This is a genomic window from Lyngbya confervoides BDU141951 (assembly GCF_000817775.3).
Lineage (GTDB): Bacteria > Cyanobacteriota > Cyanobacteriia > Thermosynechococcales > Thermosynechococcaceae > Lyngbya > Lyngbya confervoides.
Genome location: NZ_JTHE03000048.1, coordinates 1 through 47,136, shown reverse-complemented (window position 1 = coordinate 47,136; position 47,136 = coordinate 1). Strand labels below are relative to the sequence as shown.

The window sequence follows — 47,136 nt, the reverse complement described above, 5'->3', positions numbered from 1 at the left end:
TCGATCACGCTTTTCTTCGAGACGTTATGGGTTCGAGCCGTGGCATTAAGGCTCATTCCTTCACTCCTGGCCTTAAGGACTGTGATGATTCGGCTCAGCGGGGTTTTCAGTCCCGTGATTGGGGTTGCAAAGGTCTCGCTAAAGTAAATGTCACATCTGCGACAATGGAGAATGCGTCGTAAACCATACGATTGCGTCGGATAAAGCGTGTGAATGTGAACATCTTCGCTGGCACAGCATGGACAGGGATGAGCAAATAGATCCATCAGGTGTCGGGTTAATAGGAAACTACATTATCGCTCAAATTCAGATATTGAAAGGATTAACACTGACCCAGGCAACGGAACCAGTGCCAGGTTTTTCAATCGGCCAAAAATACTTCCCCAGGGGCATAGACCGATAGAACGTAGAGACCTGTGCCGAAGCGCGACCTTGATCATCATTGGCAAAGGCAGGCCGGGGTTCTTTGGGGATCAGGAGCTTCACCCCATACTGCCGCACAATCGCTGCGGCAGAAATTTCCAAAGCACTAGCGATCGCAGGAGTCGATCCCCGATTTTGAATTAAAAACGTCAATTCCTGATCGGCTCCAACCCCTTGCTCGGCATGATTGATCAGCTTGGTTTCAATTTCTTCAATAATCGCCAAATGATCATTGGCCTCTAGAAGTGGAGCCCAGACCTCCACGGTTAGCTGTTCGTATCGCTCCCGGATTGCCCCCGCCATCAGCTCCGCCAGCCACAGCGTATCCATGCGGCGATATTGCCAGGGAACGGTGTCCGGTTGCTGCGTTCCCCAGAGAATCACCTGCTGAAGATCTCTCGCCGCCTCCTTGGCAATAATTTCCGCATCCAGTAACAACACCACCGGACTAAAATCATTCTCAATTTGGCAATGGAGATACAGCCGCTCTCCTAAATCTCGCACCGACCATTGGGCTGCCGCCTCATGAGATTTTCGCTCAATGCCCAGCTCCTGGTAAAGTTCATCCACATGGGAGGGCACCCCCCGCGCTGCATCGGCCCCCAGCGATCGGACAATGCCATCGGGCGATCGCCACCCCACCTGGCGAGTGCCTACGGTAATGATTAACGAACTTATCATTACCATTCTCCTTTCAAAGGCCAGATTTTCAGGCACTCCTCAGGGGCAGTATCCTTTCTAAGTCGTTTAATATAGTCCTTTCGAGGTGAAGTGTGGGCTTCAAAAACAGTAACCACCTGAAAATCTTCGGAGGGCGCGGCAATCCAAACAGGCGAGGGCAAAACAGGATTTGTATGAGTCGTTCCACACAACTGAGGATGATATTTTTGACTCTGGCCATTACTGCCAGCAAAATCTTGATGCAAAATGCCTAACGCATAAGGTTTATTTTGAATCTCTGATCCGCTACAAACAATCACTCTACTATTTGAGTTGATCACCTGATGCCAGAGGTTACTTTCCTTGCTTGGAGGCTGTGGCCGAAGTTTCATGTTAGCTAGCTTTCCAAGGCCCACATAGAATAGTTGAATTTTTTGCTGAAATAACTTCTGAAATTCAGAGATGTTAGAGTATTTTTTCCAATCAGCCGGTGGATTTATTGCCTTTAGAGTCGAACCTCGCCAAGGTGGATTAGGATTAGGACTATTACGCCGTGAATAGCAAGGTCGTCTTGCTCCTTGTCCCACCCCTCCAAGATGAAACATTATCCAGGTTAGAGATTTCATGACTTGAGTAAGGTAAGTTGCTTGTTCATCACTAATCCCTTTGTCAGAAAAACTTAAGGCAAGTACACCTTCTTGCCTGCCAGGTTTGGTTGGGCTATTAGACGGCACACTGATCGTATTGAGTACTTCAAAGCGAATCAATCCTGTTTTATGATCTAGGTTTTCCTTTACAGCTTGGTCAATTGTTCCAAATAGCTGCGCCTCAAAATCTCGTACAGTTTGAGAAGGAAAGAATCCTAGAGCAAAAGCCCTAAACCAATAGCGTAAAACCGACTTGAACGCAGTGGAACGGACTTCATCCTCAGGTTTTATATTAGGCACCAGTTTACCGTTATTGCGTTTGTAATTACCTTGCCTGTCCTTTTTAAATAATTGATTCAAACTGCTAAATGGTTGTGTTCCATGTATCAGTTGTCCAGTAAGCAGAAAATTAATCTCAAAAAAGAACTTATTCTGCAGAGGATTGTCAACCAAGTGTAATCTTCCATATCCAGCGTTGATCTGACTGCCTACTCCTGACGCCAAACCTTGGATTAGCCAATCTCTAATTTGCTTGAATTCATTGGGAGGTAGGCTTTGCCTCGTAGGTCGGATGCCTATGACAAAGACTGAATTCTTCAGGGAAAGAAAAGAATTGGGATTGGACTCTAACGTTAGAAATTTTTGACTATTGTCCCACGCCCAAATATTGTTAACCATATCCATTGCTAATCCACCTGCTTTTCCAGCTTCCTTTGGCAAAGGATAGGCATCTAAAAAAATCACCTTTCCAGCGCGATCGCCCTTCTCGGCCTCTAGAGAGCCAAAATAGGGCGCAATTTTCTGCTCAGCCTCCTTCCACTTGAGATTTTCTGTTTTCATGAAATGGCGAATACCCTGGGTGCGGGCCACGCCGCGCAAGGTACTGGAGGGAATATAGGGCATTCCCAGCGCATCAAAGGCTGGGAGTAAAATACTTTCTGGGCCACGATGCCCGCCCACGCGAATCCGCCAGGGACATTGGACCTCAAACCAGTTATTGTCCCCGGCGATTAGCTTGGTGCGCTCGGTGAGCGTTTGAAGGCGATCGCGGTAATCTCCCCGCTCCGTTGCCATCTGCAACATTTGCACCTTAGTGGGGTCTTTGTAGGCATGGTCCGCGGCCCGCATCCAGCGCAGATATTCCACAAAGCTAGCGCCTGGATCAGGCTTGGGGGGATCCACTAACCAGGGCGACGGAGGTTCGGGGTTCCCGCCGCCGCCATTGCCAGAATTCGCGTTGCGATTTCCTCCGCCTCCGCTTTGCCGTTGCGGCGTTGACGGCCCCCCTCTGGCGGTGGCAGCAGGATGGGTAGAGCGCTGGGGCGAGGCGGGAGGATTGGGGCGATTAGCAGGATTGGGACGATTGGGGCGATCAAAAACCATCTTGTTATTCTCCTTTGACGTCGGCATAGACCGCAGTGGCCCAAAAGCTAAACTCCAGGGCGATCGCCAGTCCCAACCCAGTCAGGCCCAGATAATCATCCACCGGCAAATTCTTCAGGGTCTTTAAGCCTCCCTCCCCTGATAATCCCTGAACATCAGCCAGCGTTTCTAAACATTGGAAGTATTGCTTTACCACTTGTTTCTTTCCTTCTTGTTTCTTTCCTTCTTGATTCAATGCCATCTCTTCTGCCTTCAGCCGCAGTAAGCCCCAAGTCGAAAGATAGGTGTAGAGTTCTACGGCCTGTTTTCTTTGTTGCTGAAGTGTGTCGTTGCTGTTTGTTTGCGATCGCAGCTGACTCAGCCTTTCATACACTGGCGTCGCAATCGTGCGGGGGTCAAATAGATCCATCTTCTTTCCTTTGTTCTTGAATGACTAAGCCAACCAATGCTGCACAAATCCGCGCCCCAGACTTTCCTGCCCCCCAATTTGAAGCAGACTCGCTTGATTTAATAGCGTTCTGAAACTCTCCTGGGATGAATCGGCGGAACCCTTTGCCTTTGAGGTCACTCCCCAGGGAAAATACATTAATGTATCCGGTGGAATGGCCTCCTCGTATCTAAACCCACCGTCCACCGTCTTGGTCTCATCGAGCTTAATTTTGACCTGTCGCCAGAGGCTCATTTGAATCAACGTCGCACAATGCCGATCCGGCAGCACCACCCCCCGATCAATCTCGACCTCTTGGCCAGCGGAGGGTAGAAATGGCGTAAAGTCTTGCCCCATCGTGAGATGCGAGTCCTTTAAGATGGCATCTTTGAGGTAAATCGATTGGCCACCGGTGATACTGGTGCTGTACTCTGCCGGAATTGTGTCACTGCCCCCCGATAGACGCTGCCAACGCCGGAGCAGCATCGGGCAGGTCACCCAAACCACGCCATGGCTCAGGGAAGGCACCGGAATCCACAAAATCGAACCGTCGCCAATCCAAATGTCCCCTTGCTCTAACTCTCCATCCTTGAGATCCGTCCCAAACAGGAGGGGGCGAATTGTTTCCTCCGCCGTTGCACGCAGCCGACCCCGAATCGTACTGGAGGGAATGTAGGGCAATTCCGTGTGGGATTCGCGGGCAATGCCCAATAAATTTCCTTCCTGGGTCGAGCCTCCGGTGTGCAAAGGCGCAATTAAATACAAATAGACAAGATTCATGCTTATTTACTCCACTGAAATCCATAACATTTCCGAATACCCTAACCGGCGATAGCGGTGGGCCTTCACCCCTGGATTGTCCTGAAACAACGCTTCCGGGTGATCCAGGTAATACACACTGCCCGGCGGGGCCGCAAATACCTGCGGTGCCGGCCGACTTCGGCCAGTTTTGCTCTCCACAAATCGGCTACTGATGGGAACTGCCTCCGCCGTAGCCACACTGACCAAGGGGCCAGGGGTTTGATTGGGATTAGACCGGTGGGTCAGTTTCCATTCCCACGGCCAGGACCGACATTTAGCCACCCCATTCAGGGTTCGCTCAAAGACTCCCGGTGTGGCCAAATAGGCTAGGGCCTTCCCAGTTTGCCGGAAGTTGCGCTGGGATAGCTGGTCGATTTCAGCCCATTGAGTTGCAAAGGCATCGCAGGGTTCTACTAAGGCCCGATGCCCTTCCCCCCCTAACCGCAGGACCGTGCCTGCCGGCAAGGAGGATTCCAGGGCGATCGCTAACCCCCATCCAGGTTTCAGCCGAATCGCCTTTTCCACAAAATAGCCATCTGCCTCTTTTACGGTTCTGGTGCCCGGTTCTAAGGAATTATGGGGACGATTTTCCACCAGCCAGGGCTGCCCCTCCGTTCCTGGCACCCCATGCATCTCCTCCGGGGCGATCGCCTCCTGTTTGAGAAACTTCAGCAAGGTTGAACTCTCCAGATACGCACCAGCCTGCTGTTTTTGAGGGGCGATCGTCTCCGGCTCGACCTGAGGAATCACCAGCGGAGCTGGATCCTGACCATTCCACATCATCTGTCGAGAGGGATCGTCCGCTGGCAACCAAGGCGCTGGCATCAGCAGGTTTGTGCCCACGTAACTTAAGGGCTTGGGAAAACACAGCCGGTCTTGATAGCAGAGAAACGGCCCCAGGAGTTTAAGGTCGGAGTGATGGTTACATAGGGGGCGCACTGCCCCGGCAATGGTATGGCCCGAGGGTGGAAAAAGACTGCTGGCCCAGGCCCGTTCCGTTGGACTAAAGGGTTTTGCATCTCGAAACATCCACACGTCCAAGGGCGTGATCCGATACCAATATAAGGTCATCCTAATGTCCTTTCAGCTTAATATCACGTTTTCGGAGAATAAACGCCGTCAGCTTCAGCCATGCCTGGACAGCCGTCTGACGGTCTTGGGGATCTGTCTGTCGCCACAGTTCCTCCAGCCACCCTTGGCAGAGATTCAGCATCGCAGTCCTGGCAGACTCCTGATTTTTGAATAAATCACGACGATTGATAAAGGCCTTGAGCCAGCAGGCGATCGCCGATTGGGTGGGAACCGGATGTGCCCCCCAAAGTTCTGCCATTTGCTCAAAGCAGGCCGCAAAGTCTCCCGCTTGTAGATTGGGAATCCATTCGCCCAGAGAAGCCGGAGCGCCCAGGAGCCCCCGCCATTGATCAAACACCGAGAATTTACAGGTGGCCTTTAGGCAGTTTCCATTTCCGAACAATACCCGCACCTGTACCGCATCCTTGGCCGTTTTGGGGTCTTGGGCTTCTCCGCGATGGGCTTTGGCTTCCGCCTCTGCCTCCCAGAGATTTTCCAGGGCGATCGCCAGGGGCACTGCTTGGTTCACAATCACTAAACCAAAGGAAATGGTCGCGGCACTGCCCATGGTAAATAGCGGCCGCTGGGCAATGCCTGAGGGCTGCCGGTTTGGAACCTGCCACCGCCAGTAGTCCCCCTGATGATCAAATTCCCCCAGCGGATCCGGCTGCCCTTTAAAACATTGGCGCAAATCCCACAGCCAGCTATCCCATTCCCAAAGGTTGGAGTAGGCCAACACATCATCTCCCCCGCCGTAAATCAGTCGTCCTGCATAACGCTGTTCCGTCAGATAGGGCACCAACTGGTTAGAAAAATCCAGCAAGGCTCGGCTCAGGGCGTTGTGAGTTGCAGGCCCCATGCGCTTGGGTTGGGTTATGAATTTTTCAAAAGACTCCTTTAACTTGCCCTCTACGTTCAGGGAACTGGCAAGGTAATTTTGGTAAGGCTTGAGTTTTTCCCCTTTCAACCATTCACTCATGCCGTCACCGTCCCCAGCCGCCAACACATACCAGTCCGCCGGGTTGTTGTCACCATAGCGCCTGTCCAGAATTTCCTGGATCCGCTGCCGATAGTCTCGTCTGCGCTGACGAATATCCGCCTGAAGCAGGTCTATTAAGTCTGCATCGCGGGTTTGGGCAAGTTGATCTTCCAGCGCCTTTAAAGCATCCAATTCCAGATCCTCAAGCAGCCATCCGGCATTAAGATATCGACTGGTATTATTTCTCAAGGGAGAATTTACCGGCTGATCCATCCACGGAATCCCCCATTGAATTGAAGCGGGGAAGGAACTGCCACTCATCCAGGGCTGCTGTCTAATTTCCTGACAGGTGTCCACAAAGTATTGCCGATGCTCGGCGCCATGCACCTTCAGGTAACCCGCCACCCCCGCCGTTAAATCGGGGTAAGCCGTTTGAAAATCTGCTTCTCCATAGCCCGGCAACAATTGCGGCAAAATTTTGTGGAGCCCCCGCTTGACCGTCTCGGTCGCGTTGAGCAGTTCTGTGCCGTCAAATAACCCAGCCTGTCGTTGCCAACCGGCTTTCACCTCGCCTTCGGAGATCCAATCCCCCTGGGGATGCACCGCTGGCCCCAAGCCCGAGAGGCTTGACCGCACGCTGAAGGCCGTGGGAATTTCCCAATTCCGGGCATTTTTAATGGAGGTGAGCCCCAACCTCAACTGATCAAACACGTAAGGCCACCAGGATCCCACGTTAGCATTGGCTGGATTTTTTCCCTGCTGTTGTCTGCGCAATTCGCCAGCCTGCTGGAGAAACTCAGCTTCAGCTTGGTTAAAGAGAACCTGCTTAGGCTTGACTTTGAAGGTTTTATTTTGACGATCTGCCCAGGGTTTGTCGGCGGCACGGTACACCTCCGAACTGGTGAGGTCACTGTGGCGATCGCCGATGGGCAGGGCACTCCAATAGGTTTGCCACTGGGCCTGGAGCCACCCCTTCCAGGACTTATGATCCAGGGGCAGCGATGTCATCCAGTGCCGCTCTTGCAAAGATCCATGCACCAGTTCGCCCACCTTCAGCCACTCTTGCCGGAGAACCTGATCCGCCATTTGCATCGCAGCGGCGACCTTATCCTCCGGCAGCACCACCACAATCACGTTGGGAAATCCGGCCGTGAGCAACTGGGCCTCAGCGGGTTTGGGCACCCATGGCTCAAAATCTGGCCATTGTTCCCGAATCCAGGCATCAATCAAAGGCTGCTGGAATAAGCTGGGGTATAGCACCGTATCAGGGCCATATTTCATTGCGATCGCCCAGCAGACCTTGGCCGACAGGTAATGCAAGATCCAAGATCCGGACCAAAAGTCCCGCATTTTGCGACTGGCCTTAATCAAGGTCTGAATCGGGGAAAAACTAAAGACGGTCATATAGGCGCGGGAGGGCTCCTGTTTATGGGGCCACTTCTGCAGTGCCTCAGGAGACAGGTCATAGCCCGCCAAGGCCCCCGCTAGGGCCGCGGTCATACTCGTGTGACTCCAGATGGATCCATCGGGCAAGCGGGTTTCGGCGGGCATCAGCAATAAAGATGGGTCCGCACCGAACTTCTGACAGACGACCTCAGGCAGGCATCTCCAAAGCCACCAAAAAACCTTACGTTCATCCTTTAGATCAAAAATGGGTGTGCTTTGATGGGAATCGGCTGCCGAGTCCACAAGGCAGGCCTCAAATAAGCTTTTCTCCAGATCAAAGAGCGTCTGAGTAGGATTCTTGCCTTGGCTCAGCTGATGAAACTCTGGCTGCAGCCGCAACTCAAGCGCTTCCCCCGAGAGCAAATGGCGGATTTGCAGGCCTTGGTCACTGTAGTTGACGCTGCTGTTCAAACTGCCAATGGCACCGCGATCGCTGGCCGAGGCAATCATATCCGCCAGGTGAATTTGCTGAAATCCTTTTCTTTGCGTCGTTTCTGGGTTTGAATCTTCATCGACCCAGTCCCTCAGCACCCAAAAGTCTTTCCAGAAAGAATTTTGGCCACGCCCAGGGTTTGAATGTAAAGCCTTGAGCACCGGATCATGCAGCAAGCCCCAGATTTTGGCTTGCCAATAGGGTTGAACCATACTTAACCTTAGTGTTTCCAGATTACAAGCAACGGCATATCGCCAGGTAATCTCCCGTGGACCCTTGAGAGAAAATCAAGGCAAAATAATTTCTAACTAAAAATAGTTAACGAGAGAAAAAAGAAGAATATATGCATGAAGTGCCTTCTCGCGACCTATTTTAGCTAGATAATAATTAAAATTGTGGCATCTGCCCCATTTAATTTGTGAAGTTTGGTGAAGGCTACAGGGCATCTAGATGGTTAAGGTCATGGCAAGCCTTCCCTTGCCCTTGCCCAGCAGACTTCCGGCCTGCTCCTCTGAAGGAGGCGATCGCCGCGTCAGCAAAGGCTGATTCAACAGTAGGCGTCATCCCTTGGTGATGTGGAGGATGATGATTGAATCTCAGCGACGTCAATATGAACGGGTCAGTGGGGATCCTGTAATGGAACTGCAGGACATTCGCGGTGATCCGAGGGTCTGTGTCAATGTTGATGATGACATGGCCCCAGCCTTGGATCAAGGGTCAGAAGCACCATGGAGTGAAACAGCGGTGGGCCACGGTGACCCCTGGGAACCGATCTTCCAAATCTCTCTTGCTTAAAAAGGGCTATGTAGAAGTGCTGGGGGATCCGCTGCCGCAACTGAGAACTTGGTACAGGTATGATTGGGTTTTCCGTGGGGGCATACCATAATAAAAAATTGACGAGACGCTAGAGTGGGTCAGTCTCAGGGGCAGAAATGTAAGTTGCCCTGGGGCATGTTCTGAATTTTATTATGTAGAAGGTTGATGCGGGTGAGTACCCTCCCCGAGGCCATGAAGCTGTCTTGGGGATGGGAAATCGAAAGATCATTGCGATCGCTCATCATTCAGGCGATTGCCGCTAGAATTCTAAACCTGCAAGCTGGGTAAAATCCAGCAATGCATCCCCCAAGGACTCCACCTCTGCAAACGCTAAATCCTGAACTTGAACCCTTAATCCGTCGGTGAGTTCTGCCAACGTCCGATACAATTGACGGGTAATCCGCGATCGCTCCCCTTGTGCGAACCCAACGTGTTCTGCCTTTGTGATATCCGCCCTCTAAGGGGCAGAGTCGTTGGACGGGTTGCGGGGTTTCTGATACTGCCCATGGGTCATCACAAGTATCACAGCGGGACAGATACTGGAGGAATAGATACTTGGAGGGACAGATATTAAATGCAAGCTCGCCTGGTGTCCTTGCCCCAAATTCGTGTCAGCGACCTTGCCCCAAATTCGTGTCAGCGACGCCGTGGCTATCGACCCTTTGTCTTCCACCCTCTCTGGCGCGATCGCCTCTGGGCTTGGCGGGCTTGCATCGCAGACTTGTTGATGTTGATATTGATGTTGATGTTGAGACCCACTGTGTTCTCCTCCCCCTGTCGCCGGTGGAGAACCTTCGCCCCATCTGGCATCGTCAGCCCGCTCCCTTGCCCGCTGCGTTTCATGGGCGAAGGCGGGCGGAGGACCGGGAAGGGTGCTTCAACAGTCCGAGGGGCAGTCTGGATGAATCCGTTGATGTTTCGGCATTGCTGGCGAATCGCAGTGGAGATTGAGCAATGGCCTTCCCCTTGGTGAAGACGTTAGTTTGGGTCGGACCGCTCAGTTGGCCGGTACTAGCCCTTTATGTGCTGGTCCGCAATCAGGGAATGTGGGGAGGGCTGGCTGCCCTTTATTCTGCGATCCCCATCAGCTTAGTGATTCACACAGTGGCCCCCCTTGCCCTGATCCTTCTGGGCTCTCATCGTCGCCGGCGCCGTCAGCCCCTCGGCACCATGATTGCTTGGGGACTGGTTTACTACGCCTTGGTTCCCTGGGTGCTGTTCGCGCTTTCCATTCTGCTGCAAGGTTTTTCAGGAACCTCTGCGGGGATTGAGATGATCCTTCGCGAAATTAGGTTTCAACTCAATCGATAGGGGCCTGTGGCCCACTGGACAGTCCGCTGAAGTAACGCAGAAGACCGTCCGTTGCCTCGCTACTCACCCCGTCTACCCTCAAAATATTTGGAGTGGGGGGCGATCGCGCCCATCGGCCGGTTTAGATGATCGCCAACGTCCCCTCTAGGGGGTTTTTCTATAGGTTACTCCATCTAAGGCCATTACCCATTCCGCTCCCTGTTGCTGGGGGGGCTGGGTGACCTGAAAGGATTTTTTGATGGGACCCAGGCCAATGGTGAAGGTTTCGCCCTTAAAGGTGACTGCACCTCCCTCCACACTGGAATTAGAGGCTTTAAAGTCTCCTCCTCCATCTAAATAGATATGAATATAGGTGCCATCGGGAGCTTCCCAGCGCCCTGCGTAGGGTTGTTGGGCCTCGGACAGGGGAGTTTTACTAACGCAGCCCCACAGTATTCCAGAAAGCGCTAATCCGAGGATAAGAAGACGCAACCCTTGGGCGAGTGAGTTTTTCATGGTTTTGAGCCGTGGATGCACGTTTTCCCTATAATCAAATAATATTTTGGCTGGAGATTGGATAGTTTGTTATAAATGTCCGAATACCTTTAAATTTTTTAACAACAGGATAGAATCCTGGGGCTTTTATCCCCAGTGAAGCATCATGCTAAAACCAGTGGCGTCGCCAGAAAAACGTGATCATGCCGCTGGCGATCGCCAGCATCACCAGCCACGCTAAGGGATAACCCCAATACCAGTTCAGCTCTGGCATATTCAAGGGAGAAGCCTCCGGATTGAAGTTCATCCCATAGATGCCAGCCACGAAGGTGAGGGGAATAAAAATCGTCGAAATGACCGTCAGGGTTTTCATGACCTCATTCATGCGATTGCTCACCGCAGATAGATAAATATCCATCAAGCTAGCCGTCAGCTCTCGGTAAATTTCGATGGTGTCAATGACCTGGGCAGCGTGGTCGTAGCAATCTCGCAAATACACCTGCACCTCTGACCCTAACAGGGGACTGCCATCTCGGCTCAGCAAAGCCAGCATGTCTCGTTGCGGCCAAATGGATCGCCGCAGGGTTAATAAATCTCGCCGAATTTGATGAATTTGAGCCAGCGTGGCCGGTCCCGGCCCTCGTAACACCTCTAGTTCCAGGCTCTCAATGTCTTCGCTCAGGGCCTCAAGCACCGGAAAGAACCCATCAATAATCGTGTCAATTAGACAATAAGCCAGGTAATCCGCCTGATGATCTCGAATCACACCGCGCCCCTGAATAATGCGATCGCGCACTGACTCAAAGGTGTCAAACTGCGGCTCTTCCTGCACCGTGAGTAAATAATGACGGCCGAGGATAAAGCTAACCTGCTCCATGTGCAGCCTTGAGCGTCGCCTCCTTTGGCTGCGCGTCTGTTCCGGCAGCAAGGTAATCATCTGGGCAACGATGAGTAACTGGTGCGGGGCCTCCTCAACCTTAGGCCGCTGCGGAACATTGGCAATGTCTTCTAGGGTTAAGGCATGGAGCTGAAAAATCTCCCCTAGGGCCGTTAAGGTTTGGGCATGGCCCAGTCCCTGCACATCAATCCAGGACACTGACTGGGTATCTAGATAGCCCCGGATGTCCTGGGGATCACTCAGAAATTTTTGGACGCACCGCTGGGCATTGTAGTCCATGATCTGCAAGCGGGGGGGGAGTGCCTGCTCACGGGCATGGATCATCCCCGGTGGACTTCCAGGCGGATCGTAGTAATATCGGCGCATCAGTTCAACATCGCATCAGCTCAATATCTGTTGAATCCACCCTGGCGATCGCCAGACCCCATAGGCCACTAGCCCCACTGCCCCGGTAATCACGCCTGTCATCCCGTAGGCAATACAAAGCAGCAGGCCGTCGCTTTCCAGCATCGCCACCACAAACAGCAAAATACCGACGGTGGGCACTGGATTGGTAAAGGGCACCGGACTCATGAGGAGTAGGGTCAGCCAAACCATACACAACCCGTTGATGCGGTGAATCCAGGGATGTTCGGCAATGTGTAACCAGCGGGGCTTGGTGCGCTTTTCAAGCAGGCGAGTTAAGCGGTGCAGCTTGCCCAACAGCTGCCGCACCAGCCGTTGAGGGAACTGAAACCGTGCAATCCGTCCCGGCAGTCGAGGGGGACCCTGAACAAAGGAAATTTGCAGACAGAGCAGCAAACAGCCGCTGCCCAGCACCGTGGTTACGCCCGGCGGCATGGGAAACAGAAAGGGTAAGACCAGCAAGCCGATCAGCAGCAGCACGCCATGATCGGAGGTCTCCTGCAAAATCTCGCCTAAACTCAAGGGGCGTTCTGCAAGCTGCTGCAAAAGCAGGTGGATTTCCCGAGAAAACTTACGGGGATGAGGCCCAGTGGGAGGCACGGTCGAGGAGGGGGGATGAGGCTCTAGACTCACCGAACCATCCTCCCGCGCAAAAATACCTTTTCCAACTCAATCCAGATGAACATCAGAGAGCTAACCCCCAAACAGACCCCTAGCTCCACCCATCCCAGTGGCGTGACCCCAAAGAAGGTGCGCAACGCCGGCACATAAAGCAGCAAAAGCTGCAAGGCGGTGGTCATAAAAATTGCCCCCCAGAGATAGGGATTGGTTCGCGGATCCAGCTGATAGGTGAGCTGGTGCTCAGAACGCACGGCAAGGGCATGTCCCATCTGGGCCAGGCAAAGGGTGGTGAATACCATGGTTTTCCAGGTGTCCGGGTCTCCGCCATAGCCAGGGGCATGGGTATAGCCATAGGCCCAGGACATCAGACCAATGGATAAAATGGCCAGGACCAAGCCCACGCGAACCATATACCATCCCAAGCCTCTGGCAAAGATACTTTCGCGCGGGTCACGGGGCGGCTGCCGCATCACATTGCAATCTGCGGGTTCAACCGCGAGGGCGAGGGCCGGCAGTCCATCGGTTACCAGATTCATCCAGAGAATTTGCAGGGGCGAAAGCGGTACCCCTCCTAACCCTAGCAAGGGAGCCGCTGCCACGGTAATAACCTCGCCAATATTACTGCCCAGAATATATTTGACAAAGCGACGAATATTCCCATAGATAACCCGGCCCTCCTCCGTAGCGGCAACGATGGTTGCAAAGTTGTCGTCCAGCAGCACCATGTCGCTGGCCTCTTTACTCACATCGGTGCCCGTAATCCCCATCGCAATCCCAATGTCGGCCTGCTTTAGGGCCGGGGCATCATTGACGCCATCGCCGGTCATTGCCACAAACTCGTGGCGTCGCTGCAAGGCCTGGACGATTTTTAGCTTATGCTCGGGGGCCACGCGGGCGTAGACGTTCACATGCTCAACCTCTCTTTCCAGGGCCTCTGGGGTCAGGGTCTCCAAGTCCTGGCCCCTTAAGACGCGATCGCCCGGCTGGGCAATCCCAATCTCTTGGGCGATGGCCAGGGCCGTGAGCTGGTGGTCGCCAGTAATCATGACCGGGCGAATACCTGCCTGGCGACAGCGCTCCACCGCCAGCTTTGCCTCGGGCCGGGCCGGATCTAAAATACCCACCATGCCCAGCCAGATCAAGTGGGATTCACAGTCGGCCAGCTTTTCTCCGTCTGGAACATGGGATAAAGGACGGTAGGCTACCCCCAAGACCCGCAGCCCCTGGGCAGCCAATTCTTGGTTTTGCTGCAAAAGGCGATCGCGGCATTGGGGCGTTAGCGGGATCAGGTCCCCAGGGCTGCAAATCCTGTCACTACAGGCCAGTATGGCCTCCGGTGATCCCTTTGAGAATAGGACCTGATCCATGGCGAAATCCGACCCCTGGCTGGGGTCGGTGCGGCAAACAACGCTCATTTGCTTGCGTTCTGAGGAGAAGGGAACCTCCGCAATTCGGGTATAGGTGTGGCTCAACGCTGCGGCCTCTAGCCCGGCCTTTTGTCCCAGCACCCGTAAGGCGCCCTCGGTGGGATCTCCTAAAATGGCCCAATGCCCCTGATCGCGTTGGAGGGCGGCGTCATTACAGAGCACTCCGGCAAGCAGAAGTCGACGCGCCACCGGGTCTTGCAGGGGCACTGTGGGTTCTCCGGCGTGTAAAAATTCACCCGTGGGGTCGTAGCCCACCCCCGACACTGCATAGGCTCGGTCCCAGGTGACCAGTTTCTGGGCCACCATTTTGTTTTGGGTCAAGGTTCCCGTTTTATCGGAACAGATGGTGGTGACTGACCCCAGGGTTTCCACTGCCGGTAACCGCCGGATCAGGGCCTGTCGTCGCACCATGCGCTGGGTGCCTAAGGCCAGGGTCACCGTAATCACGGCCGGTAAGCCCTCCGGCACCACCGCCACCGCCATGCTCAAGGACACTTCTAGCAGTTCATCCACCGCCGCAAAGCTACCCGTGCGCAGCACCCCTCCCAGAACGACTAGCGCCACTAGGACCAGCGATCCACTCACCAGGACATTGCCCAACTCCCCCATCCGCTGTTGGAGAGGGGTGGGTTCTGCTTCCACCCCCTGCAGCAGCGCGGCAATTTTTCCAAGTTCTGTGGCCATGCCGGTGGCCACCACCACCGCCCAGCCCCGTCCCTGCACCACCTCAGTTCCCTGATACACCGTATTGACGCGATCGCCCAGGGAAGTTTCCAGGGATAGCTCAGCCGCTGCGTTCTTCACCACCGCTTCGGACTCTCCGGTGAGCGCAGACTCGCGAATCTGTAGGTTGATGGCCTCAAGCAGGCGGGCATCGGCCGGAACGCGCACCCCCGCCTCTAGATAGAGGATGTCGCCAGGAACAAGATATTGAGCTTCCACCTCCTGTTCGCGCCCCTCGCGCAGAACGCGCACCCTAGGCGAAGACATGGACTTGAGCGCTGCCAGGGCCTTTTCTGCCCGGCTCTCCTGCACAAAACCCAGCCAGCCATTGAGGATGACAATGGACATAATTGCGATCGCGTCCTTAGGAAACTGTCGATCCTGCAGATCGAGCACCAAGGAAACCACGGCCACGGCAATCAACATCAGCAGCATGATGTTTTTGAACTGGTCCAACAGCAGTTGCCAGGTTGTGCGGCCCCTCACCTCCTGGAGCATATTCAGGCCAAACTCTGCCTGGCGCTGCTCCACCTGGGCGCTGCCCAGGCCCTGGTGGCGATCGCTGTGATACTGATCCAACACCTGCGACCCCGATAGGGTATAGCTCGGTGCTTGAACGAGAAGAGACGTTGACCCTAAAGCCATCGGTTGCACCCTTGCAATCCTTTTAAAACTAAAGAGGGAAATGTAATAATTGTAGTATTAAAATCAATCGTTCAACACCATTTTTTAGTTCCAAAAGCGCCATGTATTTACCCCCTAGCCCCGTTTCGTAAATTTGTAATGTATCAACCTTTTTTCCCCACCGCGCTAGTGGGTCATCGGGCGGAGCTGGCTGCCATGGTTCAGGCCATTGAGGCCAGACAGAGCTGCCTCGTGACGGGCGTGCCGGGAAGCGGTCGAGACACACTCATCCGCACCGCTGCAGAGAGGACGGGCGTGCGGGTGATTGAAATTGACTGTCTGCGCACCCTTGGCGTGCGCCAGTTGTTGCGTCACCTTGCCGACCGCCTGCTCGCAATGGCCAGTCGTCCCCGAGAACTGGCCTGGATTCAAAATTGGAGCTTTGGCCAACCCCTAACCCTTGAACTGGGGGGCACGGGACAGGCTCGCCTCACCTGGCACATTGCCAACGGAAAGGAATGGACCATTTTTCATCAGCTGCTGGACCTGGCGCAACAATGGGCAGAAGCCATGCAGTTTCAACTGATGATTGTGTTCAAAAATTTTCCCCATTTGCGCACCTGGGATCGCACTGGCACCTGGGAGTCCCATCTCAATCTGTATATTCAGCATGAAAGCTGGATCAATTTTGTGCTGGTTGCCTCCGTTGTCGGCACCTGGGAAGGGGACCCATCCCTGGCCACCATTGAGCTGCCGCCCGTTCCGCCAGAGATTTTGAAACCCTGGGTGATGGAGCAAATGAGTCAGGTTCATCTGCGCTTTGATGCGGAATCGAAGGCCCTGGATCTGTTTCTGGCCTACGTCCAGGGGCACCTGGGCGACACCATCGCCCTGGGGCGACGAGTCTGGACCGATTACCAGGTGTGTCGCACCCCCGAGGATTCGGGATTGCTCCAGGCGCACCATGTTCACCAAAGCATGATTGCCCTGATTCAAGATATTTCCGTAACCTTTGAGTCACTGCTGCTCCAGCTGCCGTTGATCCAGATCCGGGTGTTGGAAAGCCTGTGCCTGGACCCCACCGACAAGCCCCATGCCAAGCAATACATCCAAAAGCATGGACTTTCGCGGGGGGGAAGCCTGCAAGGTGCCCTGACCAGTCTCCAACAAAAGGGACTGATTTATGGGGTGCAGCACCACTATCGGATTGCCTTACCCCTCTTTAATTGCTGGCTGAAGCAGCGCCTGTCCTGGGAGGGCTATAGCCCACCTGAACGAACCTGGAGTTGACCTCCCGGACACCGCCAGTTACAAAAAGCGAATCCAGACGTAAAGGCTGATGGCAACGAGCTGAACGAGGGTGACAGGGATGCTGTAGCGCAGAAACGTTTTGAAGGAGATCCCTTTGCCGTGCTGCTCTGAAATCCCTGCCGCCACGATATTGGACGACGCTCCAAACAAGGTTCCATTGCCCCCCAGCGTGGCTCCGTACATCATGGCGTAAAACAGGGGAAGCACCTCATCGGGAAAACTGCCCTGATAGCTAGGATCGAGCATGGCCTCAGGGACAAAGCCCACGTTTGCAGTATATTCCTTGATCATCGGCACCATCGCCACCACCAGCGGGATATTGGGCACCAGACTGGAGATAATGCCCACCACCCAGATGAGCACCATCGCTCCCAGGGCAATATTCTGCCCCAAGAGCCTGGAAAACAGCCCGGATGCTGCCTGAATGACCCCTGTTTTTTCCAGACCGCCGATCAGGACAAAGACGCTCATGAAAAACAGCAGCGTGGTCCAGTCCACATCTCGCAGTACCTGCTGAATAGTATCAATCTTGCTGTGATGCACAATCCAGAGACATAGGGCGGCCCCCAGCAGGGCAACCGTCGCCGGAGAGAGGGGAATGGGCAGCGACTCCCCCACGCCAAAAAAGATTAACACCGTGGCCGCAACCCCGCCGCCCAGTACGAGCATCCGGGGGTGATTCACCTTGGGATGGGGCAAGTGGGACAGATCGGGAAGATCCTTCTGCCAAATCTTCTTAAACAGTATAGGAATCAGCAGAACGACCGCTAAGATGGCGACAATTCCCCCTAGACTCAGCCGTTGAAGATAGTCCACAAAGCTGATGTTGACGGCATCGCCCACGATGAAAGTGGCGGGATCTCCCACCAGGGTAATTAATCCGGCGCTGTTGGCAATAAACACCATGAGAATCAGCAAGGGCACAAAATTGACCCCTAGTTCCTCGGCCATGGGTGGAATTAACGGTGCCAGCAGCATCACGGTGGTGGCATTGGGCAAAACGGCGCAGATGGGAGCCGTTACGGCCACAATACCCATGAGCAGGCGTTTTCCCTGTCCCTTGGCCAAAATCACCATGCGTGTGGCCAGATAGTCAAAAATCTGCGTGGGCTCAAAGGCTCGGACCATAATCATCACCCCCAAAAATAGGGCCAGGGTGGCATGGCTTTGACCAATGTAGCCCACGGCTTCATCCAGGGTCAGGACGTTAAAGCAGATCAGTGCCAAGGCCCCCATTAGTGCGGCAATGGTGAACTGAACTCGCTCGGTCACAATCAGGGTCATCACTCCGGTAAAGGTGACCAGGGAAAGCATTGCATTCCAGCTCAGCATAGACATCTCCCACAAGAGAACAGGCTATTCCCCAGCGATCGCATCTTCTCCAACTCGGCGCAGCGATCAACCAGCTGTGTCTATTCTAGCACTATTTATTAGTAAAATAAGTGGCAAGCCAGCTCTAACCTGGAGAGGCCCCTTTTTCGTTGGGGGGGAGCCCTTAACGCCGTCGAAATGCCTTGCTAATCATTTTCCGGGAAAAGCGCAGATCGAGATCCTGTGCTCTGGCCCAGTCCTGCAGAAGCCGAAAAAAGAGTTGCCGATCCTGGCTGCGCAGTACGGCCACCTGGTCGGCGGTTTCAATGACGTAGGGATAGCCCCGCCCAATAATCACCTCGGATCGCACGTAGTTCAGCACGGTCTCTAACAGTCCAGCCTCAAAAATCCAGCGGGGTAGCTCCAGGCGAACGGGGCGGCCCTCATGGGTTTTCAGGTAGGTAAATGTGATGTTCTGGGCCTGTTCTTCGTACTGACTGAGAATCCCTTGGGTGCGCGCTGCCCCCTGGCGGTTGCACAGAAACAGCGGCGTGCGATCGCCCCAGGCCATGCGATTTCCGAACAGCTGAGTATCCAGCAGGGTTTGGGCCTCGGCGAGGTCTGCCAGATGGGCCACCATGGTCACCAGGTCCCGTGCATTGGAGGTGTCGATGTAACCCACTAGCGGCACCCGATAGGTTTCGCTGGCCCGCAGCAGCTTCAAGCATTGCTGGGCATAGAAGCGACGACATTCGATGTCCAAGACCTCCGCAAAGGAGGCCACCAGAGACCCATCCACAAAGGTCAAACAGTTGGACTGGTGAGCGTGGGCCTCCATAAATTCCACATGCCGATCCACCTCCATGGCAAACCGCACCATATTCACCTGGCGGTCAGCGGGACGATGGCTTGCGTTTTGCTGCAGCTCAACGGGAGAAACCACATTAACGCGCACATCCTTGCAGTAGCTGGCATCGCCCCGGTGGGGATTTTCAAACCAGCCAATTTGCACCAGGGCCACCGGCAGGGATAGATCCTTGCTGGGAAAGATTTGAGATCCGTCCACCGAAAAGGTCGTCACCCCCGTCAGCTGGTCGCGCACCCAGGCCAGGCTTTCCTCCCGACTCTCCCACTGCAGCTGAGTCGGAATAATCCAGTGGGGAGATCTCTCCTTTCTCTCCAGAGGGCGGGCTCCGGTGCAGGAGATCGGATCCAGGCGGGACTGAAGGCTTTCCATGGGCTGCCGGGACAGTTCCGCAACGGCCTGGCGATAGCGACGCAGCTCTTGGGAGGCATCTCGGTTAAAGAGGGTAAACTCGGCCTGCTTCTCCTGGAGAATTGCCAGAACATCTGAGGGTTTCAGCGGCATAGCCCCTAGCGACGACGCGACTGCAGCTTACGATAAACCTGCTTGAGATCCACCTGGTGGTGCGCCAGGGCCACCAGGGTATGGTAAAGCAGATCGGCCACCTCTGCGGCAATCTCTTCGGGCTGATCATCCTTACAGGCCATGACCACCTCCGCCGCTTCTTCACCAATTTTTTTCAAAATTTTGTTGTCTCCCCCTGCCAGCAGCTTGCAGGTGTAGGAGTCGGCATTGGGGTGAGCTTGGCGATCGCGGATAACCGCAAACACCTGGGAGAGGGTATCGGCTGGGGGAGGCATCACTTGATCCTCCACTTGATGAAAGCAGCTGCGCTCTCCGGTATGGCAGGCAATATCGCCCACCTGCTCCACCCCAATGAGCAAGGCATCGCTATCGCAGTCGTAGCGCAAGGAATGAACGTGCTGCACATGCCCCGATGTTTCGCCCTTGGGCCAGAGGGCCTGGCGCGACCGACTCCAAAACCAGGTGCGCCCAGTCTCCAGGGTTTTGTGTAAGGACTCCCGATTCATCCAGGCCATCATGAGCACGGTGCCATCCAAGTAGTCCTGGACAATGGCAGGCACCAGACCTTGGTCGTTGTAGCGAATCTTATCCATGGGGATAGCGTGGGAAAAGGGAGACGTTGACATGGTGGCAGTAGGGAAAGGGGAAAGACGGGTCCGCAGCGGACATGAACAGTCCGTAAACAGGACAGTCCTCGAACCATATCATCCTTGAACAATGACAGTTCTCGAACAATACCGTTGAACCATACCTGAGTCTAATCCCTGATGGTCCGCAGAGGCACCCCCAGATCCCCTTCCCTCAGAATCTCTGGGACTGTTCCCTTGGGTGGGATCTGTCCCAAAGATCCTAAGGGGCAAACTCCAGTCCCTGCAGAAAAGGTCTAGCTATGTCATTAAATCATGACATCAGGCCCGATCCTCTCAATCCTTTGCCATGCGTTTAGGGTGCAGGAGTTTAGGCCGGAGATTTAAATATTTTTTTCGAAAAGATAAAAGAGGTCGCTGTTTTTTGGGTCAAAATCGGCTAGTCTGCGACAGTGCGTTTTCAATTCGCGAGACTTAGAGGACATCGATTCAATCTAGGGTGTGCGGTCAGGTTATCTGAGGGTGTGTTGTCAAGATGGCCTGAGCCTTGATGAATCCAAGTCATCGCTCTAACACTAACTATTGCGGGTATAAGGTATGAAATTGATTCCCCATGTTTTGCAATGGAGTCCGGTGCTGATTTTGGGACTGTCTGTGGGCTTGGTGTCTCCAGCCCAGGCGGACTCGATGATGAAGGGATCCACGCCCAGTTCTCCCACCTCAGCCGAGGCGCCAGGATCTGAGGCCCTACCGGTTCCGCCGGTTCCAGCCCTCGCGGAACCTGAGATGCCCAAGGCCAGTGATTTGGCCCCCGAGTCGGACGTTGTCCCGGCCGCGTCGGAGGAGGGGATCGACACCGCCGCTGATCCGGTGACCCCAGTGGAGGATCTGACAGAGGCGGATCCTCCCACGGCTGAGACCCCGTCTGCTGCAGAGGCGGACGCTGCCTCCAAAACCCTGGTGGAGTTAGCCAGCTCTGCTGAGGAGTTCTCTACCCTCGTGCAGGCCATTGAGGCCGCTGGCCTGACGGAAACCCTCTCCGGTGAAGGTGCCTTCACCGTGTTTGCGCCCACCAATGCCGCCTTTGAGGCCCTCCCTCCTGGTGTATTAGAGGCGCTCCTGCAGCCAGACAATAAGTCGCTGCTGGTGAAGGTGCTCACCTACCACGTTCTGCCGCAGAAGCTGATGGCTGCGGACCTTGCCTCGGGTGAGGTGGAAACCGTGGCGGGTACACCCGCCACAGTCACCGTGGAACCTGAAGCGGTGAAGATTGATGATGCTACCGTTGAGCAGGCCGATGTGGAGGCCAGCAACGGTGTCATCCATGCCATTGATAAGGTGCTGGTGCCGGCAGGACTACAATAGCCTGGCTAGTTCCTGATCACGACCTGAACCCTCGCGATCTAAATAGCCGGGTTAGTTTCTGATCACGACCTGAATATCCAAGCCCGTCCCAGTTTTCAACTCTCGCCTGAAGGGACGGGCGTTTTCTTTCCCTGAGTTTGCCGGGAAGGAGGCTAGTACACTTGGGGAATAGAAACTCTGGGGTAGACACAGACTGCGTTGAGAATGGGACGTCGGGGTCAAGCTTATTTTCAATTTCAGCAGTTTCTCATCGCTCAAGATCGCTGCGCCATGAAGGTGGGAACCGATGGGATGTTGCTGGGGGCCTGGACCTCTATTCCTCCTCAGGCCAGGGTTTTAGACATTGGCACCGGCACCGGGCTTGTGGCATTAATGCTGGCCCAGCGATCGCCCCAGGCCCAGATTGATGCTCTGGAGGTGGACCTTAAGGCCTGTGAGCAGGCGCGTGAAAATGTGGCCTGTTCGCCCTGGATCCATCGCATTCAGGTTCACCACCAGTCTCTGCAAGCCTGGATCCGGAGAGCAAGGGTTCCGCCTTCTCGGGCGGCGCATCGGCCCCCATACACCCTAATCGTGGCAAATCCGCCCTACTTTCCAAGATCCTCTTCCTCCACCTTAAATCCCAGAACCCAGGCCCGACAGCAAACGAGCCTCTCTCTGGAGGTGTTATTTCAGGGCGTGGCCGCCTGCCTCCACCCTCAGGGACAATTTTCCATGATCTATCCCTTTCAAGACCACGTTGCCGCCTTGGCCCAGGCCCAGGTCCTGGGGCTCCACTGCACTCGCCTGTGGCAAGTCAAACCCCGCCCCCAGTTGCCGCCGAAGCGGAGCCTGCTGGAATTTTCCTGGCGGTTCAGGGTGCCAGAGAGGGCAGAAATTTCCCTGGAGCACAGTCGCCATTGCTACACCGCCGACTATGCCGCCCTCCTGCGTCCCTTTTTGCTTCGCTATGCTAAGGCCTCAAAATCTGCACTGGTTCCGGCTGAAATTGATGCTGGTCATCTAAAACCCAGCTCTGGCAGTCTTGCACCTGACCGTGATCCATCCCCATAATCACGTAGGAATAGTCGGACCAGGCCCACTGGCGATCGCACTCCGAGGGCTGGGCCGGACCCTGGGGATGGGAATGATACACCCCCAGAATGGACCACTGGCGATCGCGTGCTTGCTTTTGTGTGGCAATGATAAAGGCCGGATCGATCCAGTATCGCTCCCGTGGCGTTTTGTGAAGGTCTACGCCCTCCCCGGCCGCCTGGGCCTGCTCCCAGGCATTGATGGCAGGACAGATCTGGGTCACCTGCTTAGCTGCCCTCGGGCCATCGGTTGATTGCCCTGCGGGGAGGCCCAACATGAGACCGCAGCATTCTAGGGGATATTGCGCTTGAGCGTGGTCCTGCATCTGGCGCAGGAGAATGGTTGAAATACAGATCACGAAAGGGCAGCACAGAGAAACGGGACCGTGTGTCATTCTATGGCGTTACGGGGCATCTTTCCCTAGGGGAAAAGCGGAGCGAGTCGAGCCTCAATGCCCCGATGGCCGTGGCAACTCCCTGTCTCGACCATTCCTTGACCATAGACTACATTAGAGTTATTCCTAATTCATGGAAAGGAGACCTCAATGAACCTTTCAATAAGACGGTCCCACTTACTTCCGCTCCTATTATCCAGCAGTCTATGCCTGGGAATTAGCGGATTCACCGCCGCCACCTCCCTGGCTGAACCCCTTTCCCCTGCCGGTCCACTCCCCAGCGCCTCCGACGAATCGCCTGTCCTCCCCAATCCAGCGGTGGCCCCGGAGAGTGCCCCGGATTCTGCCCCCACCCAATCCGTCATCAAGCCCCTGCCGCCCCTTCCCGACTCTCCCAATGCGCGTCAGTCTGCTCCTGCTTCGGGGTCGAGTCTGCTGGAAATCTTGTCAAAGCTCCCCATAGAGGACATCTTGTCCAATCCTCAGGTGACAAAATTCATCGAGAAAAACCCGCAAATCTTAAGGTTCATCACTGAAAACCCGCAGCTCCTTGAGCTGGTTCTGAAGAACTTCAATACCCTTCCCTTCTAGAAGCGTGAAGGTTTCTCTCCCATGCAGGCCCCGGATCCCTGGGAGACAGGGGGGTGCCAGCTTGCCTTCGCGATGAGCGTGGGGGCTTGTGTCACCGTCGGACCACCAGCATCTCATTCCCGCCGCGCTGCAGTTCGTAGGGAACTCGCTGCACTGAAACCCAATAGCCCTGATGGGTGAGATCCCGCAGGAGCGGATCTAGATGGGGCGATCGCTTCAGCATGAGGGTCAACAGCGGAAAGATGCGAATCTCTGGGCTCACGCGCAGCATTTCGTAGATGGAGGCGCGGTGAAACTCGTAATCCACCTGGGCAGAATACAAAAATAAAAAGTGAGAGCAGAGCGCCAGATCAAAGGCATCCTTGGCAAACTCCAGTTTGGGTAAGGCTCCACTCCGATAGCGTCCGGCTTGCTTCCCAAGGTCGTAGTCTGCCAGAAACCGGGCCAGGGCCGTTTCCCGATTTCGTCGCAGATCCGCCGGTGATCGGTGGTAGGACCACACCCAATCCTGGGGTGTTGCTGCGACTTGATCGAGAATGTCGTCCACCACTGCATCAAAGCGCTGCTGAATTTGGGCTGCGCTAAAGTCGTAGATGGGGTCAATGGAGCAAACGGACTTACCCAGTTGGGTCGCTTCCGCGTTAAAGCTAGCAGGACCGTCACCAACGCCAAGAATGCGCCGATTCAGGTCCGCCTCACTCAAGTTAAAAATTTGTATGTATTCATCAAGCGTTCTCCCGAAGGGAACCACTCTGTCTAAACGCATTGCCATTTGCTTGCTCTTTGCTGACTCTTTGAGTTTGGGGGTTCAGGTCGGAAGTCTTCTGAGGAAGCGTTCTGAAGAAAGTGCTTTAAGGACGTGTTTTCAGGAAAGCGTTCTGAATCCAGCCGCTTGATCCTAAGCATCCTCTGGATTTAGATGAATCATCTTCCAGGTGACGAAGGTGCCAACCGGGCTCCAGATCAGGTAGGGCATCAGCAATCCCAAGGCTGCCCCTGAAACGGGGGCCACCCCCAGGGCGGTCACAACTCCCACCAGAAAACCGGCTGCGCCAATCCAGACTCCGACCCAGAGGCTGCGCATTTTTCCCATGCCGCTGTTGTAGCCCATAATGAGCACCTCCAGTAGGGCGTACAGCCCCATCAACCCTGCGTTCTGGCTCGCTTCCCAAACCAGGTAGGCAGACCAGACGCCACAGATTAAAATCACGGTCCAGATCACTGGAATAATGGGTTCAAAGCTCAGCCAGCGGGGGCGCTTGAGGCGAAAAAACCAGCGCCGATCCGCCGCCGACTGGCGATTCACTAGGCCAAAAATGGCAATTGCAACCCCTGCGATCGCAAGCCAAGAGGGGATTTGCATGACTCCACTACTCCATCCAAAACGGGTCAGGGCCTTAGCGGCTAAGGGCGGACAATTCCCTGACGATGTGTTTTCAGGGTAACAGTCCCGTCCCAGAAAACAAGGGGGCAATGTTGGCCCTTTTCATCCCTGGGGGCCTATGTCCCCAAGTTTTATCCGGGTAGATTTCTCGGGGCCACAGAAGTTTGTCATCATGGAAGCTAACCCCTGACGCAAGTCCGGGGGCCTTCGCCCACGCACAACCGTCAGGAGCCTTGTGTTAGCCCAGAACCCTCGCGCTTCCAACGCCGGGTTAGACCCGATCCTCTGACGGGCTGAGCGATAAAAGCAGCCTTCGAAATCCCCTGTATAGAAATCTTCCAGTATAAAAATCCTCCAGTATAGAAATCTCCCAGCTCAGACCTATGGATTGTCCCATTCACCTCAGCGTCACCCAGCCAGCCCCAGTTCCCCCCGGCCAAGGGCTGGTCCGATTCCCTGTTCTTCTCTGTTCCTGGGGCCAAGGGAGGAAGCCAAGGGGATCAAACCGATGAGGGGGGGGTGCCCATGAGCGTCGATCAGATCCCTCCAGTTTGGGTAAAGCCGTTGCAATCCATCCTGCCCCGCCCTGTGCGGACCTGGATGTCTGGTCGTTTAGGACAACTTTGGCTGCTGGCGGTTACGGTATTGGCCTACAGCGTCCTGGAAATGGCCATTGCCAACTCTCTTTTCCTCACCCACGTGGGGGCCTATCAGCTGCCTCTGGTGTTTATCTGCATCGGTTTGGGATCGCTTCCGGCCTATACCTTTTTTTCCCAGGTGGTGGACCGCTACAGTCGCCCTCAGCTGTTTCGGATCATGCTGGGGGTGGCCATTGGAGTTTCCCTGGGGCTGCGCGGGTTCATTGCCCTCGATATCCCTGGCATCTATTACCTGCTGATGATTCTGCTGTTTTTTCAGTGGGATTTCCACAACACCCTACTCTACTCCAGCCTGCTGACCGACTATTTCACGGCTACGGAATACAAGCAGCTTGCTCCCCTGATTGGGATAGGGCAAGCCGTCGGCATGTTGCTGGGGGGCAGCATAACCCTCGGCCTTTCTCGGATCATTCCCACCGCCAATCTCCTGTTCGTGGTCCCCATCTTGCTGGGGCTGGCCATGGTTCAGCTCTTCATTTTGGAAAAAACCCACACCCAAGTGGTTGCCGCTCCCTCTAGCCCAAGGATCAAGATTGGCCTCCTGGAAAATCTACATACCTTTCCAGGGCTGGTGCGCCAGTATCCGCTCATGCTGTTTCTGGCGGCCAGCAGTTTTTTGCTGGTGATTATCTACCTGACCAGTGAATATCTCTGGTTTAGCGTCTACGAGCAGCATTTCACCAGCGATCAACTGACCCAGTTTTTAGGCTTGATTCGCATCATTGTCAGCCTCACTCAAGTTGTGGTGCTTTACTGCTTCACTCGCCCCCTCTTGCAGCGCTTCGGGGTGGCCAAGGTCAATATCATCTATCCCCTCACAACCTTGGTCAGCTTGGGCGCTTTTCTGGTTAATATCAACCTGTTTACCGGGGTAACGTTGCACCTGAATGGAGATGCTCTATTTAAGAGCATCAACCTGCCGATTCATCAGCTTAACTATAATGCTGTCCCCAAGGATTACATTGGCCGCATTCGCACCCTGAGTGACGGCATTTTCTATGCCCTGGGGCTGATTCTGGTGGGTGCCTTTCTGGGGATTGCTCGCAATCAGTTTAATCTGGGCCAGGTGGCCTGGATTGCTGCAGGGCTGACGCTGCTCCTGGGGCTGGTGAGATTTCCCATGGGCCGATTCTATGGCCAGGGGCTTGAGAAAATGATTCGCCTGGATGCGGTGGATTTGGAGGCGCTGCCCCAGGGAAGCATCATGGACACCGATCAAAGCATTGCCCTGGCTCATGATCTGCTTCAACAGCCGGATCTCTCTACCCAGATGCAGGGCCTTGATTTGGCGCTGCGTTTGAGGGATCCCTTAGAGTTTTTGCCAGACATTCAACAGCTCACCCATCCTGACCACCCCGGTCTTCGGCAAAAAGTCTTAGCGCTCCTGAGCCGTTTGGGCGAGGTTCAGGATCACTGTGCCCTGCTGCAAATCCTGGACACCGGCCTGAGTCACCATCGGGTCATTGCCCTGGAAGCCCTGATTGTCCAGGGTTATCCCTTTGCGCAAGCGCAGCTTTGGACCTTGCTCCGGGATGACCTTCAGGAACTTCGTGCCCTGGCAGCGGTGGCCATTTTGCTCCAGCCGGATCTGCCTGAGGCTCTCACCGCCCAGGCAGAGGCGCTGTTGGGCGCGCCCGTGGGCGATCGCGGCGGGCAGGCTATTTTGCGGGTGGCGGCCCTGTGCGCTCCGCCCCGCTTAAACGGCGTGGTTCAAAATCTGCTGGGGCAGCAAGCCCTTCTCACTCAGGAGGGGTTAGAGGTCCTTGATGAGCTTTTGCCCCGCTGTGACCCCTCGCGGCTGACCCTCGCAGACCCCTATCTGGACCATGCCCAACCGGGTGTTCGCCAGGCCGCGCTGCGGCTCATCGGCAAGGCCACCCTCCCGGCGGCGCTCCCGCGTTTGGAGCATGGACTTCAAGATGCGAGTGCCCAGGTGCGATCGACGATCATCCCGCTGATTGCTCAGTATCCCCAGGCTGGGTTACAGGTTGGAGAACGCGCTCTGCGGGCCAAAGACCCCCAGTTGGTGAATGCCGGAGTGGAAATTCTCGGTCAGCTGCGCACCCCCCAGGCCCAGGAGCGACTTTACCGGTTTCTAACCCAAGACTTTGAACTGCTGGCCCAGACCCAGACCTGGCAGCGCGAAATTCCCCGCAGTGATCCCCTCTGGCAGCCCCTTGATGTTGCCATTCAGGATTTTCAGCAGCAGGTCATCGAGCAGGTCTTGCGAATTTTGTCCCACCTGGGTCACGCTAGAACTCTGACCGCCGTTAACCGAATCTTGCAAGACCAGGGGAATCAGAATCGGTCCAATGCCGTGGAGGTCTTAGCCTCCCTATCAGATCGCCGCTTTGTGCGACCGCTGTTGCCGATCCTGGAAGCCTTGCCGCACCCCAATCCCAGGACCCCTTCTCCTTCGCTACCCTGGCTGAAGGAACGGGGTCTTCAAATCCTGCTAGAGGCTCTTGCGGTTAAGGACCGCTGGATTAAGATTGCCGCGATTGTGGCCCTTTCGAGTCTGGCCCAGCTGGTCTACCAGGACGCCGATCCTGTGGTGCGCCAGGTTACTCATCAGGTTTTTCAATCTCACCCGACGCTGCCCCCCTTCATGAACCGCATTCTTTTACTGAAGCAGGTTGTGCTTTTCCAAAATCTCACCCTCGATGAACTGCAGCTGATTAGCGAAGCCATGGAGGCCGAACAGTTTGCGGCGGGACAAACGATTTACACCGAGGACAGTTGGGGCACCCATTTTTATTGCATTGAGGCCGGAAAGGTTCAGCTGTGTAAAACGGTGCAAGGTCAGGTTCATCAGCTCAAGCAGCGCTCCCTTGGAGACTACTTTGGCGAAATTTCTCTCCTGGACGATGCCCCCCACTGGGACAGTGCGATCGCCCTGGAAGAGAGCCGCATTCTGAAACTAGAAAAGCAAAAGTTTAAAAGTCTCATGCTGCAGCGCCCCCATATCAGCCTGGAGATCTGTCGGTTTTTGAGCCAGCGCCTCCGAGAGTACGACCAGGTGTTGCAGGCCCAGCAGGCTTGGGGCTGAGCTGGTGGGCACAGGGCTTTTCGCTTAACACGCTCAACCCAGCCAGGGAGAATTCGAACCAGCGGGTGACCCTAGGGCAGTGGCCTGATCCGGGAGAGTAAGTCCTTCACCGCTGAAAGGTCGACTTCGCAATCGCAGCTGGCACTGACCTGAAGAAGCTTGACTTCCCTGGGCCAGGCACCCAAAAATGCCGCGCTATAGCCTACGGGGGTAAAGGTCAAATACCCCGATAGCCCATTGGGATGATTATGTTCTATGGCTTGTCCAAGGGGAATTTTTTTGCCAGCTGCATTGAACTGATAGCCCACGGATGCAATGGCCTGTTCTTCCAAGGTTTTGGTGGAGTCGCGGGGAACGCGGGCAATGGTTTCCGAGTAAAGACCGCCCCCGCCTTGGCCCCCTTGGACAATACATTGAATTCTGGCAAAGTCAGCGGGATGCAAAAGAGTGACGGCCCCATTCTGGCGCAGCATGGCCCGATAGTTCTGGGGAATATCCACCTCCACCCCCAACGATCTCAGCTTCACGGTGCGCAGAGTTTGACTGGCGGGTTCAGAGGCGCCTTCCAGGACAGCACAATTTTGAGGCTGGGCCGCCTGTCCCGGCCAGGAGAGACTCATCCATCCCCAGAGACCGCTAATGCTGAGCCATCGAATAAGGCGAGGGCAAGAGGAATGGAGCATAGAGCAACGGTGAGCCAATTGAAGCAGCAAGGTGAGAAGGTGATTTCCACTAGCTTCTATTATGGGTGAACGATGGTTTAACGTGAGAAGAGTGCACCGTCCTTCCCTGCGATCGCGCCTTTGCCCCATGTCCACCTCAACCCTGACCAATCCTATTCTTAACCTACCCGATGAGCGCTGTGTGGAAGCCCTCGGCGAGGCCTATTACGAAGCGGTTCCCGCGGCGACATTTCCTGAACACCACCTGCGCTTTCGCAACGATCGGTTGCTGGCGGAAACCTTTGGCCTCGATCCGCAACAGATCCAGGATGATCACTACCTGGAGGCCTTTGGAAAATTCCAGGGGCAGGAGCCTTTCCTGGCCCTGGGCTATCATGGCTATCAGTTTGGCACCTACAATCCTCAGCTGGGCGACGGGCGCGGCTTCCTGCTGGCCCAGGTCCGGGGGCAAGATGGCTGTTTGTACGACTTTGGAACCAAGGGATCGGGGCGGACGCCCTTTTCTCGCACCGCCGATGGCCGTTTGACCTTGAAAGGCGGAGTTCGGGAAATGATTGCCTCAGAAGCGCTCCACTATGCCGGCGTCCACACCTCGCGCACCGTCAGCGTCATTGAAACGGGCGAATCCCTCTGGCGGGGAGATGAACCGTCCCCCACCCGATCCTGTGTGCTGGTGCGTCAGAGCCGATCCCACATCCGCTTTGGCACCTTTGAACGCTTGCTGGTGATGGACCGGCCAGATTTAATGGAGCGACTCCTGAACCACGTGATTGCGGAATATTATCCCGATCTGAGGGCGATCGCCAGTGTCCAGGATCGCTACCTGGGGTTTTACCAGGCTTTGGTGGAGCGTACGGCCCAACTTGTGGCTCAATGGATGTCCGTGGGCTTTTGTCATGCGGTTCTCAACACCGACAACATGTCCATCACCGGCGAGAGTTTTGACTACGGCCCCTTTGCCTTTATTCCAGCCTTTGACCCTGGATTCACCGCCGCCTATTTTGATCACGATGGTCGCTATAGCTATGGGAATCAGCCGGGGATTTGCCATTGGAACTTGGAAATGCTCCAGCGGCCCCTGGCTCGAATAATGCCCAGGGAAGAGATGGCCCAGATTCTCAAGGGCTATGGGGAGGCCTACTACCGTGCCTACCGCCAGCGGATGCGGCAAAAGCTGGGGCTCGACCCCCACCTGGAGGGGAGTGCAGAGGCGCTGATGGGCCAAACCCTGCAGCTGCTGGAGTCAACCCAGATGGATTATCATCAGTTTTTTGCCACCCTGCGGCAGGAATTTTCTCCCCTGTGGCGAACGGATGCGGGTCATATTTTAAGCGAGACAAGGTGGCTGGCCAGCGCTGGACCCCAGGGCGATCGCTGGCGAGATCTATACCATCAAGTTCTCAATGAGCTGCCGGACTTTGCGATGGATGACGTGGCCCAGCGCTTAACCCAGCACAACCCCCTCATTGTGCCCACCCGACCGATGATTGAAGCGGTTTGGGACCCCATTGCCCGGGAGGACAACTGGCAACCGCTGTATGATTTGCTCCAGAAAATTCGCTCTCACTAGCCGATTCTATGCTTCCTCCCCCGCTCACGTCCCCGCTTCCAGCCTCTACCCTCCAGCGCTATTACGCCATTCGCCAGTTTAGTGAAAGGCTGTGCGTTCCCCTGGAGCTAGAGGATTATGGTCTTCAGGCCATGCCCGATGTTAGTCCCCCCAAGTGGCATCTGGCCCACACCACCTGGTTTTTTGAAACATTTTTGCTGGAGCCTCACCTACCGGGCTACCGCTTATTCCATCCCCAGTTCGGCTATCTGTTTAATTCCTACTACGAAACCGTGGGCGCTCGACATCCGCGCCCGCAGCGGGGGATGATCTCCCGACCTACGGTTCGAGAGATTTACCAATACCGTGTCCATGTGGATGAGGCTATGGTGCGTCTCCTGGAGCAGCGGGGAGATTGCCCCGAATTATCTGCGCTCATCGAGTTAGGGCTCCACCATGAGCAGCAGCATCAGGAACTGCTGCTTATGGATACGAAGTTTAATTTTTCCGTCAATCCCCTGCTCCCCGCCTATCAGAGCGCCCCTGTGCCACCCCCGAGGGAAGATCTTCTCGAGGTCAATCCCTACCGGGTTGCGGCTGGACTCTACGAAATTGGGCATGGAGGGAAGGGGTTTGCCTTTGACAATGAAGGCCCTCGTCATCAGGTCTTTTTGCAAGACTACGAATTGGACCCCTATCTGGTGACCAATCAAGCGTATCTGGAATTTATGCAAGAGGGCGGCTACCAGCGCCCGGAACTCTGGCTGTCTGAAGGGTGGTTCATTCTGAATCAGGAGGGCTGGTCTGCGCCCCTTTACTGGCACCGACAGGACCAGATCTGGCAGGTCATGACGCTCATGGGTCTCCAACGGCTGCATCCCCAGGAGCCCGTCTGTCACCTGAGCTATTTTGAGGCCGAGGCCTTTGCCCGCTGGAAGGGCAAAAGATTGCCCACGGAAGCGGAGTGGGAGGTGGTGGCTCAGTCCCAGTCGCTTCAGGGGCAGTTCCTGGATCCGTCTTACCCCCATCCGCGACAAACCGGAGCCCTCTACGGTTCAGTGTGGCAGTGGACCCAAAGCCCCTACAGCAGCTACCCCGGCTTTCAGCCAGTGCCGGGAGCGGTGGGGGAATATAACGGAAAATTTATGTGTAATCAGTTTGTGCTGCGGGGAGGGTGTTGCGTGACGCCCCAGGGCCATATCCGATCCACCTACCGCAATTTCTTTCCGCCTCAGGCTCGCTGGCAGTTTGGGGGGCTTCGCCTCTGTCGAGATGCCGGATCAGACCCCCAGGTTTAAATTCCCTTTGTGAAACCTTAAGGTGCCATTGCTTGTCGATGGGCCGTTTCTGAGCTAGAACACGGTTACAACCCTCCAGTGACTTTGAGGTCTGTCGTGATCTGTAATCAATGTCTGTATCAGAGTAATTGTATTGCGTTCTGCCTAGCGCGCCGAGATCCCTTTGTTCGCGCCAAGCTGGACCAGATCCAGCAATGCCAGCGGCGGCGTATCCGGCGCAGCTTTGCCCAAAAGCTCCGGGGCTGGCTTCAGCAATCGTTGATGGCCTGATAGTGCTGAACGATTAAATCGCACACTTGGTCAATGGATCGGCCATCGGTGAGAATCGGGATGGCATCGGGCGCCTGCATGAGGGGGGCGATGGCTCGACTGCTGTCCTTGCGATCGCGCTCTGCGATCTGCTGTCGCAGTGTTTCCAGGGAGATCTGGGTTTCCCCCTGCTTGATTAAATCCTGCATTCGGCGGCGCGCCCGCTCCTCCACCGTGGCGGTAAGAAAAATCTTGAGTTGGGCATCGGGAAACACATGGGTGCCAATATCGCGACCCTCCGCAGCAACGCCCCCCCCTTGACCAACGCGCTGCTGCTGCTTCACCAGGGCAGATCGCACCGCAGGCTGGGCCGCAATGGTGGAGACATGGGCTGTGACTGCTGCGGTGCGAATCACCTCGGTCACATCGCAACCCTGGATGTATACGCGCAACTGGGCCTGGGAATCGGTGCATAGCTTCAGGTCCAGTGTAGGCAGGATCTGGGCCACGGCCACTTCATCTTCGGGAGGAATCTGAGATTGCAAGACCTGCCAGGTAACGGCACGGTACATGGCACCGGTATCGAGGTAGAGCAGCCCCAAGCGCTGGGCACAAAGCCGCGTTACGGTAGATTTTCCGGCTCCGGCAGGACCATCAATGGCCAAAATGGGTTTGCGAGCATCCAAAATCATATTGTCAATCAGTCGAGTCCTTCCAAGCTTGGCGGCAACGGTGAGCAGTCCCCGCGATTCAATCTGCGAGAGGGGCATTAAGGTTTCCGGCTCCACCAGTTCAACGTAATCTAGCTCAATCTGGGGGCTTTTTTGCAGCTGTTCGTGGACCGCCTGAATGAAGGGGGCGGCCTTGCGCTCACCCCTGGCAAAGAGATCGGCAGCTCGCTGCAGTCCTTGATAGATCAAGGGAGCATCCCGGCCTTCGGCCTCGCTCAGATATTGATTGCGAGAACTCAAGGCCAGGCCAGAGTCTTGGCGGTAAATGGGGCAGGCTATGATCTCCACTGGCACATTGAGATCGGTCACCATTCGGCGCACAATGGCGAGCTGCTGAGCGTCCTTCTGGCCAAAGTAGGCCCGATCGGGCTGGAGAATCTGGAAGAGTTTTAGCAACACCGTGGCCACTCCTGTGAAATGGCCGGGCCGCGATCGCCCACAAAGCCCTTGGGTCATTGAGGGGGGCGGAACCACCTGAGTACATTCGCCCTGGCCGTACATCGCCTCAACCGTTGGTGCAAAGATGGCCTCAACCCCGAGCGACTCGCAGTGCTGGCGATCTTGATCCAGGGATCGCGGATAGCGGTGAAAATCCTCCCGCGGCCCAAACTGGAGCGGGTTGACAAAAATGCTGACAACGACACAGTCATTGTCGCGCCGTGCCGCTTTGATGAGGCTCAGATGTCCTGCGTGGAGTGCGCCCATGGTGGGCACAAATCCCACTCGCAAGGGTCGAGATTCCAGGGACAGATGAGCCTGTTTTTTGAGTCTGATAAAGGTTTGTACGCTTTCTTTTGTGTGAAATATCACCCGTTTTGATTCCTTTGGTGTGGCCTTTGGGTTCGCCTCTCGCGTAGCCTCTTCATGCCGCCTCTGCTGGTAATGTTCTGCCAGACCCGGATTCCAGAGATGAATTGACTTGATTGTAGGGCGGGGTGAATCCCCTGACTTTTCCTGAACTTTTCCGTATCGACAGAACTCTGGAAACTCTAGAAACTAAGGGCAAAGGATGAATCAAGGGGATGGGACCCCCCACCCACAAAGCCGATTCATCCTAGATGGTAGAGACCCTTAGAAATGACATAGAACACGGGAGAGAATGATGACCCTCCACGAAGTGCTTAAAAACAGTATTAACATTGGTCTCCATGCGGTTGTGATGGGGCTGCTCATTATTCCCTTTCTCTGGTTTTCGGGTGGGCTGAGCCCCCGTCAAGATGAACCCGTGCAGCCCACCATGGAATCCAAGTTGCCCTTACGGCTGATGACTCAATAAGGAGGACGCAATCAATAAGAGAACCGATTCTTCCCAGTGGGGCGGGGAGAGGGTAGGGCAGCGCTACTCCCCTAGGCTGGCATTGATCTCGTTTAGGGGGCGGCGCTTTAGCTCCACCGATTGCGAACGAGGCAGCAAATCAAACAGCTCGCGGTAGCGATCATCAATGGTCTCAAAGGGAACCACGCCTGACCAATTGGCGACGATGTTGCCCTGGGCATTGAACAAAATCGTTTGGGGGAGAACATTTTGAAAATAGTAGCCTGGCTCATCGGGACGGTAGCGTTGCTCTGCCAGGAGCGTATCTGAACTGATGGGAATAATGTCAGATACCTTACCGTAGTAGCCTTGCAGGCGAGACACCACAGAGGCGAACTGTTTACAGTCTCGACTGTCGTCCACAAAGAAGGTGAGCAGGGTGGGCTTATTGCTCTGAAGCGATTGAGCTAGGGTGGTTTTCGGGGGAATAAGCGCCCCATTTCCAGCATAGAGGGCAAAGATGTTGCCATCGAAGTGGTCATCTTGAAGGCCGGCCCAGGCGGGGGAAAGGGGACTAATTGTGAGGGTAACGATTAGGCAAAAGGTGAGGATGCGGGCGATCCAGGCGCTCACGATCTGATTCATGCTAACTGGGTACACAGGACAGATCTAGGGTATGGTGTTCTGCTCGTTCCAGCAACGAGTCGCGGTGTCAAGTTGGCCTCCTGATCCTACAGCGGTGGTGACTCAGGGTTGAGCGTTTCCTGCGGGGGGGCTTCGGTTTGGCACCTTGGCGAAACTTTTTTCTCCCTTGTGCTTTCTAAGGGGTTGAGTGTGTCCCAGAGGGGCTAACTTTGTCTTTTTTCAAGGGTTACAATAAAGTTTCTTTCGAGGCCAGCTAACCTATTGCGTGAAAGTGTGATTCCAAAACCAGCCACCTCGGCACCTCCATACCGTCTTGAATGCACCCGCTGCGGCGCGCAGTATGACCCTGACCCCTTCCGGTTAACCTGCGCCCATAGCCATGCACCGGCCTTGCTGCGCGTGAACTATGCGGTGCGGCAAATTCGCGTTCAAGATCAGTTACCTGGTATATTTCGCTACCTCGATTGGTTACCGATGCAGCAAGGGCTATCGATTTCCGGTCGCCCGGTTACCTATGCCAGTCAGGGGTTGGCCCACCATCTTGGGCTGCAGAAATTATTCATTAGTTTCAATGGCTATTGGCCAGAAAAGGGTGCTTTCCTTTACTCATGCTCCTTCAAGGAGTTAGAGGCGATCGCGGTGCTGGCCCAATTTCAGCACACCCCTTCCCAGACCCTGGTGGTGTCCTCTGCTGGCAATACGGGCCGGGCCTTTGCCACGGTTGGATCCCAAACCACTCAGCCGGTCTGTATTGTTTCACCCCAATCCAGTCTGAGTGCCTACTGGTCGCATCGCCCCTTTCGGCCGAATATCTCCCTGGTGGCGGTGTGCAATAACGCCGACTATACCGATGCGATTCGCGTGGGGCAGGTGATAGGCAGCACCTCGGGATTTTTCCCCGAAGGGGGCGTGTACAACGTGGCCAGGCGGGCTGGTATGGGGCTGACGGTGATTGATGCCGCCTTGGAGATAGGACAACTTCCCCAGCATTATTTCCAGGCGGTGGGATCAGGCACCGGTGGAATCGCGGCCTGGGAAGCCAGCCGTCTGCTTCAGGCCGATGGTCGGTTTGGATCCCATCCCATGCGGCTTCATTTGGCCCAAAATCATCCCTTCACGCCCCTGGTCCAGGCTTGGCAGCAGCAGCGGCCTGAAATTAGTCCGATCTCGGATCAAGAGGCCAAGGGGCAAATTCAGCAGGTTATGGCGCCAGTTCTCACCAATCGGACTCCAGCCTACAGCCTCACGGGTGGGGTTTATGACGCCCTTCGAGCCACCGGCGGACAGACCTATGGAATTTCTAACGATGAAGTGAGGCAGGCGGGGCAGTTGTTTGCCCAGCTTGAAGGTATCGATATCAGCCCCGCCGCGGCGGTGGCCACGGCGGCCCTCTGTCGCGCCGTGGATCAGGGAACGGTCAGAGCGCAAGATTCTATTTTGCTCAATATCACCAGCGGGGGAATTCAGCGACTCCGGCAGGATTATCAGCTGGTTCACCTCCAGCCCCACACCAGTGTTGATGGCGCACAGCCTAGGGGAGATCTGACCCGATCCCTGCGGGCTCTATTACAGGTCTCCATTCCTGCTTAGGAGCGCGACTCTTACCGGTTGGCCGCTCTGCTATTTCCTTTCCCCCGTCCATCAGGCAAGATGAAGAGGCAGCCAATCCTGGCGATCGCCTCTATCGTTCTGCTCTTCTATGCGGCCCTTGTGATAGGGCCTCCCAAAAAGAATGATCCAATTCCTTCTGCCAGCGGTCACCCGCCTAGCTCGTCGACGAAAATTTTCCTTTTTAAAGAAAACCTCCAGGATTCATCACCATCAGCAGCAGTTTCTCCAGCAGCTCCTGCGAGAACATCAAGACACTCAATTCGGTCAGGCCCACCATTTCCATCGGATTGATTCCATCGAAGCCTATCAAGCTCAGGTTCCCATTCGGACCTATGCGGAACATGAACCCTACATCCTCCGTATGGCTGAGGGTGAAGCCAACGTCCTGGTGCGCGATCGCCCCATATACTTCAACATCACCAGTGGTTCCACCGGCAAGCGCAAGCTCATTCCTGTTACCCGATCCTCGCGTCGATGTGTTCGTCGCGCGTCCAACGCGGCCACAGGCTTTTTAGCCGATGCTGCCCTTCGCGCGGGTCGGCCCCTGGGAAAACTGCTGTTCCCGGCCTCAGTGAATGCCATGGGCCAAACGAAAAGCGGAGTGGAATTTGCGCCCGTGAGTACAAGCGATCTGAAGCTTTCGAATGGGCTGGCAAGAACGATTATGTCCAGCCCCTACGCTGCCCACCAGGTGAAGGATCTCAAGTCACGTATCTACATTTGTTTGCTGTTTGCCCTGGCCGACCCGCAATTGCGCGTGATTGCGGAAACCTTTCCGGTTACCTTGTTACGACTGTGCCAATATTTGGAAACGCGGGCAGAGAGCTTGATTGCGGATCTGCGGACTGGAACCCTGGCCGATGACTTGGTGCTAGATCCAGAGCAGCGTCAACTCTTAGAACGCAAGCTGGCGCCCCACCCAGCCCGTGCTGAACAGTTGGCTGACCTGCAGAAACGGCACGGATCCTTAACCCCGCAAACCGTTTGGCCTCAACTTTCCTTCTTGATTACCGCGCGGGGCGGAACATCCGATTTCTACTTTCAGCGCTTTCCAAAATACTTTGGGGATGTTCCGGTCTTTGGGGGCGTTTATTCCTCGGCGGAGGCGACCTTTGGGGTTCACCGTGACTTCAATACCGATGGCGTGATGCTCGCGTTAGAAAGTGGGTTTTTTGAATTTGTGCCCTCGGATCAGTGGGATGAGCCCCAACCTCAGACAAGATTGCCTTGGCAGCTTGAGGTAGGCCAGCCTTATCGAATTATTGTCACCAACTATAACGGCTTTTATCGGTATGACATTGGCGATGTGGTCGAAATTGAAGGCTTTCATCACCAAACCCCCATTTTTGTCTTTCGCAACCGCTACCGAGGGTTTATTACCTCGGTGGGAGAAAAGACGACTGAATACCACGTGACTCAGGTCATGAATGCCCTGCAGCAAAAATATGATCTTCCCCTGCTGAATTTTTGTATCACGCTCTCCGATGACATTCCGCCTCGTTATTGGGTCAACGTGGAACTTTTGAATCAATATCAAATGCCGGACCCGCAAAAGTTTTTGGCAGACTTTGATCGACTATTGGGTGAAGTGCATAGTGTCTATGAGCTGAAGCGTCGCGATCAAGTTGATCCCCCCTGTTTGCGGGTGTTGGCGCCGGGAAGTTTTCAGCGGTGGCAACAGCAATTAGTGCAGCAGGGCATTGCGGAAACCCAGATTAAGCTGCCCAAAATTAGCAACGATCGCGCCTTATTTACCCAGACCTCGACAATCCTGGAATACCGGTGGGACTAGTCAGCCCTCCTCTGTGAGATCGGGAGGATAGCTGAGGCCGCCCCTGAGTTTCAGAACCACGGCTCGAAATTTTGCCCCGGCCCTGGGAACAGTGCCTATGGGTCGGCGATGAAGAACGAACCCCAGCATTGTATGATTTCCGGTACTGTCTCAAAGCCTCCACTTAACGTGGCTTCCTATCCATGCTTGGACTTGTGCCGAAAGCTGTCACTGCATTTGCAACCTACGAAAAGTCAAACTTTATTCGGAGGTCCCAAACAGTAGAAGGGAGCCAACAGCGGTTTTTGGACTCTCTCCTGACCTTTCATCGCAATACTGAGATGGGGCGCCGCTTCCATCTGGGGGAGATTCGGACGCATTCTTCCCAAGCCGGGAAAGCGGTGCGGTTTGGTCCGGCCTTGATGACGGACTCCGTGTGTCTTCAGGGGAAGACCTCTGCCCCGACTCCCTATGGACCAGTGATGGTGAGGAGCCTGCGCAACCACCCAGTCTGGAACCGGCTCCGTCAACGTTGGGTTAACCGGGGCATGTCCGACTCTCAGTTAAAAATTCCTCACCTTAGCGAGGATCGCGACTCTCTTGCTGAGTTTTCTGTGCTTGAGGAAGTCAGCTTTCCCGCCGCCGTTCCCCAGGGATAACAGGCAAGGATCTTGAATGATGCTGGCAATTCCCAATATTTTTAGAGCCTTAGCTTCCCCTAACTATCGACTTTATTTTGTCGGCCATGGACTGTCGCAGATTGGCACCTGGATCACCAAAACTGTCGCAATTTGGCTGATCTATGAATTAACAGATTCTCCTCTCATGGTGGGAATCATTGCATTTTTTAGCTTAAGCCCCACGATTATTTTTGCCCCCGTGGGGGGACTGATCGCCGATCGCAAAGATCGGCGTAAAATTCTGATTTTGGTGCAAACGGTGGCGACGGTGCGGGCACTGATCCTGGCCATGCTTGCCTTTTCAAACCATTTGAGCATCGGGGCCTTGGTTCTGCTGACAGCGATTCAGGCGTTGATTGAAGCCATTGATGATCCCACTCGGCAAGCTTTAATTCCCACCCTTTTAGTCAACAAAGAATATTTAACCAATGCGATCGCGCTAAATTCGATTTTGGTCAGTTTGTCTCGTCTCCTTGGCCCTGCCATTGCCGGGATTTTGCTGGCCTACGTGGGGGCGGGATTTTGCTTTTTAGCAGATGGCCTGAGCTATCTGGCGATCCTCTCGGCTCTGCTGGCCATGCGAGATCTGCAAACCAACGCCTCCCCCCTTCAACTCCGACAGCCCTGGCGCGATATCCAGTCTGGAGTGCACTATGCCCTCCAATCGCTGCCCATTCGCACGGTGTTGCTGCAGCTAGCGGTGGTGAATCTGTTTGCGACTCCCATCATTACCCTGGGACCCGTGTTTGCGGAACGGATCCTGCAGGGGGGACCGGAAATATTTGGTTTATTTGTGACGGCTTCGGGGGTCGGGGGGATTTTTGGGGCCATCATGCTCAGTCTCTGGTCCTCCGTTCGGGGGCTTGATGCCCTCTTGACCTTTTCCCCCCTGTTGACCGGGGTCGCATTGATGGGATTTGCCCAAAGTCGATGGTTAAATCTATCCCTATTGTTGATTATGGGGGTGGGATTTTTATTGATCTTACAAATTTCGGCCAGCAACACGATCTTGCAAACCGTTACTGAAGAAACCAAGCGCGGACGGATTATGTCGTTGTTTGTGATCACCAACGGCACGATGCTTCCCTTTGGCAACCTGCTGGCAGGCGTGATTGCAGATTGGTTCACCGCGCCGTTTGCGTTAATGCTAGAGGGAGGGCTCTGTATGGCCAGCGTGCTTTTCTTTCTGCCGAATTTTCCACGACTGCGCCAGGCTATTGCCCAGGCCTCTAGGCCTCATTAACCTTGACCCATTCGGTGTGAAACGTTCCGGGTTGGTCAATGCGCTCGTAGGTATGGGCTCCAAAAAAGTCCCGTTGGGCCTGGGTCAGGTTTTGGGGGAGGCGATCGCGGCGGTAGGAGTCAAAATAGTCCAGGGAGGCGCTAAAGGCCGGTACAGAAATCCCTTGATAGGCGGCATGGGCAATCACTTTGCGCCAGGCCTCTTGCTTATCTAGAATTGTTTGCCTGAACTCGTCAGCCAGCAGAAGGTTAGCCAGTTGCGGGTTTGTCTGAAAGGCGGCTTTAATCTTGTCTAAAAATTGCGCCCGGATAATGCAGCCTCCCTTCCAGATGCGAGAAATTTCCGCCAGATTTAAATGAAAGTCAAAGGTTTGGGAGGCTGTAGAGAGCAGAGCCATGCCCTGGGCATAGGAGCAAATTTTCGAGCAGTAGAGGGCATCGCGCACCTGCTGCACAAATTCATCGCGATCGCCATGGAAGGCAGGCGATGAGAAGGCAAGCTTCTGGGCCGCCTGCACCCGCTCCTGCTTGTAGGAAGACATGATGCGGGCATTGACCGCCGCCGTAATGGTGGGAATTGATACCCCGAGCTCCAGGGCACTGATCACGGTCCATCTTCCAGTGCCCTTTTGGCCGGCTGCGTCAAGAATGAGCTCCACCAGAGGCTTTTGGGTTCCTGGGTCAAGGTAGGAGAAAATTTGTGCCGTAATTTCAATGAGGAAAGAGCTGAGTTCCTCGGTTTGATTCCAGTCTGTGAAAATTTGATGCAGATCCTGGTGGCCCAATCCTGCCACGGTCTTGAGCAGATCGTAGGCCTCTGCAATAAGCTGCATATCGCCATATTCAATCCCGTTGTGGACCATTTTGACGTAATGCCCCGCGCCTCCCGGTCCAATATAGGTAACGCAGGGGCCGTCATCGACCTGGGCCGCAACTTTGTTTAAGATAGGGGCCAGCGCTGCGTAGGCTTCCTCCGTACCGCCCGGCATCAGGCTGGGCCCGTTCAGCGCACCTTCTTCCCCGCCGCTGACGCCCATGCCAATAAAGCGAAACCCCTCGCCTTCCAGGGCCTCTGTTCGACGCTTCGTATCTTCGTAGAGCGAATTGCCCCCATCAATGAGGATATCTCCACTTTCTAGCAAGGGCTTGAGTTGATCAATGACGGCATCTACCGCCCGTCCGGCCTTCACCATCATTAAAATGCGTCGGGGCCGCTCAAGGGAGGCAACAAACTCTTCCAGGCTATAGGTGGGCTTAACGTTGCGCCCGGCTGCCCGCTGGGCCATAAACTCCTGCGTTTTTGATTCTGTTCGGTTATAAACCGCCACGGGAAAGCCGTTTCGTTCAACGTTGAGCGCCAGATTTTCGCCCATAACTGCGAGGCCGATCACCCCAAATTTTTGCTGTGACATCAACAGAAGGCCCTCTTAAGCTTCACAAAACTTTTGCCCCTTAGCCTAGCGTGATCCCCAAAATTTGCACCTAAACCTGAGATTAAAGTTAGAGATTGTTAGGGTTTGCTGCAAACCTTAACTGTTTCGTCGCTTCCCGTTACACCCCCCATAATAGCCCTGGAGAACTCACTGGCCTTCAGGCTGGGCTCGCTAGCAGGTGCTGAATAAACGGGGCGGTGATGTCTTCGACCTGCTGAACCACGGCCTTAGCTCCCTGGGCTAAGAGTTGGGGGCCATAGCGCTCATTTTCCCAGGCATGGGGGGGAACGACGCCAATCCCGTAAATGGGGCGATCGCGCCACTGCTGCTGGGCATTTTCAGCGGTTTTCATATCCGCTGCGGTATCCCCCACATAGAAAATGGGCACGCTCTCCCAATGGTTCAAGCTGGGATTCAGGCGCGTCAGCTGCGATTCAATCAAGGTAACCGTTTGGAACAGCCCCTGGGGATCCGGCTTTCCCGGTGCATCCTCCATGGCCACTAAGGGGGGAGAGTTGATTCCCAGACGACTCTCTAGGACATAGCAGGCCGACCCGCGCGTGGCTCCGCTGAAGAAGCCCCAGCCAATTTGCTGATGTTGCAACTGCTCTAAATAGTGGGCCGACATCAGGAGCGGCTCATCCTTAATGTAGCCAGAAAACGCTTGACCGCGATATTTGCCTTGAAAATAGTCCACAATGGCATCGTAGCCGTGGGGAACCGACTCACGCGCCCTACCCTGTCCCTCGTAGTGCCGGTAAATCAGCTCCTGGGACGCTTTCCAATCGTTGTTCCACAGGCCCTCGGCCTTCAGGGCATCGATGTCGGTCATGGTGGGCCGATACTGCTGCGCTGTGAAATGTTCCACCGTATCCGCGATCGCCCGACGATAGGACTGGGCAACATCTCGAACCACCCCATCGATATCAAAAATGATCAGGGCAACCGGCTGGTCCATTCGCGAATAAGGTATGATCATAGGTTGTACATAAAATCTGCTTGGAGGTTTGATTGTCAAAGTTCATTTTGAAAATTTTGTGGCTTGAAGATAACGTTGCCCTCGCCGTTGATCAGGTGGTGGGGAACGGAACCAGCCCTTTAACATCATACTTTTTCTGGCCTCGGAACGATGCCTGGGAAGAACTTAAGGCTGAGCTGGAGAAGAAATCCTGGATCTCAGAGGTGGATCGGATTGAGCTGCTCAACAAGGCTACGGAAGTGATCAACTATTGGCAGGAAGAAGGAAAGAACCGTCCTGTGGATGAAGCCATGTCGAAGTTTCCAGAGGTGACCTTTGCCGGAACGGCGTAGCATCCTTGGCTTCAGGTGCCTCAGATGTTAGCTTCAGCAACACTTCCCCCACCATTGATGAGGGAAGTGTTTTTGTTCGAGCCTACTTCGTTCCCAAGCCAGGGGAGATCAAACGCTGATGGTCTCGGGAGGAGCAGGCAGACATTTAACCTGAATGCGCTCAAGGCGAGGGCCTTCTAGAGAAGTCACGGTGAATTCTAAATTTTCGTAGACCAGCTGATCATTAATTTGGGGAACCTTTTGGAGCGAAAATAGCAAAAATCCGCCCACGGTCTGATACTCTTCGCTAAAGGGAAGATTAATGCCGAGCTGCTCGTTAATGCTTTCAATGGAGGTTTGGGCCTGCACAGAATATAGCTGTTCCGCCTCCTGCTGAATCTCCTGGCTGCGCTCAATTTCATCCTCCTCGGGATCGCTAATGATCACCCCGAGAATGTCCTTGAGATGGATTAAACCCGCGGTGCCGCCCACATCTTCCTCGCGAACCATGAGCATAGTCTGATTGTGCTTGTACATCAGCTCTAGGGCCTCGGTGATGGAGGTGTTTTCATTGACAAACCGGGGAGGCTGAACCCACCGGGAAACCACAGTGTCCGCCTGAATCTGCTGATCCTGCAAGCCCGTAGCCAGATCGTGAAGTTTTAAGATCCCCTGGACATCATCTAGGGATTGATCAATGACCGGATAGGACTCGTGACCGATGTGGGCCAGAAGGGCTAAAAATTCTGCGTAGGTGCCGCGAACGGGAAACGCCTCAATGTTGGTGCGGGGCACCATCAGCTCTCGTACCGTAATTTCTCCAAACTCAAAAAAGTTACGCAGCAACTGTTCCTCTGGTTCATTGGAGGCGATGGCAGAGGCTTCGACCATGAGCTGAAGCTCCTTGGTGGTGACCTGCCCGTAGAGTTCCTCCTCTGAAAACTGGATGCCAAACATGCTCAGCAAAATTTCTGTGGACCGATTGAGCAACCAAATAAAGGGATAGAGCAAATTGGAGATGCTCAGACTCAAGGGCCCCAAGGATCGAGCCAGATATTCTGAATACCTCAGTGCCAGGGACTTTGGTCCTAACTCTCCCAGCACAATTTGTAGGTAGGCTACGGACAGAAACACCAGCAAAATACTGAGTGATCGAATAATGGAGGAGTTTTGCAGGGCACTCACCTGAAGCACAGACAGGCCTGCACTGACCAGGGATGAAATGGTGCGCTCTGAGATCCAACCCAGAGCCAGACAGGAGAGCGTGATGCCAATCTGGGTGGTGGAAAGCAGTCGGTTTAAATCTCGCTGGAGGTTTTGGACCGTTTTGGCGGGGGCATCGCCCTCCAGAACCAGCTGCTGAATGCGCGATCGCCGCACAATGACAATTGAAAATTCCGCAGTGACAAAGAAAGCGTTAATTGCAATTAGCGCAAGAATAGCAATCAAAGAAGTCATGGGTTGCGTATAGAGGGCAAAAATCCCTCCAAGTTGCCAAAGGTACGGACGTTCTGCATGGAAAGCAAACTGAATCGGAATTATAGATCTAGTCCGTCCCGGAACTGACCGGAATGTCTTTGACTTCCAGGCTGACGTTTTGGTCGGGGTAATTGGTCAGGCTAAGATTTAATCGCTTAATGCTGCCGGGTGGGGCATCAAAGATTGTAATCGTACCGACATGGGTTTCACTTTGGGGCTGCAGAGTCTCGGGGATGCCCACCACCTCGGAAGAGAGGGCAAATCCCTCATCATCGGTCACATCCAAAAACGTATAGATAAATTGGACCGGTTTTTCACCCCCGTTGGCCATGGCAACATCTAGCTCAATTTCGTCTCCCTTTTGAGTCAGGGAGCGAATATCTAGCCTGATCCCCTGACTTTTGAGCTGAATGGGGTATTTACCCGACGCCTTTTGAGTGGTTTTGCCCTGCTTTTTTTCGGCGGCTGGGGTGGACTGTTTAGCCTGATTATCCGGTTTGTCCGGGGATTCAACCTTCGCGTTTGAATTTTGCGTTAATGCCTTGGACTGCTGAATAATTTGGGTTTCCTTGAGGAAGCTGACCCCCTGACGGGGATTCTGACCCGTCTCTTCGGAGTTGTTAATAAAGGGGTTGATATCGGGCTGGGTAATGCCGCGCAGGGAGTTGCGGCCAAAGAAGTACCCCGCCAAGCCCGTTGCAGCCCCAATCAGGAGCATAATTCCCAGCAAAAGCAGCGTAAATTTCGCGTTTGAGCTGATGCTGGATGTTGTAGTTGCAGAGGATGCAGGCGCAGCACCGGCCGCCTGCAACTGTCGCTTGGCCATGCGCTCAGTCCTAGGGAAAAAAATATGAACTGGATGAACTCAGGAACGACCTCGAGGGATTATTCATCGCTAAGACAGCTTAGCGCTGTGCCGATCAAATCGCAAATCCTAGCCCTGGGGCGAGTGGTGGAAATTTTCAGGATTACTATATACTCAAAATACTCAAATTAAAGTGACCCCGCCAGGGTTGGCCGAGCGGTCTAGGCAGCGAACTCATAATTCGCCTCAGGCAGGTTCAACTCCTGCACCCTGGATTTCTTGAACGCAAAATTGGACCATGGCTTTAGGCTGGGTTCATACTGAGCTGGCCTTAAACCCATGGTCCTGGGAAAGTGGGTAGTTGGCATTTAGCCCCTAGGGCAAAAATCCTGCTGACGGTTGAATTTCAGACAGGGATGAGTTGAAGGGATTGGGGAGGTCGCGCGTCCGCAGGGTTGGGTAATCTTCGTCCTGCTGCTGGAGTAAGTCGCGATAGAGGGCTTCTATCTGACGGCCAGACTTGACCAAGGTGCGATCGCTAAATTCAACTCCGAAGAAGAATTTGCCATCTCCCAGCGTAGAGTCATCCTGGAAGTAGGTATCGATTCGGGTATTGCGATCGACCACTTCCGGGATAGAGTCGTAATGGAGCGACTCCGCGGGATCCGCTGTTTGAGCAATGCCGCTGGGACAATCTAGCCCCAATCCTGCTAAGACTAGGGCCAGACTGCCCAAAACTTTTGTACACGCTTTCATTCACCCAAATCCTTTGAAAGTTTATGTTCATCAAGCCCCTCCATCGCCTCCCAGAGATAATCGGAGGGAATAGCAAGGCTGCTGCCCGTCGATCTGCGCTTGAAGATCGATAGATAGGCCAAAATACTATCATCTCTAAGATTGCCCAAAATTCTCGGGTTTTCTTGCAATCAAGGAATATAATTTAGGCCGGAGGGGCTGCTATTGTGATTTGGCTGAGTTGGCTATGACCCATTCAAGGAATGCAGAGTGCATTGATGCAGAATTAAACGCGGGTGCAGTGCCCCCAGAGACCGATCTCCGACAAACACTTTTGGACTTGCTGGTCCAACATGCTTACCAGGAGGGCAACTTTACCCTCTCGTCGGGGCAGAGCAGTTCCTACTACATCAACGGGAAAGTGGTGACGCTCCACCCCGAGGGGGCCTTAGCCCTTGGGCATTTGCTGTTGCATCGACTGCCCAGGGAGGTGGATGCCATTGCGGGGTTGACCTTGGGGGCTGATCCCATTGTCTCTGCTGTCTCGATTGTTTCTGCGTTGCAAAAGCGACCGATCCCAGGGATTATCATTCGCAAGCAGGCAAAGGGGCATGGCACAATGGCCTATCTGGAGGGTCCCTCCCTGCCTCCCAACAGCACGGTGGTGGTGGTGGAAGATGTGGTTACCACAGGCCAATCGGCCCTGATGGCCATTGAGCGACTACGCCAGGCGGGCTATCAGGCCAATCGCGTCCTGGCCATGGTAGATCGCCAACAGGGTGGTGCAGAGTTTTATCAACAGCAAGGAATTGAGTTTGAATCGATTTTTACGATTGCTGACCTGCAGGCCGCCTATGCTGCCCGCTCGGGTCAATCCTGAAAAAAAGGTCGGCTTTCTTGAGAATGAAACTTGATCATTAGTTTTCTCCGAGAAACCCCGATCCTCTTAGGTCGGGGAGGGATAGGAGCGGGGCGTTAGCCCCACACAATTGACGC

43 protein-coding genes and 1 tRNA gene are annotated in these 47,136 nt (G+C 54.7%); 19 read left to right on the top strand and 25 right to left on the bottom strand.

Features of this window, described 5'->3' with window-relative positions; genetic code table 11:
• Nucleotides 1-306: 306 nt before the first annotated feature.
• From QQ91_RS09040 to cas10, 6 genes are read right to left on the bottom strand one after another with little or no spacing between them, the layout of a single operon-like run.
• Nucleotides 307-1,104, bottom strand: coding sequence for a hypothetical protein (locus tag QQ91_RS09040; RefSeq protein ID WP_166281645.1), 798 nt, complete (start codon nucleotides 1,102-1,104; stop codon nucleotides 307-309).
• Entirely contained in the window at nucleotides 1,104-3,113 is a 2,010-nt protein-coding gene (locus QQ91_RS09035) for an RAMP superfamily CRISPR-associated protein (RefSeq protein WP_166281719.1), read from the bottom strand. Before QQ91_RS09035 ends, QQ91_RS09040 begins: the two co-directional genes overlap by 1 nt.
• A 4-nt stretch (nucleotides 3,114-3,117) precedes the next feature.
• Nucleotides 3,118-3,522: a hypothetical protein gene (locus tag QQ91_RS09030; RefSeq protein ID WP_166281717.1), complete on the bottom strand. Its 405-nt coding sequence runs from the start codon at nucleotides 3,520-3,522 to the stop codon at nucleotides 3,118-3,120.
• Nucleotides 3,523-3,546: 24 nt separating this feature from the next.
• Nucleotides 3,547-4,320: a type III-B CRISPR module RAMP protein Cmr4 gene (cmr4, locus tag QQ91_RS09025; protein WP_166281715.1), complete on the bottom strand. Its 774-nt coding sequence runs from the start codon at nucleotides 4,318-4,320 to the stop codon at nucleotides 3,547-3,549.
• Nucleotides 4,321-4,326: 6 nt separating this feature from the next.
• Nucleotides 4,327-5,412, bottom strand: a complete 1,086-nt coding sequence (locus tag QQ91_RS09020; protein WP_166281713.1) for a type III-B CRISPR module-associated Cmr3 family protein — start codon at nucleotides 5,410-5,412, stop codon at nucleotides 4,327-4,329.
• Between the two features lies 1 nt (nucleotide 5,413).
• The gene (gene cas10, locus QQ91_RS09015) at nucleotides 5,414-8,482 is read right to left on the bottom strand and encodes a type III-B CRISPR-associated protein Cas10/Cmr2 (RefSeq protein WP_166281711.1); all 3,069 of its coding nucleotides are present in this window, start codon (nucleotides 8,480-8,482) and stop codon (nucleotides 5,414-5,416) included.
• Nucleotides 8,483-8,852: 370 nt separating this feature from the next.
• Between cas10 and QQ91_RS09010 the strand changes: the two genes are divergently transcribed.
• Nucleotides 8,853-9,065 carry a hypothetical protein gene (locus QQ91_RS09010; RefSeq protein WP_236096130.1) on the top strand — a complete coding sequence of 71 codons (213 nt, stop codon included), beginning with the start codon at nucleotides 8,853-8,855 and terminating at the stop codon, nucleotides 9,063-9,065.
• A gap of 280 nt (nucleotides 9,066-9,345) precedes the next feature.
• Here QQ91_RS09010 and QQ91_RS09005 read toward each other — a convergent pair whose 3' ends face one another.
• A complete protein-coding gene (locus QQ91_RS09005) occupies nucleotides 9,346-9,534 on the bottom strand; it encodes a DUF4351 domain-containing protein (RefSeq protein WP_284707165.1) in 189 nt (62 codons plus the stop codon).
• Nucleotides 9,535-9,719: 185 nt separating this feature from the next.
• Here QQ91_RS09005 and QQ91_RS09000 point away from each other — a divergent pair, with 185 nt between their 5' ends.
• Together QQ91_RS09000 and QQ91_RS08995 are read left to right on the top strand one after the other, a co-directional pair.
• Nucleotides 9,720-10,037, top strand: coding sequence for a hypothetical protein (locus tag QQ91_RS09000; RefSeq protein ID WP_166281707.1), 318 nt, complete (start codon nucleotides 9,720-9,722; stop codon nucleotides 10,035-10,037).
• Between the two features lie 3 nt (nucleotides 10,038-10,040).
• Nucleotides 10,041-10,397: a hypothetical protein gene (locus QQ91_RS08995; RefSeq protein WP_166281705.1), complete on the top strand. Its 357-nt coding sequence runs from the start codon at nucleotides 10,041-10,043 to the stop codon at nucleotides 10,395-10,397.
• Nucleotides 10,398-10,541: 144 nt separating this feature from the next.
• On the opposite strand, the gene QQ91_RS08990 is transcribed toward QQ91_RS08995, so the two are convergent.
• From QQ91_RS08990 to QQ91_RS08975, 4 genes are all read right to left on the bottom strand, one after another.
• Nucleotides 10,542-10,892 carry a hypothetical protein gene (locus tag QQ91_RS08990; protein ID WP_166281703.1) on the bottom strand — a complete coding sequence of 117 codons (351 nt, stop codon included), beginning with the start codon at nucleotides 10,890-10,892 and terminating at the stop codon, nucleotides 10,542-10,544.
• Between the two features lie 148 nt (nucleotides 10,893-11,040).
• Nucleotides 11,041-12,135 (bottom strand): magnesium/cobalt transporter CorA, encoded by a 1,095-nt coding sequence (gene corA / locus QQ91_RS08985; protein WP_166281701.1) that lies wholly within the window; start codon nucleotides 12,133-12,135, stop codon nucleotides 11,041-11,043.
• A gap of 15 nt (nucleotides 12,136-12,150) precedes the next feature.
• A complete protein-coding gene (locus tag QQ91_RS08980; RefSeq protein WP_250833308.1) occupies nucleotides 12,151-12,807 on the bottom strand; it encodes an exopolysaccharide biosynthesis protein in 657 nt (218 codons plus the stop codon).
• The gene (locus QQ91_RS08975) at nucleotides 12,804-15,590 is read right to left on the bottom strand and encodes a cation-translocating P-type ATPase (RefSeq protein WP_166281699.1); all 2,787 of its coding nucleotides are present in this window, start codon (nucleotides 15,588-15,590) and stop codon (nucleotides 12,804-12,806) included. Before QQ91_RS08975 ends, QQ91_RS08980 begins: the two co-directional genes overlap by 4 nt.
• 138 nt (nucleotides 15,591-15,728) lie before the next feature.
• Here QQ91_RS08975 and QQ91_RS08970 point away from each other — a divergent pair, with 138 nt between their 5' ends.
• Nucleotides 15,729-16,859: a P-loop NTPase family protein gene (locus QQ91_RS08970; protein ID WP_166281697.1), complete on the top strand. Its 1,131-nt coding sequence runs from the start codon at nucleotides 15,729-15,731 to the stop codon at nucleotides 16,857-16,859.
• Between the two features lie 18 nt (nucleotides 16,860-16,877).
• Here the strand turns inward: QQ91_RS08970 and QQ91_RS08965 are convergent, their stop codons facing one another.
• From QQ91_RS08965 to hisIE, 3 genes are all read right to left on the bottom strand, one after another.
• Nucleotides 16,878-18,212, bottom strand: a complete 1,335-nt coding sequence (locus QQ91_RS08965; protein ID WP_166281695.1) for an ArsB/NhaD family transporter — start codon at nucleotides 18,210-18,212, stop codon at nucleotides 16,878-16,880.
• 163 nt (nucleotides 18,213-18,375) lie between these two features.
• Nucleotides 18,376-19,560 (bottom strand): DNA double-strand break repair nuclease NurA, encoded by a 1,185-nt coding sequence (locus tag QQ91_RS08960; RefSeq protein ID WP_166281693.1) that lies wholly within the window; start codon nucleotides 19,558-19,560, stop codon nucleotides 18,376-18,378.
• A gap of 5 nt (nucleotides 19,561-19,565) precedes the next feature.
• A complete protein-coding gene (hisIE, locus tag QQ91_RS08955) occupies nucleotides 19,566-20,207 on the bottom strand; it encodes a bifunctional phosphoribosyl-AMP cyclohydrolase/phosphoribosyl-ATP diphosphatase HisIE (RefSeq protein ID WP_166281691.1) in 642 nt (213 codons plus the stop codon).
• A gap of 558 nt (nucleotides 20,208-20,765) precedes the next feature.
• Here hisIE and QQ91_RS08950 point away from each other — a divergent pair.
• Nucleotides 20,766-21,533, top strand: a complete 768-nt coding sequence (locus tag QQ91_RS08950) for a fasciclin domain-containing protein (RefSeq protein ID WP_236096129.1) — start codon at nucleotides 20,766-20,768, stop codon at nucleotides 21,531-21,533.
• 204 nt (nucleotides 21,534-21,737) lie between these two features.
• The gene (locus tag QQ91_RS08945) at nucleotides 21,738-22,586 is read left to right on the top strand and encodes a tRNA1(Val) (adenine(37)-N6)-methyltransferase (RefSeq protein ID WP_166281689.1); all 849 of its coding nucleotides are present in this window, start codon (nucleotides 21,738-21,740) and stop codon (nucleotides 22,584-22,586) included.
• Here the strand turns inward: QQ91_RS08945 and QQ91_RS08940 are convergent.
• Nucleotides 22,486-22,965 (bottom strand): M67 family metallopeptidase, encoded by a 480-nt coding sequence (locus tag QQ91_RS08940; RefSeq protein ID WP_166281687.1) that lies wholly within the window; start codon nucleotides 22,963-22,965, stop codon nucleotides 22,486-22,488. The genes QQ91_RS08945 and QQ91_RS08940 overlap by 101 nt on opposite strands.
• 186 nt (nucleotides 22,966-23,151) lie before the next feature.
• Between QQ91_RS08940 and QQ91_RS08935 the strand changes: the two genes are divergently transcribed.
• Entirely contained in the window at nucleotides 23,152-23,592 is a 441-nt protein-coding gene (locus tag QQ91_RS08935) for a hypothetical protein (protein ID WP_166281685.1), read from the top strand.
• A 91-nt stretch (nucleotides 23,593-23,683) separates the two neighbouring features.
• On the opposite strand, the gene QQ91_RS08930 is transcribed toward QQ91_RS08935, so the two are convergent.
• Both QQ91_RS08930 and QQ91_RS08925 read right to left on the bottom strand, forming a co-directional pair.
• Nucleotides 23,684-24,358, bottom strand: coding sequence for an SAM-dependent methyltransferase (locus QQ91_RS08930; RefSeq protein WP_250833307.1), 675 nt, complete (start codon nucleotides 24,356-24,358; stop codon nucleotides 23,684-23,686).
• A 132-nt stretch (nucleotides 24,359-24,490) separates the two neighbouring features.
• On the bottom strand, nucleotides 24,491-24,955 hold the full coding sequence (locus QQ91_RS08925) for a TspO/MBR family protein (RefSeq protein WP_166281681.1): 465 nt from the start codon (nucleotides 24,953-24,955) through the stop codon (nucleotides 24,491-24,493).
• A 621-nt stretch (nucleotides 24,956-25,576) separates the two neighbouring features.
• Between QQ91_RS08925 and QQ91_RS08920 the strand changes: the two genes are divergently transcribed.
• Complete coding sequence (locus QQ91_RS08920) at nucleotides 25,577-28,684, top strand: cyclic nucleotide-binding domain-containing protein (protein ID WP_201277389.1); 3,108 nt, start codon at nucleotides 25,577-25,579, stop codon at nucleotides 28,682-28,684.
• 71 nt (nucleotides 28,685-28,755) lie between these two features.
• Here QQ91_RS08920 and QQ91_RS08915 read toward each other — a convergent pair whose 3' ends face one another.
• On the bottom strand, nucleotides 28,756-29,304 hold the full coding sequence (locus QQ91_RS08915) for a hypothetical protein (protein WP_166281677.1): 549 nt from the start codon (nucleotides 29,302-29,304) through the stop codon (nucleotides 28,756-28,758).
• Nucleotides 29,305-29,509: 205 nt separating this feature from the next.
• Here QQ91_RS08915 and QQ91_RS08910 point away from each other — a divergent pair, with 205 nt between their 5' ends.
• The 3 genes from QQ91_RS08910 (at nucleotide 29,510) to QQ91_RS08900 (ending at nucleotide 32,484) form a co-directional block, all read left to right on the top strand.
• Entirely contained in the window at nucleotides 29,510-30,937 is a 1,428-nt protein-coding gene (locus QQ91_RS08910; protein WP_236096132.1) for a protein adenylyltransferase SelO, read from the top strand.
• Between the two features lie 8 nt (nucleotides 30,938-30,945).
• Nucleotides 30,946-32,214: an ergothioneine biosynthesis protein EgtB gene (egtB, locus tag QQ91_RS08905; RefSeq protein ID WP_166281675.1), complete on the top strand. Its 1,269-nt coding sequence runs from the start codon at nucleotides 30,946-30,948 to the stop codon at nucleotides 32,212-32,214.
• Nucleotides 32,215-32,310: 96 nt separating this feature from the next.
• Complete coding sequence (locus QQ91_RS08900) at nucleotides 32,311-32,484, top strand: hypothetical protein (protein WP_166281673.1); 174 nt, start codon at nucleotides 32,311-32,313, stop codon at nucleotides 32,482-32,484.
• On the opposite strand, the gene QQ91_RS08895 is transcribed toward QQ91_RS08900, so the two are convergent.
• Nucleotides 32,463-34,004, bottom strand: a complete 1,542-nt coding sequence (locus QQ91_RS08895; protein WP_166281671.1) for a bifunctional pantoate--beta-alanine ligase/(d)CMP kinase — start codon at nucleotides 34,002-34,004, stop codon at nucleotides 32,463-32,465. The two genes, QQ91_RS08900 and QQ91_RS08895, sit on opposite strands and share 22 nt — an antisense overlap.
• A 289-nt stretch (nucleotides 34,005-34,293) precedes the next feature.
• On the opposite strand from QQ91_RS08895, the gene QQ91_RS08890 reads away from it, so the two are divergent.
• Entirely contained in the window at nucleotides 34,294-34,470 is a 177-nt protein-coding gene (locus QQ91_RS08890; RefSeq protein WP_166281669.1) for a hypothetical protein, read from the top strand.
• Between the two features lie 63 nt (nucleotides 34,471-34,533).
• Here QQ91_RS08890 and QQ91_RS08885 read toward each other — a convergent pair whose 3' ends face one another.
• Complete coding sequence (locus QQ91_RS08885; RefSeq protein WP_166281667.1) at nucleotides 34,534-35,094, bottom strand: thylakoid membrane photosystem I accumulation factor; 561 nt, start codon at nucleotides 35,092-35,094, stop codon at nucleotides 34,534-34,536.
• 273 nt (nucleotides 35,095-35,367) lie between these two features.
• On the opposite strand from QQ91_RS08885, the gene QQ91_RS08880 reads away from it, so the two are divergent.
• From QQ91_RS08880 to QQ91_RS08865, 4 genes are all read left to right on the top strand, one after another.
• Complete coding sequence (locus QQ91_RS08880) at nucleotides 35,368-36,684, top strand: cysteate synthase (protein WP_166281665.1); 1,317 nt, start codon at nucleotides 35,368-35,370, stop codon at nucleotides 36,682-36,684.
• Between the two features lie 142 nt (nucleotides 36,685-36,826).
• Nucleotides 36,827-38,497: a GH3 auxin-responsive promoter family protein gene (locus tag QQ91_RS08875; RefSeq protein WP_166281663.1), complete on the top strand. Its 1,671-nt coding sequence runs from the start codon at nucleotides 36,827-36,829 to the stop codon at nucleotides 38,495-38,497.
• A 182-nt stretch (nucleotides 38,498-38,679) separates the two neighbouring features.
• Nucleotides 38,680-39,135, top strand: a complete 456-nt coding sequence (locus QQ91_RS08870) for a GH3 auxin-responsive promoter family protein (protein WP_166281661.1) — start codon at nucleotides 38,680-38,682, stop codon at nucleotides 39,133-39,135.
• A 16-nt stretch (nucleotides 39,136-39,151) separates the two neighbouring features.
• Nucleotides 39,152-40,399, top strand: a complete 1,248-nt coding sequence (locus QQ91_RS08865; RefSeq protein ID WP_166281659.1) for an MFS transporter — start codon at nucleotides 39,152-39,154, stop codon at nucleotides 40,397-40,399.
• Here the strand turns inward: QQ91_RS08865 and gnd are convergent.
• Nucleotides 40,386-41,810, bottom strand: coding sequence for an NADP-dependent phosphogluconate dehydrogenase (gene gnd, locus QQ91_RS08860; protein ID WP_166281657.1), 1,425 nt, complete (start codon nucleotides 41,808-41,810; stop codon nucleotides 40,386-40,388). The two genes, QQ91_RS08865 and gnd, sit on opposite strands and share 14 nt — an antisense overlap.
• Before the next feature lie 178 nt (nucleotides 41,811-41,988).
• A complete protein-coding gene (locus QQ91_RS08855; RefSeq protein ID WP_166281721.1) occupies nucleotides 41,989-42,789 on the bottom strand; it encodes a TIGR01548 family HAD-type hydrolase in 801 nt (266 codons plus the stop codon).
• Nucleotides 42,790-42,842: 53 nt separating this feature from the next.
• On the opposite strand from QQ91_RS08855, the gene QQ91_RS08850 reads away from it, so the two are divergent.
• Entirely contained in the window at nucleotides 42,843-43,142 is a 300-nt protein-coding gene (locus QQ91_RS08850; protein ID WP_166281655.1) for a 30S ribosomal protein PSRP-3, read from the top strand.
• Between the two features lie 108 nt (nucleotides 43,143-43,250).
• On the opposite strand, the gene QQ91_RS08845 is transcribed toward QQ91_RS08850, so the two are convergent.
• Together QQ91_RS08845 and QQ91_RS08840 are read right to left on the bottom strand one after the other, a co-directional pair.
• Complete coding sequence (locus QQ91_RS08845; protein WP_166281653.1) at nucleotides 43,251-44,579, bottom strand: hemolysin family protein; 1,329 nt, start codon at nucleotides 44,577-44,579, stop codon at nucleotides 43,251-43,253.
• 88 nt (nucleotides 44,580-44,667) lie between these two features.
• Nucleotides 44,668-45,426 carry a hypothetical protein gene (locus tag QQ91_RS08840; protein ID WP_166281651.1) on the bottom strand — a complete coding sequence of 253 codons (759 nt, stop codon included), beginning with the start codon at nucleotides 45,424-45,426 and terminating at the stop codon, nucleotides 44,668-44,670.
• A 181-nt stretch (nucleotides 45,427-45,607) separates the two neighbouring features.
• Between QQ91_RS08840 and QQ91_RS08835 the strand changes: the two genes are divergently transcribed.
• Nucleotides 45,608-45,680, top strand: a tRNA-Ile gene (locus tag QQ91_RS08835).
• A 100-nt stretch (nucleotides 45,681-45,780) separates the two neighbouring features.
• Here the strand turns inward: QQ91_RS08835 and QQ91_RS08830 are convergent.
• A complete protein-coding gene (locus QQ91_RS08830) occupies nucleotides 45,781-46,161 on the bottom strand; it encodes a hypothetical protein (protein ID WP_166281649.1) in 381 nt (126 codons plus the stop codon).
• Nucleotides 46,162-46,387: 226 nt separating this feature from the next.
• Here QQ91_RS08830 and pyrE point away from each other — a divergent pair, with 226 nt between their 5' ends.
• The gene (gene pyrE / locus QQ91_RS08825; protein WP_166281647.1) at nucleotides 46,388-47,020 is read left to right on the top strand and encodes an orotate phosphoribosyltransferase; all 633 of its coding nucleotides are present in this window, start codon (nucleotides 46,388-46,390) and stop codon (nucleotides 47,018-47,020) included.
• The last annotated feature ends 116 nt before the right edge of the window (nucleotides 47,021-47,136 follow it).

Bases quoted from the DNA above. Each gene is read 5' to 3' on its own strand.
- QQ91_RS08975 (WP_166281699.1), bottom strand. From the start codon at position 15,590: ATGGCTTTAGGGTCAACGTCTCTTCTCGTTCAAGCACCGAGCTATACC.
- cas10 (WP_166281711.1), bottom strand. From the start codon at position 8,482: ATGGTTCAACCCTATTGGCAAGCCAAAATCTGGGGCTTGCTGCATGAT.
- QQ91_RS08930 (WP_250833307.1), bottom strand. From the start codon at position 24,358: ATGCGTTTAGACAGAGTGGTTCCCTTCGGGAGAACGCTTGATGAATAC.
- QQ91_RS08945 (WP_166281689.1), top strand. From the start codon at position 21,738: ATGGGACGTCGGGGTCAAGCTTATTTTCAATTTCAGCAGTTTCTCATC.
- corA (WP_166281701.1), bottom strand. From the start codon at position 12,135: ATGCGCCGATATTACTACGATCCGCCTGGAAGTCCACCGGGGATGATC.
- QQ91_RS08865 (WP_166281659.1), top strand. From the start codon at position 39,152: ATGATGCTGGCAATTCCCAATATTTTTAGAGCCTTAGCTTCCCCTAAC.
- QQ91_RS08875 (WP_166281663.1), top strand. From the start codon at position 36,827: ATGATCCAATTCCTTCTGCCAGCGGTCACCCGCCTAGCTCGTCGACGA.
- QQ91_RS08935 (WP_166281685.1), top strand. From the start codon at position 23,152: ATGAACCTTTCAATAAGACGGTCCCACTTACTTCCGCTCCTATTATCC.
- QQ91_RS08890 (WP_166281669.1), top strand. From the start codon at position 34,294: ATGATGACCCTCCACGAAGTGCTTAAAAACAGTATTAACATTGGTCTC.
- pyrE (WP_166281647.1), top strand. From the start codon at position 46,388: ATGACCCATTCAAGGAATGCAGAGTGCATTGATGCAGAATTAAACGCG.
- QQ91_RS08845 (WP_166281653.1), bottom strand. From the start codon at position 44,579: ATGACTTCTTTGATTGCTATTCTTGCGCTAATTGCAATTAACGCTTTC.
- QQ91_RS08870 (WP_166281661.1), top strand. From the start codon at position 38,680: ATGCTTGGACTTGTGCCGAAAGCTGTCACTGCATTTGCAACCTACGAA.
- QQ91_RS08920 (WP_201277389.1), top strand. From the start codon at position 25,577: ATGTCTGGTCGTTTAGGACAACTTTGGCTGCTGGCGGTTACGGTATTG.
- QQ91_RS08915 (WP_166281677.1), bottom strand. From the start codon at position 29,304: ATGAGTCTCTCCTGGCCGGGACAGGCGGCCCAGCCTCAAAATTGTGCT.
- QQ91_RS09010 (WP_236096130.1), top strand. From the start codon at position 8,853: ATGATGATTGAATCTCAGCGACGTCAATATGAACGGGTCAGTGGGGAT.
- QQ91_RS09030 (WP_166281717.1), bottom strand. From the start codon at position 3,522: ATGGATCTATTTGACCCCCGCACGATTGCGACGCCAGTGTATGAAAGG.
- QQ91_RS09040 (WP_166281645.1), bottom strand. From the start codon at position 1,104: ATGATAAGTTCGTTAATCATTACCGTAGGCACTCGCCAGGTGGGGTGG.
- QQ91_RS08885 (WP_166281667.1), bottom strand. From the start codon at position 35,094: ATGAATCAGATCGTGAGCGCCTGGATCGCCCGCATCCTCACCTTTTGC.
- QQ91_RS08970 (WP_166281697.1), top strand. From the start codon at position 15,729: ATGTATCAACCTTTTTTCCCCACCGCGCTAGTGGGTCATCGGGCGGAG.
- QQ91_RS08960 (WP_166281693.1), bottom strand. From the start codon at position 19,560: ATGCCGCTGAAACCCTCAGATGTTCTGGCAATTCTCCAGGAGAAGCAG.
- QQ91_RS08925 (WP_166281681.1), bottom strand. From the start codon at position 24,955: ATGCAAATCCCCTCTTGGCTTGCGATCGCAGGGGTTGCAATTGCCATT.
- QQ91_RS08830 (WP_166281649.1), bottom strand. From the start codon at position 46,161: ATGAAAGCGTGTACAAAAGTTTTGGGCAGTCTGGCCCTAGTCTTAGCA.
- gnd (WP_166281657.1), bottom strand. From the start codon at position 41,810: ATGTCACAGCAAAAATTTGGGGTGATCGGCCTCGCAGTTATGGGCGAA.
- QQ91_RS08840 (WP_166281651.1), bottom strand. From the start codon at position 45,426: ATGGCCAAGCGACAGTTGCAGGCGGCCGGTGCTGCGCCTGCATCCTCT.
- QQ91_RS09035 (WP_166281719.1), bottom strand. From the start codon at position 3,113: ATGGTTTTTGATCGCCCCAATCGTCCCAATCCTGCTAATCGCCCCAAT.
- egtB (WP_166281675.1), top strand. From the start codon at position 30,946: ATGCTTCCTCCCCCGCTCACGTCCCCGCTTCCAGCCTCTACCCTCCAG.
- cmr4 (WP_166281715.1), bottom strand. From the start codon at position 4,320: ATGAATCTTGTCTATTTGTATTTAATTGCGCCTTTGCACACCGGAGGC.
- QQ91_RS08995 (WP_166281705.1), top strand. From the start codon at position 10,041: ATGGCCTTCCCCTTGGTGAAGACGTTAGTTTGGGTCGGACCGCTCAGT.
- QQ91_RS08950 (WP_236096129.1), top strand. From the start codon at position 20,766: ATGAAATTGATTCCCCATGTTTTGCAATGGAGTCCGGTGCTGATTTTG.
- hisIE (WP_166281691.1), bottom strand. From the start codon at position 20,207: ATGTCAACGTCTCCCTTTTCCCACGCTATCCCCATGGATAAGATTCGC.
- QQ91_RS08990 (WP_166281703.1), bottom strand. From the start codon at position 10,892: ATGAAAAACTCACTCGCCCAAGGGTTGCGTCTTCTTATCCTCGGATTA.
- QQ91_RS08965 (WP_166281695.1), bottom strand. From the start codon at position 18,212: ATGCTGAGCTGGAATGCAATGCTTTCCCTGGTCACCTTTACCGGAGTG.
- QQ91_RS08855 (WP_166281721.1), bottom strand. From the start codon at position 42,789: ATGGACCAGCCGGTTGCCCTGATCATTTTTGATATCGATGGGGTGGTT.
- QQ91_RS09020 (WP_166281713.1), bottom strand. From the start codon at position 5,412: ATGACCTTATATTGGTATCGGATCACGCCCTTGGACGTGTGGATGTTT.